At 65.4% G+C, this 57,671-nt stretch carries 50 protein-coding genes and 1 pseudogene (2 of these 51 only partly in view); 27 read left to right on the forward strand and 24 right to left on the reverse strand.

The window, feature by feature from the left end:
* The 3 genes from ACH49N_RS22315 to leuS form a co-directional block, all read right to left on the reverse strand.
* A protein-coding gene (locus ACH49N_RS22315; RefSeq protein WP_358274721.1) for a DUF6777 domain-containing protein crosses the window boundary here: on the reverse strand, positions 1–908 show its 5' portion. The gene continues 163 nt to the left of window position 1, outside the view; only the first 908 of its 1,071 coding nucleotides appear in the window; its start codon is at positions 906–908; its stop codon lies off the left edge, out of view.
* 63 nt (positions 909–971) lie between these two features.
* Positions 972–1,346: a nuclear transport factor 2 family protein gene (locus ACH49N_RS22320; protein WP_358274720.1), complete on the reverse strand. Its 375-nt coding sequence runs from the start codon at positions 1,344–1,346 to the stop codon at positions 972–974.
* 119 nt (positions 1,347–1,465) lie between these two features.
* Positions 1,466–4,303 carry a leucine--tRNA ligase gene (gene leuS, locus ACH49N_RS22325; RefSeq protein WP_250774008.1) on the reverse strand — a complete coding sequence of 946 codons (2,838 nt, stop codon included), beginning with the start codon at positions 4,301–4,303 and terminating at the stop codon, positions 1,466–1,468.
* Between the two features lie 117 nt (positions 4,304–4,420).
* Between leuS and ACH49N_RS22330 the strand changes: the two genes are divergently transcribed.
* The 3 genes from ACH49N_RS22330 to ACH49N_RS22340 all read left to right on the forward strand — a co-directional run bounded on the left by ACH49N_RS22330 (position 4,421) and on the right by ACH49N_RS22340 (position 6,687).
* A complete protein-coding gene (locus tag ACH49N_RS22330) occupies positions 4,421–4,822 on the forward strand; it encodes an SdpI family protein (RefSeq protein ID WP_159926703.1) in 402 nt (133 codons plus the stop codon).
* A 22-nt stretch (positions 4,823–4,844) separates the two neighbouring features.
* Entirely contained in the window at positions 4,845–5,810 is a 966-nt protein-coding gene (locus tag ACH49N_RS22335; protein ID WP_358274719.1) for a DUF1648 domain-containing protein, read from the forward strand.
* Positions 5,811–5,904: 94 nt separating this feature from the next.
* Complete coding sequence (locus tag ACH49N_RS22340; protein ID WP_159926707.1) at positions 5,905–6,687, forward strand: Mut7-C RNAse domain-containing protein; 783 nt, start codon at positions 5,905–5,907, stop codon at positions 6,685–6,687.
* Here ACH49N_RS22340 and ACH49N_RS22345 read toward each other — a convergent pair.
* The 3 genes from ACH49N_RS22345 to ACH49N_RS22355 all read right to left on the reverse strand — a co-directional run bounded on the left by ACH49N_RS22345 (position 6,675) and on the right by ACH49N_RS22355 (position 8,338).
* Positions 6,675–6,884, reverse strand: a complete 210-nt coding sequence (locus ACH49N_RS22345; protein ID WP_109334731.1) for a hypothetical protein — start codon at positions 6,882–6,884, stop codon at positions 6,675–6,677. The genes ACH49N_RS22340 and ACH49N_RS22345 overlap by 13 nt on opposite strands.
* A gap of 83 nt (positions 6,885–6,967) precedes the next feature.
* The gene (locus ACH49N_RS22350; protein WP_109334732.1) at positions 6,968–7,573 is read right to left on the reverse strand and encodes a YqgE/AlgH family protein; all 606 of its coding nucleotides are present in this window, start codon (positions 7,571–7,573) and stop codon (positions 6,968–6,970) included.
* Positions 7,574–7,642: 69 nt separating this feature from the next.
* Complete coding sequence (locus tag ACH49N_RS22355; RefSeq protein ID WP_159926709.1) at positions 7,643–8,338, reverse strand: TetR/AcrR family transcriptional regulator; 696 nt, start codon at positions 8,336–8,338, stop codon at positions 7,643–7,645.
* A 131-nt stretch (positions 8,339–8,469) separates the two neighbouring features.
* Between ACH49N_RS22355 and ACH49N_RS22360 the strand changes: the two genes are divergently transcribed.
* On the forward strand, positions 8,470–9,411 hold the full coding sequence (locus tag ACH49N_RS22360) for an NAD-dependent epimerase/dehydratase family protein (RefSeq protein ID WP_358274717.1): 942 nt from the start codon (positions 8,470–8,472) through the stop codon (positions 9,409–9,411).
* Between the two features lie 10 nt (positions 9,412–9,421).
* Positions 9,422–10,729 carry an MFS transporter gene (locus tag ACH49N_RS22365; protein WP_358274716.1) on the forward strand — a complete coding sequence of 436 codons (1,308 nt, stop codon included), beginning with the start codon at positions 9,422–9,424 and terminating at the stop codon, positions 10,727–10,729.
* Positions 10,730–10,748: 19 nt separating this feature from the next.
* Here the strand turns inward: ACH49N_RS22365 and ACH49N_RS22370 are convergent, their stop codons facing one another.
* Together ACH49N_RS22370 and ACH49N_RS22375 are read right to left on the reverse strand one after the other, a co-directional pair.
* Entirely contained in the window at positions 10,749–11,159 is a 411-nt protein-coding gene (locus tag ACH49N_RS22370; protein WP_109334736.1) for a PaaI family thioesterase, read from the reverse strand.
* 71 nt (positions 11,160–11,230) lie between these two features.
* Complete coding sequence (locus ACH49N_RS22375; protein ID WP_358274714.1) at positions 11,231–11,686, reverse strand: hypothetical protein; 456 nt, start codon at positions 11,684–11,686, stop codon at positions 11,231–11,233.
* A 243-nt stretch (positions 11,687–11,929) separates the two neighbouring features.
* On the opposite strand from ACH49N_RS22375, the gene ACH49N_RS22380 reads away from it, so the two are divergent.
* Complete coding sequence (locus tag ACH49N_RS22380) at positions 11,930–13,444, forward strand: DUF4185 domain-containing protein (protein ID WP_358274712.1); 1,515 nt, start codon at positions 11,930–11,932, stop codon at positions 13,442–13,444.
* 32 nt (positions 13,445–13,476) lie between these two features.
* Here ACH49N_RS22380 and ACH49N_RS22385 read toward each other — a convergent pair whose 3' ends face one another.
* The 6 genes from ACH49N_RS22385 to ACH49N_RS22410 all read right to left on the reverse strand — a co-directional run bounded on the left by ACH49N_RS22385 (position 13,477) and on the right by ACH49N_RS22410 (position 22,432).
* The gene (locus ACH49N_RS22385; RefSeq protein WP_358274710.1) at positions 13,477–14,556 is read right to left on the reverse strand and encodes an ATP-binding cassette domain-containing protein; all 1,080 of its coding nucleotides are present in this window, start codon (positions 14,554–14,556) and stop codon (positions 13,477–13,479) included.
* Positions 14,553–15,359, reverse strand: coding sequence for an ABC transporter permease (locus ACH49N_RS22390; protein ID WP_317768312.1), 807 nt, complete (start codon positions 15,357–15,359; stop codon positions 14,553–14,555). The genes ACH49N_RS22385 and ACH49N_RS22390 overlap by 4 nt, the downstream gene beginning before the upstream one ends.
* The gene (modA, locus tag ACH49N_RS22395) at positions 15,356–16,126 is read right to left on the reverse strand and encodes a molybdate ABC transporter substrate-binding protein (RefSeq protein WP_358274708.1); all 771 of its coding nucleotides are present in this window, start codon (positions 16,124–16,126) and stop codon (positions 15,356–15,358) included. The genes ACH49N_RS22390 and modA overlap by 4 nt, the downstream gene beginning before the upstream one ends.
* Positions 16,123–16,527 carry a TOBE domain-containing protein gene (locus tag ACH49N_RS22400; protein ID WP_358274707.1) on the reverse strand — a complete coding sequence of 135 codons (405 nt, stop codon included), beginning with the start codon at positions 16,525–16,527 and terminating at the stop codon, positions 16,123–16,125. The genes modA and ACH49N_RS22400 overlap by 4 nt, the downstream gene beginning before the upstream one ends.
* 87 nt (positions 16,528–16,614) lie before the next feature.
* Positions 16,615–20,748 (reverse strand): bifunctional nitrate reductase/sulfite reductase flavoprotein subunit alpha, encoded by a 4,134-nt coding sequence (locus ACH49N_RS22405; RefSeq protein ID WP_358274706.1) that lies wholly within the window; start codon positions 20,746–20,748, stop codon positions 16,615–16,617.
* Between the two features lie 232 nt (positions 20,749–20,980).
* Entirely contained in the window at positions 20,981–22,432 is a 1,452-nt protein-coding gene (locus tag ACH49N_RS22410; protein WP_358274705.1) for a CCA tRNA nucleotidyltransferase, read from the reverse strand.
* 149 nt (positions 22,433–22,581) lie between these two features.
* Here ACH49N_RS22410 and ACH49N_RS22415 point away from each other — a divergent pair, with 149 nt between their 5' ends.
* From ACH49N_RS22415 to ACH49N_RS22435, 5 genes are all read left to right on the forward strand, one after another.
* Entirely contained in the window at positions 22,582–23,157 is a 576-nt protein-coding gene (locus ACH49N_RS22415; protein WP_109334743.1) for an NUDIX hydrolase, read from the forward strand.
* 2 nt (positions 23,158–23,159) lie between these two features.
* A complete protein-coding gene (locus tag ACH49N_RS22420) occupies positions 23,160–25,550 on the forward strand; it encodes a DUF6049 family protein (RefSeq protein WP_358274808.1) in 2,391 nt (796 codons plus the stop codon).
* A 113-nt stretch (positions 25,551–25,663) separates the two neighbouring features.
* Positions 25,664–29,554: a murein biosynthesis integral membrane protein MurJ gene (gene murJ / locus ACH49N_RS22425; protein WP_358274807.1), complete on the forward strand. Its 3,891-nt coding sequence runs from the start codon at positions 25,664–25,666 to the stop codon at positions 29,552–29,554.
* A 47-nt stretch (positions 29,555–29,601) separates the two neighbouring features.
* Entirely contained in the window at positions 29,602–30,183 is a 582-nt protein-coding gene (sigM, locus tag ACH49N_RS22430; RefSeq protein ID WP_250774035.1) for an RNA polymerase sigma factor SigM, read from the forward strand.
* A 78-nt stretch (positions 30,184–30,261) separates the two neighbouring features.
* Positions 30,262–31,005: a hypothetical protein gene (locus ACH49N_RS22435; protein WP_358274703.1), complete on the forward strand. Its 744-nt coding sequence runs from the start codon at positions 30,262–30,264 to the stop codon at positions 31,003–31,005.
* Between the two features lie 11 nt (positions 31,006–31,016).
* On the opposite strand, the gene ACH49N_RS22440 is transcribed toward ACH49N_RS22435, so the two are convergent.
* On the reverse strand, positions 31,017–31,574 hold the full coding sequence (locus tag ACH49N_RS22440) for a helix-turn-helix domain-containing protein (RefSeq protein WP_358274701.1): 558 nt from the start codon (positions 31,572–31,574) through the stop codon (positions 31,017–31,019).
* Between the two features lie 88 nt (positions 31,575–31,662).
* On the opposite strand from ACH49N_RS22440, the pseudogene ACH49N_RS22445 reads away from it, so the two are divergent.
* The 5 genes and pseudogenes from ACH49N_RS22445 (at position 31,663) to ACH49N_RS22465 (ending at position 36,490) form a co-directional block, all read left to right on the forward strand.
* Positions 31,663–32,438, forward strand: a pseudogene (locus ACH49N_RS22445) (NAD-dependent epimerase/dehydratase family protein).
* 32 nt (positions 32,439–32,470) lie between these two features.
* Positions 32,471–33,658 carry a 4,4'-dithiodibutanoate disulfide reductase gene (nox, locus tag ACH49N_RS22450; RefSeq protein ID WP_358274699.1) on the forward strand — a complete coding sequence of 396 codons (1,188 nt, stop codon included), beginning with the start codon at positions 32,471–32,473 and terminating at the stop codon, positions 33,656–33,658.
* Positions 33,659–33,766: 108 nt separating this feature from the next.
* Positions 33,767–34,750 carry a thioredoxin-disulfide reductase gene (gene trxB / locus ACH49N_RS22455; protein WP_159926741.1) on the forward strand — a complete coding sequence of 328 codons (984 nt, stop codon included), beginning with the start codon at positions 33,767–33,769 and terminating at the stop codon, positions 34,748–34,750.
* A gap of 48 nt (positions 34,751–34,798) precedes the next feature.
* A complete protein-coding gene (gene trxA / locus ACH49N_RS22460) occupies positions 34,799–35,122 on the forward strand; it encodes a thioredoxin (protein WP_109334752.1) in 324 nt (107 codons plus the stop codon).
* 168 nt (positions 35,123–35,290) lie between these two features.
* Positions 35,291–36,490: an N-acetylmuramoyl-L-alanine amidase gene (locus ACH49N_RS22465; RefSeq protein ID WP_109334753.1), complete on the forward strand. Its 1,200-nt coding sequence runs from the start codon at positions 35,291–35,293 to the stop codon at positions 36,488–36,490.
* 3 nt (positions 36,491–36,493) lie between these two features.
* Here ACH49N_RS22465 and ACH49N_RS22470 read toward each other — a convergent pair whose 3' ends face one another.
* The 9 genes from ACH49N_RS22470 to rpmH all read right to left on the reverse strand — a co-directional run bounded on the left by ACH49N_RS22470 (position 36,494) and on the right by rpmH (position 44,510).
* Positions 36,494–37,189 (reverse strand): GNAT family N-acetyltransferase, encoded by a 696-nt coding sequence (locus ACH49N_RS22470; protein WP_250774045.1) that lies wholly within the window; start codon positions 37,187–37,189, stop codon positions 36,494–36,496.
* A gap of 156 nt (positions 37,190–37,345) precedes the next feature.
* Entirely contained in the window at positions 37,346–38,407 is a 1,062-nt protein-coding gene (locus tag ACH49N_RS22475) for a ParB/RepB/Spo0J family partition protein (RefSeq protein ID WP_159926745.1), read from the reverse strand.
* A complete protein-coding gene (locus ACH49N_RS22480; RefSeq protein WP_159926747.1) occupies positions 38,404–39,417 on the reverse strand; it encodes a ParA family protein in 1,014 nt (337 codons plus the stop codon). Before ACH49N_RS22480 ends, ACH49N_RS22475 begins: the two co-directional genes overlap by 4 nt.
* Positions 39,418–39,486: 69 nt before the next feature.
* Complete coding sequence (rsmG, locus tag ACH49N_RS22485) at positions 39,487–40,170, reverse strand: 16S rRNA (guanine(527)-N(7))-methyltransferase RsmG (RefSeq protein WP_109334757.1); 684 nt, start codon at positions 40,168–40,170, stop codon at positions 39,487–39,489.
* A 1,719-nt stretch (positions 40,171–41,889) separates the two neighbouring features.
* Positions 41,890–42,444: a protein jag gene (locus ACH49N_RS22490; RefSeq protein WP_109334759.1), complete on the reverse strand. Its 555-nt coding sequence runs from the start codon at positions 42,442–42,444 to the stop codon at positions 41,890–41,892.
* 19 nt (positions 42,445–42,463) lie between these two features.
* Positions 42,464–43,570, reverse strand: coding sequence for a membrane protein insertase YidC (yidC, locus tag ACH49N_RS22495; RefSeq protein WP_358274696.1), 1,107 nt, complete (start codon positions 43,568–43,570; stop codon positions 42,464–42,466).
* Positions 43,571–43,574: 4 nt separating this feature from the next.
* Positions 43,575–43,967: a membrane protein insertion efficiency factor YidD gene (gene yidD / locus ACH49N_RS22500; protein ID WP_358274694.1), complete on the reverse strand. Its 393-nt coding sequence runs from the start codon at positions 43,965–43,967 to the stop codon at positions 43,575–43,577.
* 6 nt (positions 43,968–43,973) lie between these two features.
* On the reverse strand, positions 43,974–44,339 hold the full coding sequence (gene rnpA, locus ACH49N_RS22505) for a ribonuclease P protein component (protein WP_109334762.1): 366 nt from the start codon (positions 44,337–44,339) through the stop codon (positions 43,974–43,976).
* A gap of 27 nt (positions 44,340–44,366) precedes the next feature.
* Positions 44,367–44,510: a 50S ribosomal protein L34 gene (gene rpmH / locus ACH49N_RS22510; RefSeq protein WP_005263481.1), complete on the reverse strand. Its 144-nt coding sequence runs from the start codon at positions 44,508–44,510 to the stop codon at positions 44,367–44,369.
* A 705-nt stretch (positions 44,511–45,215) separates the two neighbouring features.
* On the opposite strand from rpmH, the gene dnaA reads away from it, so the two are divergent.
* From dnaA to ACH49N_RS22565, 11 genes are all read left to right on the forward strand, one after another.
* A complete protein-coding gene (gene dnaA / locus ACH49N_RS22515) occupies positions 45,216–46,802 on the forward strand; it encodes a chromosomal replication initiator protein DnaA (RefSeq protein WP_250774053.1) in 1,587 nt (528 codons plus the stop codon).
* Positions 46,803–46,859: 57 nt separating this feature from the next.
* Positions 46,860–47,102 carry a hypothetical protein gene (locus ACH49N_RS22520; RefSeq protein ID WP_358274693.1) on the forward strand — a complete coding sequence of 81 codons (243 nt, stop codon included), beginning with the start codon at positions 46,860–46,862 and terminating at the stop codon, positions 47,100–47,102.
* A gap of 349 nt (positions 47,103–47,451) precedes the next feature.
* Complete coding sequence (gene dnaN, locus ACH49N_RS22525; RefSeq protein WP_109325305.1) at positions 47,452–48,636, forward strand: DNA polymerase III subunit beta; 1,185 nt, start codon at positions 47,452–47,454, stop codon at positions 48,634–48,636.
* A gap of 63 nt (positions 48,637–48,699) precedes the next feature.
* Complete coding sequence (gnd, locus tag ACH49N_RS22530; RefSeq protein ID WP_358274690.1) at positions 48,700–49,611, forward strand: phosphogluconate dehydrogenase (NAD(+)-dependent, decarboxylating); 912 nt, start codon at positions 48,700–48,702, stop codon at positions 49,609–49,611.
* Positions 49,612–50,853, forward strand: a complete 1,242-nt coding sequence (gene recF / locus ACH49N_RS22535; RefSeq protein WP_358274689.1) for a DNA replication/repair protein RecF — start codon at positions 49,612–49,614, stop codon at positions 50,851–50,853.
* Positions 50,837–51,397, forward strand: coding sequence for a DUF721 family protein (locus tag ACH49N_RS22540; protein WP_358274688.1), 561 nt, complete (start codon positions 50,837–50,839; stop codon positions 51,395–51,397). Before recF ends, ACH49N_RS22540 begins: the two co-directional genes overlap by 17 nt.
* A 123-nt stretch (positions 51,398–51,520) precedes the next feature.
* Positions 51,521–52,435 (forward strand): metal-dependent hydrolase, encoded by a 915-nt coding sequence (locus tag ACH49N_RS22545; protein WP_358274687.1) that lies wholly within the window; start codon positions 51,521–51,523, stop codon positions 52,433–52,435.
* Positions 52,432–53,550 carry a PDR/VanB family oxidoreductase gene (locus tag ACH49N_RS22550; protein WP_358274685.1) on the forward strand — a complete coding sequence of 373 codons (1,119 nt, stop codon included), beginning with the start codon at positions 52,432–52,434 and terminating at the stop codon, positions 53,548–53,550. Before ACH49N_RS22545 ends, ACH49N_RS22550 begins: the two co-directional genes overlap by 4 nt.
* Before the next feature lie 40 nt (positions 53,551–53,590).
* A complete protein-coding gene (locus tag ACH49N_RS22555) occupies positions 53,591–54,514 on the forward strand; it encodes an alpha/beta fold hydrolase (protein WP_358274683.1) in 924 nt (307 codons plus the stop codon).
* A gap of 222 nt (positions 54,515–54,736) precedes the next feature.
* Entirely contained in the window at positions 54,737–56,779 is a 2,043-nt protein-coding gene (gene gyrB / locus ACH49N_RS22560; protein ID WP_159918449.1) for a DNA topoisomerase (ATP-hydrolyzing) subunit B, read from the forward strand.
* 419 nt (positions 56,780–57,198) lie between these two features.
* Positions 57,199–57,671, forward strand: partial view of an ATP-binding protein gene (locus ACH49N_RS22565; protein WP_358274682.1) — the 5' portion only. Its footprint extends 2,395 nt past the window's final position; 473 of the gene's 2,868 nt are visible here — the first part of the coding sequence; its start codon is at positions 57,199–57,201; the stop codon falls past the right edge of the window.

The raw sequence follows: 57,671 nt of genomic DNA on the forward strand, positions 1-57,671 counted from the left end.
GCAACCGTAGCCGGGGCAGGACGTGGCGCGGCCTGCTGCACCGCGATCGGCGGCGAATCGACGACAGGGGCTTCGGAGATCACCGGCGCCGGCGGCCGCGGACGCTCCGCGGGCTGCCCCGGTCCCGCACCGACCGGAACGGGAGTGAGGCCTCCGGTCATCAAGTCCACGACGGCGATGTCGTTCATTGCGAGGTTCGACGGCTGCACTACCAAAAGCCGATCCTCCTGAAAATTCGGCCACGGGTCACCCTGCATTTCCGAATTCTCGCCGAGGATGGGGGCCAGGAGAGGGCTGCCTTGTACACACCGAACCCGCGGCACGCCGTGGTCGTCGACCAGAACGATCGTCCCGGCCTCGAGAACTGATTGGACCGGCTGCGCCCGGCCCCCCTCGAACCCGTAGTCGGTGACCCGGGTATCCGCGCGAAGCAAAACCGGCGTCAGCGTCCGTACGTAACTCCGCACGTCGGCGACGTCGAATACGCCGGACCATGCCGTCATTCGGGCGGGCTCCCTTTCGAGGTCGTCGACGAGCTTCTGCCGGTCGCACAGCAACCGGTCCGGGCTTCCCCCGTAGAGACCCGTGCGGTCACCCACCACTCGGATGCCGCCGGTGCCGCCCTCGGTGGGCAGCTCGGTGCCGGCAGGACCGTACGGAACGGTGGTGGGCGTCTGCGGCGGCAGCAGCACCTGGGTCCAGGGATACCCGTCGTCCATGGCGCCGTTGAGCTCGACGGAGACGGTCCTGACCTCCGACCCGGAGGAGCAGGCCACCATCACCGTGGCGGCGACGACACCCGCTACGACCAGCCAGTGACGCGGCGCGCGCCGGAAGCGCGTACCTGCACGTGCGACTGCTCTGCGTCGGGCACCCCTTGCGGCCGGCCCGGCGTCGTCGGTGGCCACACCGACATCGTAAGCACAGTTTCCGCTCGACCGGGCGGTAATCCCGCTGTGGTCGTGCGCGTGTCAGCGCGTGACCATGTCCTCCTGCGACCAGTACGCCTTCATCGTCGTGATCTTGCCGTCGTCGTCGAAGGTCATCACATCGATCGGCGCTATCTCGAGCTTCTGCTCGCCCAGTTCGGTGACCAGCGAAAAGTGGAAGGCCGCTGTGTTTCCGGCGATCCTCAGCGTGTGCAGTTCGCTGGTCTGCTGCAGCGGCTCGATCACCCCGTAGAACTCGCGAATCGACTCCACCGTGGTCCGCGGGTCGGTACCCACCGGATCTTCCACGATCGCACCGTCGGCATAGAGCGCCAGCACGTCATCGACGGTGCCCGTGGCCACCACCTCGACGTACCTCTCGACGGTCTTGCGGATGTCTTCTGCGGACGGTGCCATGGCAAATGCTCCTGAAGTCGACTAGAACGTGTTCTATTCGAGACAGTAGCGCAAACACGACACCCGTGAGCACTTCTCAACCACGGAGTGTTAAGAAGTGCTCACGGGTGCGGAGGACGTCAGAGGACGATATTGACCATCTTCCCCGGGACGACGATCACCTTGCGCGGGTCCTTGCCGTCCAGCAGTGCCACGATCTTCTCGTCGGCGAGCGCGATCTTCTCGATCTCCTCGCGTGACGCGTCGGCCGCCACCGTCACTCGGCTGCGGACCTTGCCGTTCACCTGGATCGGGTACTCGACGGTGTCCTCCACCAGCCACTTCTCCTCGGCCACCGGGAAGGGGCCGTGGGCCAGCGACTTCTCGTGGCCGAGCCGCGACCACAGCTCCTCCGCGAGGTGCGGGGCCAGCGGCGCGAGCATGAGCACCAAGGGCTCCACCGCGGAGCGAGGGGCACCGCCGGGGTAGGCCTTGGTGAGATGGTTGGTGTACTCGATCAGCTTGGCCGCCGCGGTGTTGTCCCGCAGCGCCGTGTAGTCGTCGCTCACCCCGGCGATCGCCTTGTTCAGCGCGCGCAGGGTGTCCTCGGAGGGGGCGTCGTCCGTGACCCGCACAGCGCCGGACTCCTCGTCGACCACCACACGCCAGGCGCGCTGCAGGAAACGCTGAGCACCGACGACGTCCTTGGTCGCCCACGGACGGGACGTATCCAGCGGGCCCATCGACATCTCGTACACCCGGAGGGTGTCGGCCCCGTACTCCTCGCAGATCTCGTCCGGCGACACGGAGTTCTTGAGGCTCTTGCCCATCTTGCCGTACTCGCGGTTGACCTCCGCGCCCTGATAGAAGAACTTGCCGTCCTTCTCCTCCACCTCGTCGGCCGGCACGTACACCCCGCGCGCATCGGTGTAGGCGTAGGCCTGGATGTAGCCCTGGTTGTACAGGCGGCGGTACGGCTCGCTCGAGCTGACGTAGCCGAGGTCGAACAGCACCTTGTGCCAGAACCGCGAGTACAGCAGGTGCAGCACAGCGTGCTCCACACCGCCGACGTACAGGTCGACGCCACCGGGATCGTTCGGTCCGTGGATCTCCGGCCGCGGACCCGTCCAGTACTGCTCGTTCTCCTTGTCGCAGAACGTGTCCTGGTTGGTCGGGTCGATGTAGCGCAGCTGGTACCACGAACTGCCCGCCCACTGCGGCATCACGTTGGTGTCGCGGCGGTACGTCTGCAGCCCGTCGCCGAGGTCGAGCTCCACATTGACCCAGTCGACAGCCTTCGCCAGCGGGGGAGAGGGCTCCGAGGAGGCGTCGTCGGGATCGAAGGACACGGGAGCGTAGTCCTCGACCTCCGGAAGTTCCACCGGCAGCATGGAATCCGGCAGTGCGTGCGCATTGCCGTCGGCGTCGTACACGATCGGGAAGGGCTCGCCCCAGTACCGCTGACGGGCGAACAGCCAGTCGCGCAGCTTGTACTGGATAGTGCCCTTGCCGGTGCCGTCCGCCTCGAGGCGCTCGGTGATGACCCTCTTGGCGTCGGCGACGGTCATTCCGTTCAGGAAGTCCGAATTCACGATGGTGCCGTCGCCGGTGTACGCGTCCTTCGTGAGGTCGCCACCGGAGATCACCTCGACGATGTCGAGACCGAACTCGGTCGCGAACTCGTAGTCACGATGATCATGGCCGGGGACCGCCATGATGGCGCCCGTGCCGTATCCGGTGAGGACGTAGTCGGCGATGAACACTGGCAGCTCGCGCCCGTTGACGGGGTTCACCGCGTAGGTGCCGAGGAAGACACCCGTCTTCTCCTTGTATTCCTGACGCTCCAGATCCGACTTGGCCGCAATTGACTTTCGGTACGCCGCAACGGCTTCGGCCGGGTTGGCCGCACCGCCGGTCCATCGCGGATCGACGCCCTCGGGCCACTCGGCGGCAACGAGCTCGTCGACGAGGTCGTGCTCCGGCGCCAGCGTCACGTAGGTGGCACCGAACAGCGTGTCCGGACGAGTCGTGAACACCTCGATCTCGTGACTGTCGGCCTGGAACTTCACCTGCGCACCGTGCGAGCGTCCGATCCAGTTGCGCTGCATGGCCTTGACCTTCTCGGGCCAATCCAGGTACTCGAGGTCGTCGACGAGGCGGTCGGCGTAGGCGGTGATCCGCATCATCCACTGCTGCAGGTGCTTCCGGAACACGGGGAAGTTGCCGCGGTCGCTGCGGCCGTCCGCTGTCACCTCCTCGTTGGCCAGGACAGTGCCCAGACCCGGGCACCAGTTGACCATCGAATCCGAGTGGTACACGAGCCGATAGGAGTCGAGGACGGCTTCCTTCTCGGAGACCGACAACGACTGCCAGTCCCGCCCGTCCTCCACGGTGCGCTCACCCGAGGCGAACTCCGCCTCGAGCTCGGAAATGCGCCGGGCCTTCCCCGCCTTCTTGTCGAACCAGGCGTCATGGATCTGCAGGAAGATCCACTGCGTCCAGTGGTAGAAGTCGACGTCGGTGGTCGCGAACGTGCGCCGCTCGTCGTGCCCGAGGCCGAGACGCCGGAGCTGACGCTTCATGTTGATGATGTTCGCCTCGGTGGTGGCCCGCGGATGCGTGCCCGTCTGCACCGCGTACTGCTCCGCCGGCAGACCGAAAGCGTCGTACCCGAGCGTGTGCAGCACGTTGTGGCCCTGCATCCGGTGGTAGCGGGCGAACACGTCGGTGGCGATGTAGCCGAGGGGGTGCCCCACGTGCAGACCCGTCCCCGACGGGTACGGGAACATGTCCTGCACGAACAGCTTGTCGGCGGGAACCGGGCCTGCCAGCGGGCCGACCGGGTTGGGCGCGTCGAAGGTGCCCTCCGCGCTCCATCGGTCCTGCCAGCGCTGCTCGATCTGGCCGGCGAGTTCCGCGGTGTAGCGGTGCTGCGGGGTCGCGTCGGACGGGTTGGCGGGCTGCGCGTGCTCGGTCACTGTGGTCGCTATCTACTTGGCTGACATTCGTGGATGGAGAGGAATACCGTCAACCAGGGTAGAGCCTCACCCCACCCGGACTCACCTGCGCATCCGGGTGCGCCGTATCCTGGTGTCGTGTTGATTGCCTCCGTCGTGCTGTTCGTCCTCGCCGTCGCCGTTGCCGGCGTCGCCCTGGCCGGCCTCACCGAACGTCTGCCGCGCAACCGGTGGGCGGGTGTCCGGACCGCCGAGACACTGCGCGACGACGACGCCTTCGCCCTGGCGAACAAGGTCGCCGGCCCCACGCTTCTCGCCGCGGCCGGGCTGCTGATCATCGGTGGTGTCGCCGGAATTCTGGTCGGTGGAGTCATCGGGATCGGCGCCCTCCTGGTCAGCGTCGTCGCTGCCGCGCTCACTGCGGGTACTGGCGGATCGCTCGGTGCCCGTGCCGCGGCAGCCGTCCCCGCCGCCGACACCGGTGCCTGCGGCAACTCCTGTGGAGCCTGCTCGCTGAAGGACGCCTGCCAGCCGTCCTGATCGGCTGCAGACGGCCCACCCGGTGCCCAGTTCGAAAATCGTCGACCCCGCCGGAGCCGTCTTCGGTGTGATCCTGCCCGTGGTCGCCGCGTTGTCCGGCGTGCTCCTGGCCAAGCTGTGGGAACCCCGGCTACCCGCGGAAATCGCCACGCATTGGACCACAACCTCGCCGGACGGTTTCGCCACCCCGATGTCCAGTGCCTGGACGTTCGCTCTCGTGACGGTCCTCTTCGGCGGTGGCTGCGCCGCCGTTGCCGCCCTCGCGCCGGCCTTGCTCATGATGCGCCGCACCATGCTCGTCGTCGGGTTGTCTGTGGTCGGGATGGTCAGCACCGTGCACGTGGTGATACTCGCCGTCCAACTCGACGTCACCGATCCGGCCGATACCGTGCTTCCGCTGTGGTCCCTCGGCGCCGGGACCGTACTCGGCGCCGGTGTGGGAATGATCGGCGCGGCGTGTCTGCGGGACTACCGTCGCCGGGTCTCGGCCACACATCGACCCGACGTCACCCTGCCCCGGGCCGCCGCACCCGCCGCAGTGGCCGCCTCCGTGGGTTTCGGGACAGCGGGGTCCGGAATCCTACTACTGCTGCTCGGCGTCGTCCCCGCACTCGTCGTCTGCCGCATTTCCGGCGGCTGGTGGCCGCTCGCCGTGTTCGTTCCCGTCGGGCTGCTGATCGTCAGCCTCCTGCGCTTCCGTGTCATCGTGGACGAGGACGGCATCCGAGTGATCAACATGGGCATGACCGCCCTCGACTACCGCATCGACGAGATCGAGGGTGCACGCGTCGACGTGGTCAAACCCTTCGACGACTTCGGTGGGTGGGGGTTGAAAGTGAAGGGGCCGCGGAACTACGGCGTCGTCACCCGTACCGGGCCCGCGGTGATCGTCACCACCGCGTGCGGTGACCGATTGACCATCACCACCGCGGAAGCCGAGGACATGGCCGGGGTCCTCAACGCATTCGCCGACCGACGGCGGGGGTGAGCGCCCGGGTCACCAGTCGTCATCCACCGCCAGCAGGGTGACTGCACACGCGCGATCGCGAGGAGTCGCCCAGTACTGTGGCCTCAGGAAGTGAATGCCGATGCCTGAACCGCTTCGCCAGTGCGAGTTCCGCTTCTACGAGGAGCTGAACGACTTCCTCGCGCCGGAGTCGCGGAAGCGCACATTCGCGCATTACTTCATCGGCACACCCTCGGTGAAGGACCGCATCGAAGCGCTGGGCGTGCCGCACACCGAAGTGGATCTCGTGCTCGTCGACCAGGTCTCGGTCGACTTCGCGCACCGCCTCGTCGGGGGCGAACGGGTCACGGTGTATCCCGTGTTCGAACGCGTCGATATCACGGGTCTCACTCGACTGCGACCGCGACCGTTACGCGAATCTTCGTTCGTCCTCGACGTGCATCTCGGCCGGCTCGCCGGCTATCTCCGGTTACTCGGCTTCGACACCCGGTACCGCAACGACTTCGACGACACCGAACTGGTCGAGATTTCGGTGTCCGAGCACCGGATCGTCCTCACCCGCGACACCGGCCTCCTCAAGCGTGCGGCAGTGACCCACGGCGCCTTCCTGCACGAGACCGATCCACGCCGCCAGCTACGGGAAGTACTGGACCGCTTCGACCTCCACGCACGGATCGCGCCGTTCACCCGATGCGCGGGGTGCAATGGGACCTTGACCACGGTGTCGTGGGAAGAGGCACGCCTCGAGGTGCCGCCCGGAGTGGCGGAACGGGAGCGCGACTTCAGTCGGTGCCGGAACTGCGGCCATCTGTACTGGCCGGGCAGCCACCTTTCCCGGTTACGCCGTCGCCTGCACGAGGTGGGCGTGGATCTGGGGCCGATTCCTCAGGAGGCGTGACGCAGTTCGGCAGTGAACTCCGCGGTGCAGAAGCATCCGTCGCCGAGTTCCTCGCAGTCGATGATCAGGGTATGGCGAACCTCGGACAGCTCGACGCACGACTCGTCGGTGCACTCGATGCCGCGCCGGCTGTGCACGATCAACGTTCCGTGGCAGTGGTCGAGTGCCGTCTCGCAACGTCCGCATGGTCTGTTCACGTCTGCTGCCTCCTTACTTCGTCCTGCTCTGTTGATACCACCCGTCTCCGACAGACCCCGGGACGTGCTCGAGGTGTGTCGGCTCAGTTGCGCTCGACGTCGATCGGGTGAGTGGCCAACAGGGCGAGAGGAAGAGGCTGACGTCGCAGGACCTGGGCCCAGACGTCGATGCGGGCCGGTGCCACGACGTCCGACGGCAGCGCGGACACCACCATCCAGTCGTCACGCTGCAGCTCCGAGTCGAGCTGCCCGAACGTCCAGCCCGAGTAACCGGCGAAGATGCGGACACCTTCCACCAGGGGTGCGATGACCTCGGGGTCGGAGTCGAGATCGACCATCACGACGCGGCCGTGCACCCGGCGCAGTCCCGCGACCCCGTCGATGAGCGCACCGGTCCGCAGGGTGGCCAGGCACAGCGCGGCGTCACGCTTGACGGGACCACCGACATAGAGCGCGGCGGGGCGGGCGGCGAGCGGTGCCCACTGTGGCAGCACCTCCTGCACCGCGGTCTCGCTGGGGCGGTTGATGACCACGCCGAGGCTCCCGGCCTCGTTGTGTTCGATCACATAAATCACGGTGCGACGGAATGCGGGCTCGACCAGATCGGTGGACGAGACCAACAAGCTCCCCGGGCGGACCACCGGTTCCGTCGACGCCATTCGATCCTCGGGTTCTTCTGCGTGCGCCACCCGAACATCATCCCACCGCGGCGAGAGTGATGTGTCCCAGGACGCGAGCTGCGTCCGGTTCGCACGAATTCAGGCGGGCGGGAGCCCGGCAGTGTCGGCGAGCACGGCGAGATGGTGTTCGAACAGGGCAGCCGGATCGGTGAACGTATCCGTCCCGTATTGACCGAAGACCTCGAAGTTCACCGCACCGAACAGGCTCGACCACACCAGCACCCCGCGGGCGAGCAAGTGGTCGGGAGTAGTGAGGCCGAGCTCCGCGCGAATCCGGTCGAGATCGGCGGCAAGACCGGCGTCGACGGGGGCGGACGCGTCGGCGTCGAGAAGGCCCGAGCGGTAAGCACCGTCGAAGATGCGGACCAGCGCGTAGATGACCCGGGTTCCGGGCCTCGTGGTCTGTTCGCCGGGGGCGTCGTAGCCGGGAACCGGGCTGCCGAACAGTAGTCCGTAGCGCGCCGGCTCACGCAGAGCCCACGCCCGCACCGCGCGGCCGAGGGCCAGGAACTGCTGTCGCGGGTGCTGCGCAGACGCGACTGCGGCGTCCACCTCGTCCCCGAGCTCGTTGTATCCGTCGACGACGAGCAGGGTCAGCAGTTCGTCGCGGCTCTTCACGTACCGATACACGGCGGACGAGACCACTCCGAGGTCCCGGGCCACGGCTCGCAACGACAGCGCCGCGGCGCCGACGACGGCCAGCTGTTCGCGGCCGATTCGGGTGATGTCCTGCAACGTCTGCTCTCGGGCACGTTCCCGTGGTGTTGCCGGCATGGGTTCAGGGTGCCGATCGCGGAGAGCGGTGTCAACAAACGAGAGCAGTGCTCTTGACTTTGCGCTCGCATGGGCGCACGCTTCAGATAGAGAGCAGTGCTCTCTTTGGACACCACACACCGGGAGCAGAAATGTCGAACATCGAAATCGTCACCGGCGCGGGACCCGTCGGCGCGACAGTGGCACAGCAGCTCGCAGAACAGGGGCGACGCGTCCGCGTGCTCACCCGTTCCGGAAGCGGTCCGGAACACCCGCTGATCGAGCGAAGGGCGGTCGACGTATCCGACCCCTCGGCCGTACGTGCAGCTTTCGAAGGTGCCACCGCCGTCTACCACTGCATTCATGCCGCCTATACCGCCGAGGCGTGGGAGCGCACCCTCCCCGCGGCGGAGCACACCGTTCTGGAGGCGGCGGGAGAGGTCGGCGCGGTGGTCGTGTTCCCGGAAAGCCTCTATTCCTACGACACCGAACAGCAGCCCATGACCGAAACCACGCCGCGCACCGCCACGACGGGAAAGCGCGGAATCCGTGCCCGGCTGCTCGACGCTCGCGCCGCCTCCTCGACCCCCACCGTCAGTGTCGTCGCCTCCGACTTCTTCGGTCCGCAGGTACTCAGCGCTCACGCCGGTGAACGCATGGTCCCGGTCGTGCTCGCCGGCAAGACGATGCGCGTCCTCGGCTCTGCCGACACGCCCCACTCCTTCACCTTCGTCCCCGACCTCGCGGCGGCGATGATCGTCGCCGCACACGACCGCGACCTGTGGAACTCCGTGTTGCACGCACCGACGGCCCCCGCGGTGACCCAGCGGCAGATGGTCCAGGCTTACGCCGATGCAGCGGGGGTGCCGGCGCCGAAGGTGAGCGCTCTCCCGGGATGGGTTCTCCGAGCGGCGGGCCGCCTCCACGAGGGTTCCCGCGAGCTGGCGGAGATGATGTACCAGTTCGAGAACCCGTTCGTCATGGATTCGAGTGCCAGCGAGGAGCGCCTCGGGTTGAAGCCGACGCCACTGCCCGAGGCCGCAGAGCAGACCGTCCAGTGGTGGCGGGAGAGGTCCCTCGCACAGGCCGGATAAGGTCCCGTGAATGGCGAAACAGCTCGGGAACCCCCGAGGACGACGGGAGGCGTGGCGTCGTACCGCACACACCCTGCGCAGGTCGCCCGGGCTGGCCCGGCTTGCGACGGTGCGATTCGCCAGCCAGTTCGGCGACGGAATGTTTCAGGCAGCGCTGGGTGGCGCCATCCTGTTCAATCCCGAGCGCGAGACCGACCCGCTGGCGATCGCCGCCGGCTTCGCGGTATTGCTGCTCCCTTATTCGGTGATCGGACCCTACGCGGGGGCACTCCTCGACCGCTGGGATCGCCGGACTGTGCTGCTGTGGGCCAATGTCCTACGCGGAGCGCTGATTCTGGTGACCGCCGCCCTTCTGGGGTCCGGGGCCGGAGAGTTCCCGATCCTTCTCCTCGCCCTCGCCGCCATCGGTGTCAGTAGGTTCGTACTCGCCGGCGTCTCCGCCGCGCTACCGCGCGTGGTCCACAAATCGTGGCTGGTCGCCACCAACTCCGTGCTCACCACCACCGGTTCGGTCGTGTCCGCTGTCGGAGCCACAACATCCGTCGCCATCATCGGTGTCGCGGGCGCAGGCGACCGCGGGTCCGGTATCGCCGTCGCCGCCGCGGCGGTCGGTTCCGCGGCCGCCGCGCTCGCGGCGTCCCGATTCCATCGTCGGCTTCTCGGCCCACACGCGGACGAACGAGCGGATTACGGGGTGATCCGCGCCGTCGCATCGGGACTGCGCAACGGAGCCGTGGCCGTGTGGCGGTCCCCGGGCGTCACCACCGCCATGATCGGCATCGGCACGCATCGGATCGTGTTCGGCGCCAACACGCTGATCATGGTCCTCGTGCTACGAGACACGTCCAGGGCCGGTTCCCTACCGGGAGGACTGGCCGGGTTCGGTGTCGCGGTCGGCGCGACCGCGGCGGGAATGCTGCTCGCCGCGATCTCCACACCGTTCACCATTCCGCGGATCGGTCGCTCCCGCACCATCACCACCGCGTTGATCCTCGCCCTTGCGGCGCAGACGACGCTCGTGGCGACCCTCACCCAGGCCTCCCTGCTGTGGGGTGCACTGGTCCTCGGATTCGCCGGGCAGTCGATCAAGCTGAGCGGCGACGCCGCCATGCAGATCGACATCGAAGACGACCGCCGAGGACAGGTGTTCGCGCTCCAGGACACGGTGTTCAACGTGGCGTTCATCGCGTCGATCGCCGCCGCAGCCCTCGTGATCGCCCCCGACGGCCGATCACTCGGACTGGTTCTGGCCGGTTCGGCCCTTTACGCCCTGGGACTCGTCGCTGCCCTACTCAACACACGTCGCGCCCGACCCTGAGCAGTCCTGGACGCTCCTCCTATCCGGAACCGGGCAGCGGCACATTCTGCAGACGGACCTGTCCACGGGCCACCTCTTTGCCGGTGTCGGAAGCGGTGATGACCACCGACCACAACTGCTGGATACGGCCCTGCTGAATCGGTAGGGCCACCACGTCGACGCGACCCTCGGTGCGGGACCGGATGAAGTCGGTGCCGTTGTGCACACCGACCGCGAACTGGCCGCGGTCTGCCACTGCCGTGCTCGCGCCGATACTCGCGGCGCTCTCGACTGCCGTCGTGTAAACGCCACCGTGTACGACACCCCACGGCGTGTGGTGCTCGGCGGACAGATCGATATGGCCGACGACTTTCGTGCCCGATACCTCGTCAAGTTCCAGGCCGGCAGCGGCGACGAAAGCGCTCGCCGCGGACGTGGTCAGGTCGGTCATGGTCCATTCTCCTTCTTGATCCGTACTGGGTTTGAAATCACAACTTACCCTCCCCGATCTCGGGGGCCACGTCAATGGCGGCCGTGGCCGAGCGCCACCTCCGACCGCCAGAGATGAACTGCGCCGGCCGTCACGGCACCGGGAATCGGATCGGAAGCCACCGTGCGCACGCTCGGGTCGGACGGTTCGTCATTCCGTCGATCGGGTACCGGATCCGGATGGCGACGCAGGTCGTACGCGGGTTCGATGTGGTCGCCGGCCACCCGCACCTCGCGGTCCCACGTCCCGTTGCCGCTGGGGTCGGTGAAGTAGCGGGCTTCGTCCCCGGCGTCGTAGTCGAGCACCGAGTGATCGGCCGCCCCGTCCCCGTTGTCGTCCCACATGGCGTCGTCGAGAAGCCCGTCGCCGTCGAAGTCGAGTCGCACCGCGTCCAGACCGCCGAGCGGACCCAGATCGAGGTCGGCTGGGGAGGTCCAGGTGGCGGGGGCTTCTGCGCCGGTTCCGAACGAATACTCGAGAGGGTCCATGTAAGGATTCGACGCAGCGCGACCGCATCCGGTTCCGCTGGAGCCGGAAAATCCGAGGCTTCGCCACATCCCGGGTGGCCTCGATCTGCGAAATGCTATGCGACCGTGACACCGTACTGTGACCGGACTGCGACCGGGCACGCCGGGCACTGAACCCGAGAACGCCGCCACCGGGTGTTACCTTTTGCCCTGAACGTGCAGGTCGGTCCATCCTGACTCCGACCACCGATCTGGAGGGGTCCCGTGGTCGAGAAGTCCTGGTTTGTTGCCGGAGCACCGTTGTGCGTCGCCGCCGTCGTCGCGGCGACGATCGGGTTCTCGGCAGGTCCCGCTGCGGCGGAGACGAATTCGTGGTTACCGGTCAACATCTGTGGCGAGACCGGGTTCAACCCGGCCAAGGAGCCCCCGACTCCCGGTGGTCCGCTGCTACCGTCGATACCGCCGACCATCGCCATCCCGATTCCGTACCCCGACTTCGTGCCGGTGCCGGTCCCCGGCCCTACCGTCGATCAGACTCGCGTGGCACAAGACCTACCCGCCGACCCGTGCGCGGACCCGTGCCCGGACCTCACCGACGAGATCGAGGAACCCCAGCCGGAGGTCGGCTCGTCGGGATCCTCCGGGTCGAGCGCCCTGCACATTCCGAAGATCGAAATCGACCCACGACCGGAGACCATTCCGATCCCCGTCCCCGGCGGCCCGGGTCCCGCGCCGCAGCCCGCACCCCCGGTGCAGATCAACCCGGCCGAACGCGGCTCCCTCACCGAAGCCCTCGGCACCCCGGCCGTCGGTGACGTACGCCTGGTGTCGCAACTGACGGGCCACGGTTCGGACAATCGGACCGACAAGCGCTGGCAGGTGGACGGCACGGACCTCGGCATCATCTGGGAGACGAAGCCCGGGGAGGTGGCCATCGCCTTCGGTGACACCTTCGGTAAGGACTGGAATCCGCCCGGCGCCTTCGGGGAAGACTGGCGCAGCAACGTTCTCGGACACAGCACCGACACCGACCTGTCCGACGGCATGACCATCGACAGCATGGTGCAGGACAGCCGCTGCCACGCCGCCGAGATCATCGACAGCCGGCACATCCCCAACTTCGAGACGACGACCATTCCCACGTCGGGGTTCACGATCGGCAACCGGCAGTTCCTGAGCTACATGTCGGTGAAACGGTGGAGTGTGGTGCCCGGCATGTGGTACACGAACTACGGCGGCATCGCGTACTCGGACGACAACGGTCAGACGTGGACCAAGGATCAGCACGCCAAGTGGCACAACATTTTCGGCGCCCGTTTCCAGGTCTCGGCCATGGTCCCCCACGGTCACTATGTGTACATGTTCGGCACTCCGAACGGGCGCATCGGCACCATCGGTCTGGCCCGGGTACCCGTCGATCAGGTACTCAACACCACGTCGTACCAGTACTGGTCGAACGGAACATGGACGCCTGTCTCCGAACATCTCGCGACCCCGATCGTCGGTGGGGTGGCCAGCGAGCTGTCGGTTCGCTACGACACCGGGACCGGCACGTGGCTGATGAGCTACCTCGAGCCCATCGGCGGGCGGATCATCCTCCGCCAATCCTCGTCCCCCCAGGGCGTTTGGTCCGGCGGAGCCACCCTCGTCGACACGGCCGACTACCCCAAGGCGTACGGCGGCTTCATCCATCCGTGGTCCACGGACAAGGACCTGTACTTCACGATGTCGGAGTGGGACAGCTACAACGTGTACCTGATGCACGCGTCCCTGCGCTGACGCACCCGTGAGTACTTGTTAACCACGGGATGTTAAGAAGTACTCACGGCGTGGATTGCCACCTCGGTGGCCTTGACCACGAAGAACACGTCGAGTCCGGGCACCAGATCGAGCTCGGCGACGGATTCTGCTGTCACATCGGCGCTCAGTTCCAGCCGGCCACGGGCAGTCACCGCCCGCACCCGCACGATGGGGCCGCGCACCTCGATTTCGGTCACAGTCACGCCGAAGACGTTGCGGGGACTGCCTTCCGGTGATCGCCGGTGGACGGCCACCGAATGCGGCGCGAATACTGCGACGGCCGGAGCGGTGCCTCCCACGTCGTCGTCGGGCAGGCCGTGCATCCGGACACCGTTCTCGGTCTCGAACCCGGACGGGGTAGCGAAGACGGCCACGAGGTTGAGTCCAGCGATCCGTGCCGCGAACGAGCTGCGGGGCCGGGAGAGCACATCGCGCACGGACCCCGACTCGACGATTCTTCCCCCGTCAACCACTATGACGCGGTCGGCCAGCGCAAGCGCGTCGAGCACGTCGTGAGTGACGACGACGGCGGTCCGATGCTCCTCGCGCAGTACTTTTCGGAGCAGCACCCGCAACGCGGGAGCCGCAGCCACATCCAGTGCGGCCATCGGTTCGTCGAGCAGGAGCGCCTGAGGGTCCGCCGCCAGGGCCCGTGCGACCGCGACACGTTGGGCCTGCCCACCCGACAACTGGTGGGGTCTGCGGTCGGCGAACTGCGTGGCGTCGACGGCGTCCATCCAATGCCGGGCGATGGCCCGCGCTTCCCGGCGACTCCGTCCGGCGCTGCGGGGGGCGAAGGCCACGTTGGCGGCGACAGTGAGATGCGGGAACAGCAACGCCTCCTGGGCAAGTAGCGCCATTCCCCGGCGATGTGGCGGAACTGCGATCCCGGCGTCGGTGTCGGTGAGTACCCGACCGTTCAATTCGACCCGGCCGGTGTCGGGCCGTATCAGTCCGGTGGCGACGGACAGAAGTGTCGACTTGCCGGCGCCGTTCGGGCCGAGGACGGCCAGAACCTCACCCTCCGCGACGTCGACGGCCATCTCGATGTCGCGGCCCTGTATCCGCGCATCGAGGCTCAGCCCGCTCACGGCACCGCTCTCGACGCCCAGCCGCGCGACCCCACCACGATGACCACCGCGACGATCACCAGAACCAGCGACAACGCCACTGCCGCATCGGCATCCGTTTCCCGCTGAAGATAGATCTCCAGCGGAAGGGTACGGGTGACGCCCTCGAGACTGCCCGCGAACGTCAGGGTGGCGCCGAATTCACCGAGTGCCCGCGCGAACGACAACACGGCGCCGGAGACCAGTCCCGGCAACACCAGTGGAAGGGTCACGCGGCGGAAGACCGTCGTGGGTCCGGCTCCGAGTGTGGCGGCGGCGGACTCGTATCGCCTGCCCGCCGTGCGGAGCGACCCTTCCAGACTGACCACCAGGAACGGCAATGCCACGAAGGTTTGTGCGAGCACGACCGCTGTGGTGGTGAACGCGACGGAAATTCCCGCCACCTCCAGGTGCTGTCCGATGAGACCCTTCCGGCCGAACGTGTAGAGCAGTGCGATTCCGCCCACGACGGGTGGGAGCACCAACGGCAGGAGCACCAGCGACCGCAGCACGGGAAGACCGCGAAAGCTACTGCGCGCCAGTACTGCGGCCATCGGCACGCCGAGGAGAATGCATAGCACCGTGCTGGCGGCAGCTGTCCGCAGACTCAGCTCCAGCGCGGCGAGCGAGGATTCGGAGGTGACCAACTCGACGAATCGGGGCCAGTCGACGCTTGCCAGCATCGCCGTCAACGGCAGTACGACGAACAACCCCCCGACAGCCGCCGGGACGAAGAGCCAGCGCGGCAGCCCGGAGGGAACCACCGTACGCGCCGAACGGGTCACGGCTCACCGAATCCTGCATCGGTAAGAACTGCCCGGCCGTCGGGTCCGGTGACGAACGCGACGAATTCTCGGGCCGTTTCCGGCGCGCCCGAATCGGCAAGAGCAACTATGGGATAGGTGTTCACCGCCTGTGCGGCCTCCGGTACGGCCACCACCGTCACAGCGTCACCCGCTCCGGTCGCGTCCGTGACGTACACCAGTCCGGCGTCCGCCTGCCCGGCGATCACCTTGTTCAGGACATCCGTCACCGACGACTCTTCACTGACCGGTGCGAGATCGACTCCCGTCGACGATTCGACCTTCTGCGTCGCGGAGCCGCACGGCACCTGCGGCGCGCAGGTGACCACCAATGTTCCCGGGCGGGCCAGGTCGGCGAATGTGGAAATCCCCTTTGGGTTTCCGGGCGCGGTGACGACGGTCAGGGTGTTCGTCGCGAAGTCGACAGGACTACCCGCGGTGAGTCCCGCATCGACCACCTTGGCCATGTTGCGCTGGTCTGCGGACGCGAATACGTCGGCGCGAGCACCTTGATCCAGCTGGGCTGCCAGATCGGAAGAACCGGCGAAGCTGAACTCCACCCGAGATCCCGGATGCTCTGCCTCGAATCTTTCCGCGAGTTCGGTGAAGGTGGACTTCAGGGAGGCCGCCGCGAACACCGTGATCCGTTCACCCGTGTCGGTGTCGTCGGAGCCGCACCCGGACAGAGTCCCGAGGATGAGCACGGCCAGGGCGATGACGGCGGCTGCTCGGCCCGAGTTCTGTTTCATGAGGTCTCGACGGGGGTCTCGACAATGACCGTGGTGGACTTCACGACGGCCACCGCGATCTTCCCGGGTTCGAGCCCGAGGTCGCGTACCGCTTCGCTGCTCATCAGGGACACCACCCGGAACGGCCCGCATTGCAGCTCCACCTGCGACATCACCGTGTCGGACACGATGGCCGTCACGATCCCGGTGAACCGATTTCGCGCCGAGGACCCCGATCCGAGGAGATCCGGCGACGCGGACGCGTGGGCGCGGGCGAACTCGGCGAGTGCCGCGCCGTCGACGGCCATGCGCCCGGAGTCGTCCTTCCGGGCGGGGAGGCTGCCGTTGTCGATCCACCGCCGGACGGTGTCGTCGCTGACGCCGAGTAGTTCGGCGGCCTGCCGGATCCGGATGTGCGTCATCTAGGCATTACTCCGCGGATGCGTCATAAAGACAATCGTATGCGCGCGTTTGCGGAATGATCAAGTGGAAAGACCCGCAGAAGCGGATCAGTACACGTCGCGCACGTACCGTTTGTCAGTGGACAACTGCTTCATGTACAGCTCGGTGTCCTCTTCGTCGAGCCTGCCGTGCGTGCGAACCACCTCACGGATCGTCTCGTCCACGTCCTTCGCCATCCGGCTGGCATCCCCGCACACGTAGAGGTACGCGCCCTCCTGCATCCAGTTCCACAACTTCGCTCCGTGTTCACGGATGCGGTCCTGCACGTAGATCTTCTGCCGCTGATCACGGGAGAATGCTGCATCGAGGTGGGTGAGAAATCCGTCGCGGTGCATAGCTTCCATCTCCTCGCGGTAGTAGAAGTCAGTCGCTTCGTGCTGCTCACCGAAGAACATCCAGTTCTTGCCGGTGTGCCCGAGTTCGCGCCGCTCGTGCAGGAATCCGCGGAACGGGGCGATTCCCGTGCCGGGTCCCACCATGATCATGGGCGCATCCGCCGACGCCGGCGGTCGGAAATGCGCCGACTTCTGCACGAAGATCGGCACCTCGGCCTCGTCGCAGTGATCCGCGAGGAACGTGGAGCAGACGCCGGACCGATCCTTGCCCTCGTGGTTGTACCGCACGGCGGACACGGTCAGCTGCACCTCGCCGGGATCGATCTTCGGGCTGGACGAGATGGAATACAGTCGCGGCTGGAGCCGCTTGAGAACGCCGAGCCACTCCTCGACCTCGGCGTGAACGCCGTACTGCCCGAGCACGTCCATCGACTGCCGGCCCCACAACCACTGCTGGAGCGCAATCTTGTTCTGCGGTCGCATCAAGCGGGCCAGCTCGGTGTCCTGCGTACGACTCTGGACGAACCGGAGCAGCTCGGGCGTCACCTTGGTGATCTCGAATTTGGTCCGCAACGCCTCGTGCAGCGGCATCTCCGGCAGGTCGGCCACGGTCACCGGGACATCAGGCTTCAGACCCGTCACTTTCAGCCACTCGTCGACGACGGCGTCGCTGTTGGTCGGCCAGACGCCGAGCGCGTCACCCGCCTCGTAGACGAACTCCGGATCACCTACCTCGAAACCGAACTGTCGCACGTCCTTCGACGATCCCGCCGCGCTGAGGCGCACGTTCTTCGTGAGGCGGGTGACGAACGGTGACTTACGCGTGAAGGCCGCTGCCTTCTTCGCGGCGGGTGCGGGCGCGACGGAAACCACTGCCGCGCCTTCGACGGCCTCCCTGTCGCGAACCAGCTTCTGCACCTGCGCCAGCCACTCGCGTGCCTGATCCTCGTAGTCGGGTTCACAGTCGACGCGGGCGGTGAGACGCTTGGCCTGTAACTGCTCGAGCCGAGCATCGAGCCGCTTACCGTGGCCGCAGAAGTCGTCGTAACTGGAGTCGCCGAGAGCCAATACCGCATACCGCGTTTCGGTCAGTGTGGGTGCCTCGTCACTGCTGAGGGCCGACCAGAAACTGCTGCCGTTGTCGGGCGCGTCTCCGTCACCGAACGTGCTGGTGATGATGAGGAGGTCACGGACACCGCGCAGGCTTCCGACGTCGTAGTCGTCCATGCTGATCAGATGTGTTCCGTGCCCGGCCGCCTGCAGTTGCGCGGCACATTCGGCGGCGAACTCCTCGGCGTTGCCGGTCTGCGAGGCCCACACCACCACGACAGGTTGCTGGACCGATTCAGTACCTGCGGCGCTGCCGTTCTGGGCGGCGACCCCGGATGTGTCACCCGAACGGGAGAACAGACCGGCGAGCATCCCGTCGAGCCACACCCGCTTGGAACCCGAGATCGGGGCGTCCCGAGGAAGGACCGGCACGCCGCGGACCTCGGTGGACCGCAGTCCCGACAGCAGCCCCGAAAGATAGGTGCGTTCGTGTTCGTCGAACGTCGGGGGAGCCGAATCATCCAGTCCGAGAAGCTGGGTCAGTTCATCGGCTGGGCTCGCGAGCTGCAGCTCGGAACCGCCGGTCTCCGGAACCGCCGGCTGCGACACCGGTGCCACGCGAGTCAGTGACACCGCGCAGGCCTTGAACTCCGGCTGGAACGACATCGGGTCGACGGCATCGTTGGTAACGGCGTTGATGCTGAGGTACTCGCCGAACGAATCGTTCCAGTGGAAAGGCGCGAAACAGCCACCGGGAAGCACCCGGTCACTGACGACCGCGGGAAGCACCGCGCGGCCACGCCTCGACGCCACCTCGACCTTGTCACCGTCGGAGATCGACAGCCGCTGCGCATCCGCCGGGTTGATCTCGACGAAGGGTCCCGAGTTCAGCTTGTTGAGCTTGGCCACCTTGCCCGTCTTCGTCATGGTGTGCCATTGGTGCTGCAGCCGACCCGTATTGAGGACGAACGAGTAGTCGTCGTCCGGCAGCTCGGCCGGCAGCATGTGCGGTCGCGGGAAGAATGCCGCCTTCCCGCTCGGGGTGGCGAAGGCGAGCCGGGGGAGCGAGCCGTCGGGAGCCGACAGCAGCCTCTGGCTCACCCCGTCATTGACGTAACGGATGGGATTGCGGTCGGTGCGGTCACCGGGCGGGCTCGGCCACTGCACCGGCGTCTGCCGGAGCCGCTCGTAGGTGATGCCGCGAAGGTCGTACCCCGTCTTCGGGTTCCACGTGCGCTTGATCTCTTCGAACACGTCCTCGGACGTCTCATAGGTGAAGGCGTCCGCATACCCCATCTCGCAGGCCACCCGCGCGATGATCTTCCAGTCGGGCAACGCCTGACCCACCGGGTCGACGGCCTGCTGCAGCAAAGTCAGGTTGCGCTCGGAATTGATCATCACCGAGTCCGACTCCGCCCACAGCGCGCCCGGCAGCAGGATGTCGGCGTAACCGTTGGTCTCGGTGTCGAGGAACACGTCCTGTGTGATCACGAGCTCGGCTGCCTCGAGTCCCTCGATGACCGTCCGCCGATTCGACACGGTGGCGACTGGGTTGGTGCAGATGATCCAGCAGGCTTTGATTCGGCCCGCGACCATCTGCTCGAACATGTCGACGGTGCCCGTGCCGACCTCGGTGCGGATGGTGCCCTCGGGCAGGTCCCACAGGTCCTCGACGAACGCGCGGTCGTCGGCCGCGAGGATCGACCGCTGACCGGGCAGGCCCGGGCCCATGTATCCCATTTCGCGGCCACCCATGGCATTGGGCTGGCCGGTGAGGGAGAACGGCCCGCTGCCGGGACGGCAGATCGCGCCGGTGGCGAGGTGGAGGTTGCAGATCGCGTTGGTGTTCCAGGTGCCGTGGGTGCTCTGGTTGAGGCCCATCGTCCAGCAGGTCATCCATTCGGCGGCCTCGCCGATCCACTGGGCGGCCTGTCGGATGTCGGCTTCGGGGATGCCGGTGATGTCCGCGACCTTGTCGGGGGTGTACTCCTCGAGGAATTCCGGCATCACCTCCCAGCCCTCGGTGAACTCGGCGATGAACGCGGGGTCGGTGTGCCCGTTCTTCACCAGCAGGTGCAGGAGGCCGTTGAGCAATGCGAGGTCGGTGCCGGGCGTGATCTGCAGAAAGAGATCGGCCTTGTCGGCCGTCGCGTTGCGCCGCGGGTCCACCACGATCAGCTTCGCTCCCGCCTTCACGCGCTCGAGGAGGCGCAGGAACAGGATGGGGTGACAGTCCGCCATGTTGGCGCCGATCACGAAGAACACGTCGGCCTTGTCGAAGTCCTGGTACGACCCCGGGGGGCCGTCGGCGCCCAGCGACTGCTTGTACCCGGTGGCGGCACTGGCCATACAGAGGCGTGAGTTGGACTCGATCTGGTTGGTGCCGACGAACCCCTTGGCCAGCTTGGTCACGAGGTACTGCGCTTCGATGGACATCTGGCCGGAGACGTAGAAGGCGACCGCGTCCGGTCCGTGCTTGTCGATCTGCTCCTTCAGGCGGCGTGCCGTCTCGCTGATCGCGGCGTCGACGTGCACAGCCGTCGGTGCCTCGCCGCGCTCGTCGCGAAGGTAGCCGGTCTCCATCCGGCCACCGGCCACCAGCATCTCGGCGCTCGTCGCGCCCTTGGTGCACAACCGGCCGAAATTGGTCGGATGCTCTTTGTCGCCGGACGCCTTCAGAACGCGGCGCGCACCCGTCTCCGGGTTCGTTTCGACGTCGAGGACCATGCCGCAGCCGACACCGCAGTACGAGCAGGCGGTCTTCACTGTGGAAGTACCGGCTTTCTGCTGCTGCATCGACTGCTCCTTCACCTGCACGGCCGCGACATGTCCACCTGGTTCTCGGCCCCTATCAAGAGTGCCGATTGGTGTGTTTCGTCGGGATTAACCCCCGTGAGCGTTCGATGACGTCTGTCGCACCCGAGAAGCAGCGGGGTGGTGAGTCGAGAGGGGTATAGCAGCTATCCGTGTGACGGGCGTCACCGCAGGTGAGCCGGTCGAGTGAGCAACTCTCACCCGTCGTCGCGGGTCAGCCCTGCCGCGACGCCCACCACGACAGCAGCTCGGCCTCCGCTTCGTCGCGGGTGAGGGGACCACGATCGAGTCGCAGCTCCTTCAGGTACTGCCACGCCTTCCCCACATCCGGACCCGCGGGAATGCCCAGCAGTTCCATGATCGCGTTGCCGTCGAGGTCGGGGCGCACCCGGGCGAGATCCTCCTGCTCCGCGAGCCTCGCGATCCGCTCCTCGATGTCGTCGTAGGTGGCCTGCAACGCCGCCGCCCGCCGCTTGTTACGCGTGGTGCAGTCGGCGCGGACCAGCTTGTGCAACCGCGGCAGCAGCGGACCGGCGTCGGTGACATAGCGACGTACCGCCGAATCCGTCCACTGACCCTTGCCGTAGCCGTGAAAACGCAGGTGAAGGAACACCAGCTGAGAGACGTCGTCCACCATCTGCTTGGAGTACTTGAGGGCACGCATCCGCTTACGCACCAACTTGGCCCCCACCACCTCGTGGTGGTGGAAGCTCACGCCGCCGCCCGGCTCGTTGCGCTTGGTGTCCGGCTTACCGATGTCGTGCAGCAGCGCAGCCCACCGCAACACGAGGTCGGGGTCGCCGTCCTCGAGGTCGATGGCCTGCGCGAGCACGGTCAGCGAATGCCAGTACACATCCTTGTGCTGATGATGCTCGTCGATCTCGAGCTTCATCTGCGGGACCTCGGGCAGCACGTGGTCGGCCAGCCCGGTCTCACACATCACGTTGATGCCGTCGTTGGGGAACTCGCCCAGAATCAGTTTGTCCAGTTCGGCGCGCACCCGTTCGGCCGTGATGCGTTCGATCTGCGGTGCCATGTCCGTGATCGCCCGATGGACGCGCTCATGGAGGGTGAAACCCAGCTGCGACACGAAACGGGCGGCCCGCAGCATGCGCAGCGGGTCGTCGTCGAAGGAATTCTCGGGAGCCGACGGGGTGTCCAGCACACCGGCCAGAAGCGCATCCATCCCGCCGAGCGGATCGACGAAGTCCTGGGAGCCGTCCGCACCGATCTTCACCGCCATCGCGTTGACCGTGAAGTCTCGCCGCACCAAGTCGTCCTCGAGCTTCGACCCGAACGAGACGACGGGGTTGCGCGACACCCGGTCGTACGCGTCGGCACGGTAGGTGGTGATCTCGATCTGCTGCCCCGCCTTCGCGGCGCTGATCGTCCCGAAGTCGATACCTGTGTCCCACTGATTGTCGGCCCAGCCCGACAACAATTTCTGCACCTGCTCGGGCCGGGCATCGGTGGTGAAGTCGAGGTCGGTACCGAGGCGTCCGAGAATCGCGTCCCGGACACTCCCGCCCACCAGGTACAGCTCGTGGCCCGCAGCAGCGAACCTCTCTCCGAGCGGCGTCAGGACTTCGGACAGCTCACGCAGCGTCACCGCGGCGCCGGCAAGCAGTCGCGTACGGCGCTCGTCGTCGAGAGAAGGGACAGTCACGTCCAGGAAGCTTACCGAGGTGCGCAAATAGCGGGATATGCATGCGAGGGCGTCACCTCGAAGTTTCGATCACGACAGGACCGTCACGAAGCATCTCGGTTGGGTGCGGCAATCAGGGAGAGGCCGGGAAGGCAACTACTATCGATGGGGTGTCTGCTGCCGAACGTGCGAACAGGAGTCGCCGCAACTCGCGGCGGCGCGGCGCCGTCGGCAAACCCGCGAAACCCCATATGAGGACGGTTCGGGAAACCTCGGCGGGTGGTCTGGTGGTCAACGGTCTCGGCGGACCCAGGGAGAACCTGTGCGCAGCGCTCATCGGGCGGACCGATCGGCGCGGCCGTCTGCTGTGGTCGTTGCCCAAGGGGCACATCGAGCAAGGGGAGACGGCCGAGCAGACGGCTATGCGTGAGGTCGAAGAGGAGACGGGCATCCAGGGCACGGTCCTGGCTTCGCTGGGCAGCATCGACTACTGGTTCGTCACCGAGGGCAGGCGTGTCCACAAGACGGTGCATCATTATCTGCTCCGGTTCCTCGGCGGGGAACTGTCCGACGAAGACGTGGAAGTCACCGAGGTAGCGTGGGTGCCGCTCGCCGAGCTGGGGTCACGCCTGGCCTACGCAGACGAACGGAAACTCGCAGAAATCGCCGGTGAATTGATCTCCAAGATGACAACCACTCTGCCCGACCCCGATCTGAAGCTTCAGAAGGGGCACGACGCCGGATGAGGATGGCTTTTCGCCGGATCGGGGCAGCGGCATCGACCGCACTCGTGGTTGCTCTCGCTCCCGTCGGCACCGGAGTGGCTGTTGCCCAGGATCCCGTTCCGCCGGTGAGCGCCGGGAGCCAGACCGTCGACGAGGATCCGGAGTTTCTCGAGCTGCACATCGACACGGTCACTCCCAACACGGTCACCACCACCAGCGATCCCTTCGTCACCGTGTCGGGATCGGTGAAGAACATCGGCGACCGCACGGTCAGCGACGTCAGCGTGCGTCTGCAACGGGCCCCCGCCGTCGCGAGCAGCGACGCCCTTCGCACCTCCCTCACACTCGACCAGTCGCGGTTCGACACGGTCGGCATGTTCGACACGGTCGCCGACAGCCTCGACGAAGGCCAGAGCGAGCAGTTCACGTTGTCCCTGCCACTGCGGTCGGACACCGATCCCGCACTCGACATCACCGAACCCGGCGTCTACCCCATGCTGGTCAACGTCAACGGCACCCCCGAGTACGGTGGCGCCGCGCGCCTGGACGATGCCCGCTTCCTGCTCCCCGTGTTCGGGGTGCCCGGTACGCCGGCAATTCCACCCGACATTTCCAGCCCCGTCGCGGTCACCATGTTGTGGCCGCTCGCCGACCGGCCGCGACTCGCCGCCGGAGTGCCGGGTTCGGTCACCGACCCGGTTCGTCTCGTCGACGACGAGCTCGCGACCTCCCTTGCCGACGGCGGACGCCTCCACGAGTTGCTGGCGTCCGCAGAGTTCGCCACCGGTGAAGCGGTGGATCGCGATCATGCACTTCGCGACAGCATGTGTCTGGCCGTCGACCCCGACCTGCTCATCACGGTCGAGAACATGACCCGCGATTATCTGGTGGTGGACGATCCGTCCGACCCCACCGGACCGGCGCACGCGGGTACCGGCCGGGAGGCCGCCGCGGACTGGCTCGAGCGAGCCCGGTCACTCGCCGCATCGATGTGCACCACGTCGGTGCCGTTCGCCCAGGCCGATCTGTCCGCGATCAGTGCCGTGGGGAACACCGAGCTCACCGCCGCCGCTCTCGAGGCTCCCGCCGACATCGTCGACAACATCCTCGGGGTCACCTCGCTGCGAAACTTCGTGTGGAGCGACGCCGGAGTCCTCGACGACGACACTGCACAGCTGTTACGCCGAGATCAGCCCACCACCACCCTGGTCGCCGCCAACGCCATAGACACCGACGCACCGAGGGACAGCGCCCACGTCATCGAGGCAAGTCCTGCGCAGGCGCCGGTGCCCGGGAACGGTGAGACCACCCCCGCGGCCACCGGGACGTCCGCGCCCACCGGCAGCCTCGATGCGCTGCTGTTCGATCCTGCGGTGGGCGCTGCCCTGGCCGCGACCGGCACCACGCCGCAGACTCCCTCGTACACCCCCGCGCGGGCCCGGTTCGACCTCACCGACGACTCGCAGGCAGCCCGTCTGCAGGACGCCCTCGGTGCCGTGTCCTGGTCTGCACTCGAACCGGCCGTCGCCCGCAGCGCCGGGACACCGCGCTCGCTCATGGTGGTTCCGCCCCAACTGTGGACCGCCGGTGAGGACGACGCCGAGACGATTCTGTCGACGGTGTCGTCGATGATCCGCACCGGTCTCGCCTCCCCCCGGCCACTTCCCGCACTGCTGGGTCGCCAACCCGGATCACCGGAGCTGTCGTCACTGGACTACCCGGACCAGGCCACCGAGGACGGGATTCCCGCCCACCACCGCGACGCCGTCGCCGAGCAGATACCCCGCATCGAGACACTGGACGCGGCGCTGATCGACGACCCGCAGGCCACGCTGACCCCGGAGCGGTTCACCGCACCGCTCCGCGAAGATCTGCTGCGTTCGATGAGCCTCGCCCATCGCCGTGACGAGGAGCACGACTCGGCGAGCGAGGCATCCGACCTGCGCACCGAGCAGGTGGCCGACACCATGAACGACCTCTTCGGAGCCGTCACCGTCGTGTCCCCCGGCGGGGTCTACACCCTGGCGTCGGAACAGAGCCCCCTTTTGCTCGTCGCCCGGAACGACCTGCCCGTGGGCATCACCGTCCAGCTGCAGGTCGCCGCGCCGTCGGGGATGACCATTACCGACATCGGGCCGACGCCACTGCCGCCGCGCGGCAGCCGGACGCTGACCGTGCCCACCGAGGCCAACGACTCCCGCAAGCTCGTCGTCACCTTCTCGCTGACCACGGCCGATGGGCAGCAACTCGGTGAGCCGACCAGCGTGACGGTACGGTCCAACGCGTACGGGCAGGCCTTGGCGATCCTGACAGCGTGTGCGGGCACCCTGCTGCTGTTCCTCGCCGGCCGCCGGCTGTGGCACCGATTCCGCGGCCAGCCGGATCCAGCTGACGAAGGGTACGAACGTTCATGACCGGGAACTTGCCCGACCGGGGCCAGAGGCTTCCCGATCGCTCGCATCCCCGGGTCGCACCGTGGGAACGGGACCACTGGGCACGGGAGATTCGACCGGACGAGGCACCGACGGTGCAGTTCGCGGCCATCCGGGTCGACCCCCCGCCGCCGCCGGTCCGGGACTCGGGACCGTCGACGGCACCGCAGAAACAGAGCAACTCCCGCCTCCTCGCGTCCACCGGGTCGATCGCGGTGGCGACACTCGTCAGCCGCATCACCGGATTCGCCAAGCAACTGCTGGTCCTGACATTGCTCGGCGGCTCGGTGGCCAGCTCGTTCACCGTCGCCAGCCAGATCCCGAACATGATTTCCGAGCTGGTGCTCGGCGCGGTGCTGACCGCCATCGTCGTGCCCGTGCTGGTCCGCGCGGAACGTGAGGACCCGGACAACGGTGCCGCCTTCGTGCGCCGCCTGTTCACGGCCACCTGTGTGCTCCTCGGAACGGCAGCGTTGCTCGCCACCGCGGCCGCCCCGGTGCTCACCACCCACGTGTTCCTGTCCGACGACGGCAAGGTCAACACGTCCCTCACCACAGCTCTGTCGTTTCTCCTCCTGCCGGCGATTCTGTTCTACGGGCTGTCCGCCCTGCTCACGGCAATTCTCAACACCAGGCAGGTGTTCAAACCCGGGGCCTGGGCCCCGGTGCTCAACAACGTCGTGATGCTCACCGTGCTGGTGATCTACTACGCGATGCCGGGCGAAATCACCCTCGACCCGGTGCGGATGAGCGACCCGAAACTGCTGGTCCTCGGCGTAGGCGTCACCCTCGGTGTCGTGGTGCAGGCCGCCAGCCTCGTGCCTGCAATCCGACGCGAAGGCATCTCGTTGAAGCCGCTGTGGGGCCTCGACGACCGGCTCAAGCAGTTCGGCGGGATGGCCGTCGCCATTATCCTGTACGTGCTGATCAGCCAGGCGGGCATGATCGTCGCCACCCGCATTTCGTCCCAAGCGGACGCGTCGGGTCCCGCGATCTACAACAACGCGTGGCTCCTGCTGCAGCTGCCGTACGGCGTGCTCGGTGTCACCGTGCTCACCGCGATCATGCCGAGGCTCAGCCGCAATGCCGCCGCAGACGACACCCCCGCCGTCGTCGACGACCTCTCGGTGGCGACGCGTCTGACGATGATCTCGCTGGTTCCGATCATCACCTTCCTCACCTTCGCGGGACCCGAGGTCGGGCAGGCCCTGTACGGGTACGGCAACTTCGGTACGGGTGACGCAGGGCGTCTCGGCCAGGCCGTCAGTTGGTCCGCCTTCACACTCATCCCGTATTCCCTCGTCCTCATCCAGCTCCGTGTCTTCTACGCCCGTGAACGCGCCTGGACTCCCACCTGGATCGTCCTCGGCATCACTGCGGTGAAGATCGCGCTCTCCGCACTCACCCCCCTCATCGCCTCGAGCGACGACCAGGTGGTGATCCTGCTGGGCGCCGCGAACGGCATCGGGTACATCACCGGTGCACTCATCGGTGGGTACCTCCTGCACCGCAGCCTCGGAAACCTTCAAATGGCCAACGTCGGGAAAACCGTGTGGGTGGTGGTGCTCGCCTCCCTCGCGGGTGCGCTCGCGATGCTCGGCGCCGAACGCCTCCTGCAATTGGACCGCCTCACCACATTGTTCGGCGGCCCGGGTTCCATGGCCCGAGTCGCGATCAGCGGGATCTTGATGCTCGGTGTCACCTTCGTCATTCTCTGGTTCGCGAAGGTCCCCGAAATCATGTCGATCACGGTCGCCGTCACGCGCAAGATCCGGGCACTGCGCGGTCGCGGCGGTGAACCGGAACCCGAGCCCGACCCGCTCGCCGACGCCCAAACGGAACTGATTCCCGTGGTCCGCGCCACACCGCGCGACTTCGGTGGTCGCCCGCGTGGTATCGAACGACCCGGTGGTCTCCCGTACCCTGGACACGAGCGGGTCGGATCGCCGCCCGGTACGGGTCGGAGTTGGGCATTCGAAAATGAAGGAGTGAGGGTGAGCGACGACGACGTGGCCGGCAGCAAGCGAGCCGGAGGTTCTACGGTGCAAGCGTCCGAACGGAATTCGGCTGCTTCGTCGAATGGCGTCGACGCCCCGACCACCCGAATCGAATCGGAGCCCGCAACTTCCGGCAATCCGAAGACCAAGTCGGACCAGGCGACGACCGCCGACTCCGGCTCCACGACGCCACCGGCGAACGGCACGGCTGGGCCGAACGTCACTGGCTCTGCTGTGTCGGCCGACACTGCTGTTCCAGATAAGACTGCTGTTCCGCATAAGACTGCTGTTCCGGCCGAGACTGCCGCCTTCGATGCAGGCGGCCCCACACGCAAGGACCCCCGGCCGACGGGTGCAGCTGCGGGCCACGACACCAGTTTCGACACCGGCGTGATTCCGATCACTCCCGGACCCGGTCGTGATCGAGGCGCCGGCCCGCGTCCTATTCCCCGCGGCCCCAAGCTGATTCCGGGCGCCTCCGTCGCGGGTGGTCGTTACCGTCTGCTCACACCGCACGGTGGGTCCCGGGGTCTGCAGTTCTGGCAGGCCCTCGACGTCAAGCTCGACCGTGAGGTCGCTCTCACCTTCGTCGACGCCGAACAGCGTTCCACCTCGGCCGGACCCGAAGGACCGCAAGCGATCCTGTCCCGCACGCTGCGCCTGGGTCGCATCAACTCGCCCGGTCTCGCCCGGGTTCTCGACGTGGTCCGTGGCAGCTCGGGCGGCATCGTCGTCGCCGAGTGGACGCCCGGACGTTCGTTGCGGGAGATGGCCGACACCAAGCCCTCTCCGATCGGTGCCGCCAAAGCCATCCGGGCACTCGCCGCAGCAGCGGAGACGGCGCACCGGGCCGGTGGGGCACTGTCCATCGATCACCCCGACCGCATCCGGATCAGCATCAACGGCGACGCCGTCCTGGCCTTCCCGGCCACCCTCGCCGATTCCGACTCCAGTTCCGACGTACGCGGTCTGGGCGCCATGCTCTACGCGCTCATCACCGCCCGCTGGCCGCTCGGCGATCCCTCCGCACCGGCAGGCGACACCACCCATCGGCCGGGAAGTGTCGGTGGCATGCGGCTGGCCGACCGCGACTCCAACGGCCAACCCATCGGCCCCCGGGTCATTCGCCCGGAAGTCCCCTTCGAGATCTCGGCGGTCGCGCTGCGCTCGTTGGAGCCGAACGGGGGCATCCGCACAGCCGCCACGGTCCAGCACATTCTCGACCAGGCGTCGGTCATCAACGAGAAAACCGAACTGATCCCCGCTCTGCGGCTCGGACAGCGCACGCCCGGCATATCCGGGCATGAGCTCGCCGACCCCGAAGCCATCGAGGCGGAGAAGAAGAAGTCCAACAGGATGCTCGCCGCCCTCGTCGGACTCGGGGTCGTGACCATCATCGTGTTGGCTCTGCTCGGTTTCTGGCTGGCCACGTTCTTGACCGGAAGCAGTTCGGACGCTCCGCTCACCGAGCAGGACTTCGGCCTCACCACCTCCGCCGAGCCGCCTCCGGGCGCCGCTGCTCCCGCCGCACCGGCACCGCCGGCCGACGTCGCACCGGTCACCCCCGCGTCGGCCACCGTGTTCTCGCCGCAGGGCACACCAGATTCCGCTGCCAATGCCCGGCTCGCCATCGACGGCAACACCGCCACCGTGTGGAGTACCGACTCCTACTTCCAGCCGTTCCCGGCACTGAAGAACGGTGTCGGCCTGATGATCACCTTGGACGAGCCGGCCAACCTGTCCAGCGTGTGGATCAACTCGCCGACACCCGGCACCAAGGTCGAGATTCGGAGCGCCCCCTCGGAGGAGCCCACCCTCGACCAGACCCAGGTCATCGGTTCGCAGGTCCTCGGTAGCGGTGTCACCGAAATCCCCGTGACGTCGGAGGCGCCCACCACCAACGTCCTGGTTTGGATCACCGGCCTCAGCACTTCCGGGGGCAAGAACCAATCCTCCATCGCAGACGTGGGATTCAACGCCACGACGTAATCGGCTCCCGCTGCTCGTGGCCCGGCGTTCTGAGCTAACATCCGCCGGTGCGCATCTTCCGGGGGGTCGCCGAGGGCGGACCCTCGGATGTCGAGTTGCTCGCTGCGCATGTCGCCGGTGATCCGCACGCCTTTGCGACGTTGCTCGGTCGCCATTACGACCATCTGTGGCACGTCGCGACGCGCACCAGCTACACGCGCGAGGATGCCGCGGACGCACTACAGGAGGCATTGCTGTCGGCACACCGCAATGCCGGCTCCTTCCGACGCGATGCCGCGGTCCGGAGCTGGCTGCACACGATCGTCGTCAATGCCTGCCTCGACCGCATCCGCCGGAACAAGGCCCGCCCGGCGGTGTCACTGTCGGCCGACGAGGACGACGAGCCCCGGGACGTCCGTGATCGGGTCGCCGAGCTCGAGATGAGCCTGGTGATCGATCGTGCATTGGCGCAGCTGCCGCCGGATCAGCGGACCGCGATCGTGGCGGTCGACCTCGAAGGTCACTCGACCAGTGAAGCCGCCAGGCTGCTCGGTGTTCCGGAGGGCACGGTGAAGAGTCGATGCGCGCGTGGCCGCAAGAAGCTGGCCGCTTCTCTCGAATATTTCCGGGACGAGGGGAACCGATCATGATCCTGTGGCGTCAAACTCTTATAGGAGCGCAGGACTGTCAGGCCGGTCGGGACCGAGCGGAATCGGTGAGGAGGTGTCATGGCCACTGATGATGTCGGCTCTTCGGATGAGTTGCCGGCTCCGCCGTACTCTGCCGATCTGCTGTCCGATCTTCATGCCGGAGTGCTGCCCGAGTCCGTGAGTGAGCGCCTCTGGCCCCTGGTGCGGAACGATCCAGACGCTATGGAGGTCATTTCCGCGCTCGACAGGGTCACCGAGCAGCTCGGGGCACTGGGCCGCGACCATTCCGTCGCGTCACCGATTCCCGACGACGTTGCCGACCGCATCGCTCGGGCACTCGCGGAGGAAAGGGAGTCCTCGGTCTCTCGGGTGGTGCCCCTCGCGCGGCGTAGAAAGTGGGCGGTTGTGGCAGGCGGCGCACTGGCCGCGGCCGCTGCGGTCGTGGTGGCGATCGCTGTCGTCACGCCGACCAGCAATCCCACCGATCCGCCGATTGCTTCTCCGAGCACCTCCGAGACTTCCTCTCGCCCAGCGGTTCTCGAGCTGGACACCGACCTCGACGCCGCGCGTCTCCTCACCGTGATCGGATCCCGCCAACTGGGCGCGCTCGAGAACCCGGAAGTCCTCGCAGAATGCCTGCGCGCGAATGGAATCGAGCCGTCTCGTACGCTCCTGGGATCGGGGGAAGTGCGGCTCGACGGCGCCCCCGGAGTACTCCTCCTTCTTGCCGGGCCTCAGCCACCGCAGATCACCGCGCTGGTCGTGGGAAACAGCTGCAGTGCCACGAACCCGGCCACCATGTCTGTCATCGATATCGGTTGAGCGACAACCCATCAGAGCGTGCTGTGCGCAGACGGAACGAGTAGCTCGAGGATTTTGGCACGCAACTCGGGAGTGTCGTCCTCCACGGCGATAAGGCTCGCGAACATCGCGGCACCAGCAGCGAGGACGAGAAGGGCCTTCGCGGTGCTCGCCTCACCCTGATCATCGGCGAACAGGCGGGTGCTGGGCCCGCTGAACCCCTGCCACAAGGCATTTCGCAGTTCGGCGTGATCCCGGATCGCGGCGAGGAGGCCGGGAGTTGCCGCGCGAACCTCAGGCCGTGCGAACAGCTCGGCACTGCCGGTCACGACCCACCGAATCCAGCCTTCCCGATCGGTGCCCTCGAACGGCGTCAGGTCTGGGGTGGCACCGAGAATTGCGTCGAGCACGAGATGCGCCTTGGACGGCCACCGCCTGGTAATCGACGCCCTGCTCACCCCGGAACGGGTGGCGATCGCCCGCATGCTCAGTTGCTCCCACCCGGACTCGACGAGCATCGCGCGGGTCACGGCCAGCACGTCGGTGTCGATGCGCGGGTCACGGGGTCGTCCTGTTCCGGTGGCATTCATCAGCTCGAATTGTGGGACAAAAGCGCCGTCCTCGCTATATCGTACCTAATACGAGACCACTGGCATCGTAATTCGACAGGACGGGCACATGAAGATTGCGGTCACGGGCGGCACCGGATACGTGGGCGCTCACACGACCCTGGCGCTGCTCGCCGACGGCCACACCGTCCGCCTGCTCGTCCTTCCACACGACTCGATCGACGCTGTGGTGGCGTCGGCGGGGGACGCCTCGGCTCGGATCGAAGTCGTGGTGGGGGACGTCCGCGACCGAACGTCCGTCGAGCAGCTGCTCGACGGGTGTGACGCACTTCTGCACGGTGCAGGGGTCGTGGGCACGGACGACCGGCGTGAGCAGCTGATGTGGGAGGTCAACGCTCAGGCCACCGCCGCCATTCTCGTCCGAGCCGCCTTCCTCGGTCTCGACCCGATCGTCCATGTCGCGAGTTTCAGCGCGCTGTTTCCATCCCCTGATCCCGTGATCGGGCCCGACAGTCCCACCGCGGCGGGATGCAGCGCGTACGGGCGGACGAAGGCGGCCGCCGATCGTGTCGCCCGTGCGCTGCAGGACGCCGGAGCACCGGTCGTCGTCACCTATCCCACCAGTGTGGTCGGTCCCGGCCTCGAAGGCACCAAAGGTGTCACCGAACAGGGTTGGGCCGTCCTACTGGGCAGCGGGGTAGCTCCGCGGTTCCTGGGACGGCTCGCCGATGCCGTCGGCAAAACACCGCGGTCGGCGCAGGCTTCAGTTACGAAGCCGCCTGGCTGCTCACCTCGGCCACTCCCACCGACGACAGCCGCACGCGCGACGAACTGGGTCTGAATTGGCGTCCGCCCCGAGACGCCCTCGCCTCGACGTTCGCCTGATCACACCCCCTCCTCGCCCGAAGGCAGACACCATGACCACTCCGACCGACCGGCGCACGATCTGGGAACCCGCCCGTCTCGGCCCTCTGACCCTGCGCAACCGCATCATGAAAGCCGCCACCTTCGAAGGAGTCATGCCTCGCGGGCAGGTCACCGACAAGCTCGTCGAATTCCACGCCGAAGTGGCCCGCGGCGGCGCTGCGCTCACCACCGTTGCCTACTGCGCCGTCTCACCCGGCGGACGGGTCCACGCCAACACCCTGGTCCTCGACAAGGCCAGTGTTCCCGGACTTCGGCGGCTCACCGACGCCGTCCATGCCGAAGGAGCGCTGGTGTCGGCGCAGATCGGGCACGCCGGACTGGTCGCGAACACGCTCTCGAACCGCACGAAGACGCTGGCCCCGTCGACGCGTCTGAGTCCACCCGCCATGGGACTGGTGCGTGGTGCCACCCATACCGAATTGGACCAGGTCGTCGCGGACTTCGAGAACGCCGCACGGGCGGCGGTCGACGCCGGCTTCGACGCCATCGAAGTTCATCTCGGCCACAACTACCTGCTCAGTTCCTTCATGAGCCCCAACCTCAACAAGCGAACCGACGAATACGGGGGCAGCCCCGAAAGGCGGGCAGCCTTCCCACGCCGTGTGGTCGAGCGGATACGCCGCGCCGTCGGCGACACGATCGCCGTCACCGCGAAGTTCAACATGACCGACGGTGTTCCCAAAGGATTGTGGCTCGACGAGAGCCTCCGCATCGCTCGACTCCTCGAACGGGACGGGCATCTCGACGCGCTGCAGCTCACCGGCGGCAGTTCCCTCCTCAACGGAATGTACTTCTTCCGCGGAGAGGTGCCGATGGCCGAATTCGTTGCATCACAACCGAAACTGGTCGGGTACGGCCTGAAGCTCTACGGACCCCGTATCTTCCCGACCTACCCGTTCGAAGAAGCGTTCTTCCTACCGATGGCTCGCCAGTTCCGCGAAGCGCTGTCCATGCCTTTGATTCTTCTCGGGGGCATCAACAGACTCGACACCATCGACACCGCACTGGGTGAAGGGTTCGAGTTCGTCGCGATGGCCCGCGCACTGCTCCGCGACCCGGACCTCGTCAACAAGTTCCGCGATCAACACGTAGCGGAAGGCCTGTGCATTCACTGCAACAAATGCATGCCCACCATCTACACCGGCACCCGCTGTGTCATCCGGGAGACTCTTCGCTGATCAGAGGCCCGTGGGGGAGCGATCGGTATCACCTACAGTCCGGGAACAACACCCTTTAGTCTGGTGTTGATCAATTCGACTGTGCACGCTCCCTATCGGAAGGCCCGCATGACCACTCCATCGACGGTTCATGAACTCATCATCGTTGGTTCGGGACCTGCCGGATATACCGCAGCCGTCTACGCGGCGCGGGCGGAACTCGAACCGCTGCTCTTCGAGGGCACCCAGTTCGGCGGTGCTCTGATGACGACGACCGAGGTCGAGAACTTCCCCGGATTCCGGCAAGGAATCATGGGCCCCGACCTGATGGACGAGATGCGCGAGCAGGCCAAGCGCTTCGGCGCCGACATCCGTACCGAGGACGTCGAGGAACTCGATCTGACCGGGCCGATCAAGAAGGTCGTCGTCGGTGGCGAGACCTATCAGGCACATGCGGTCGTACTCGCGATGGGCGCGGCTGCCCGATACCTCGGCATCCCCGGCGAGGAGAAGCTCCTGGGCCGCGGCGTCAGCGCCTGCGCCACCTGTGATGGCTTCTTCTTCAAGGACCAAGACATCGTGGTCGTCGGTGGTGGCGACTCCGCAATGGAAGAAGCGACCTTCCTCACCAGGTTCGCCCGCAGTGTCACGGTGGTCCACCGCCGTGAGGAGTTCCGGGCGTCCCGCATCATGCTCGAGCGCGCCAAGTCGAACGAGAAGATCCGGTTCGTCACCAACGCAGAACCGATCGAGGTGCTGGGGGAGAACAGCGTCACCGGTTTGGTCGTGCGCGACACCGTCACCGGTGAGCAGTCCACGCTTCCCGTCACCGGAATGTTCGTGGCCATCGGTCACGACCCGCGCAGCGAACTCGTGAAGGGTCAGGTCGACGTCGACGAGGCCGGTTACGTACGGGTGCAGACGCCGACCACCGCCACCTCGCTGGACGGTGTCTTCGCTGCCGGTGACCTGGTAGACCACACCTACCGACAGGCGATCACCGCAGCCGGCACGGGATGTTCCGCGGCCATCGACGCCGAGCGTTGGCTCGCCGAGCGCGGCGATATCACCGCGAACACCGTCGAGGCCGCCGGTGCACCGGTCGACGCCTGAGTTGTCCACGATCGTCCAAGTTTTATCCGTCGAGTAAGGGGATTTCCCGTGTCGAACACCGTCACCATCACCGATGATTCGTTCCAACAGGATGTGCTGGGCAGCGACAAGCCTGTGCTCGTCGATTTCTGGGCTACCTGGTGCGGCCCGTGCAAGATGATCGCTCCGGTGCTGGAGGAAATTGCCGGCGAGCACAGCGACAAGCTGACGATCGCGAAGCTCGACATCGACGCGAACCCGGGTGCCGCCCGCGACTTCCAGGTGATGTCGATCCCCACGCTGATCCTGTTCAAGGACGGCAAGCCGATCAACACCATCGTCGGCACGAAGGGCAAGGCTGCGCTGCTGAAAGAGCTGGCCGACGTTCTCTGATCGACACCTGAACAGCCTGCCCGATTCCCGATTTTGTGGGAATCTCTGAGACAATCGATCGATGTGCTCCTGTCGCATCCGCGGACGGGACACATCGATCGACTCGTTTGTAGAGAGCTGTGCTGTAGTGATACACACGGCCGTGGAATCAGACTGAGAGGCCCGAACATGCACCGACTCCGTCACGGCGACCATGGTCCGGCCGTCGCTGAGATTCGGGGCACTCTCGCCGGTCTCGGGTTCCTCCATGACGGTGTCGCCGACACTCGCCGCGACACCAACAATGGTTCGCACTGGATTGCGCCCGACGCCGTCTTCGACCACCACCTCGACAGCGCCGTACGAGCCTTCCAGCAGCAACGTGGGCTCCTCGTGGACGGAGTTGTGGGTCCGGCCACCTATCGGTCCATGAAAGAGGCGTCCTACCGCCTGGGCGCACGCACGCTGATCTACCAACTGTCTGCACCCCTGTACGGGGACGACGTCGCTACGTTGCAGACACGGCTGCAGGACCTCGGGTTCTACGTCGGCCGAGTCGACGGATTCTTCGGACCGCAGACCCACGAATCGCTGTCGTCGTTCCAGCGGGAGATCGGGATCGCCGCCGACGGAATCTGCGGCCCTGCCACCCTCCGTTCGCTCGAGTTGCTCGGTACCCGGGTCACCGGTGGTTCGCCCCACGCGATGAGCGAAGAAGAAATGGTTCGCAGCTCCGGTCCGCAGCTCAGCGGCAAGCGCATCGTCATCGACCCCGGTCTCGGTGGGGACACCTACGGCACGATCGTCCATTCCCCGTACGGCACCATCTCGGAGTCCGACATCCTCTGGGATCTCGCCAGTCGGCTCGAGGGCCGGATGGCGGCGACAGGGATGGAAACCTTCCTGTCCCGGCCGCACCACGCGAACCCTTCGGACATCCAACGCGCGTCCACGTCGAATGCCTTCGACGCCGACCTCATGATCTCCCTGCGATGTGACAGCAACTCCAGCCCCGCTGCCAACGGCGTTGCAAGCTTCCACTTCGGCAACTCGCACGGTTCGACGTCGATGATCGGCCAGGTTCTCACCGGCTTCATCCAGCGGGAGATCGTGGCGCGCACCCCATTGCAGGACTGCCGGACGCACGGACGCACCTGGGATCTGCTCCGCCTGACCAAGATGCCGACCGTGCAGATCGATCTCGGCTATCTCACCAACCGGTCCGACGCTGCCGTCCTGTCCAATCCGCGGGCACGTGACGCGATCGCGGAGGCCATCCTCATTTCGGTGAAGCGTCTGTACCTGCTCGGGCAGGACGATCAGCCCACCGGTACGTTCACCTTCGCTGAGTTGCTTGCCGAGGAACTGTCCTCTTCTGAACGGTCCTGACCGTCAGCGCACTCCGACCGGGGTGCGCTCCCCGATGTCGACCATGCTCACCGATGCCGTATGCAACAGGCGTTCCAGAGCAGCCTCCACGTCTTCCTTCCACCCGTGGTCACGATTCAACTCGAGCCTCAGCCGAGGGAACCGGTGGTGTGGAGCGACGATCTCGAAGCCATTGTCTTCGAGAAACTCCGCGGGGATCATGCATTCTTCGGGGGAGCATTCCATGGCAGCGGTCGCCGATGCGATGCCGGAGTGGTCGGTATCGCTCGACCCACCGTCTCGAATACCGAAGGCCTCCAGGGCGCGGACACCGCGCCTCACCAGATCAGCGACCACCGCCTGAATGAGGGTGGCACCCAGATTTTGTTCTTCGCCGGCGGGCTCGAGTCGCAAGCTGGTGAGAAGGACGGCATCGGCACCTACCGGAGCGGTCGGCAGAAGCTGCGCCCGAGGCACGGTGCGTGGGGGAGCGTATAGCGCGCTGCCGACCGGCTTTCCATCCATGACGGCGACCTGACCGCAGGAACCCCACTCGAGCATGACCATCGACAGCCATGCTTCCTTCTCGAATTCCTGGTCACAGAATCCGCGCGAACTATGGATGGCCGCGGGATCCATTTCCCAGAAGACGCAACGACGAGCGTGGGCGGAGAGCTTGTCCAGGCCGTCGAGGGTGAGCGACGTGACGTGAGTCGACATTGGCTAGATCAGCCTCCAAATGTCACTACTACAAGTCATGTGTTGTCCTCTGATCTTCACTGCTCGTTGTCCCCGCTGATCTGCCCTCGAGATGCTGTCACCGGTGCTGTCACAGTGACGGATTACCCGCGGGTGCTTTCTACCTCGCCCGGACGGTCATGAATCGGCTCGTTGCGCCTCCATCATTCCGACAATTCGCTGCAGATCGTCAACCGAACCGAACTCGACGACGATCTTGCCTTTGCGCTTGCCGAGGCTGACGGTCACCCTGGTGTCGAAGGAGTCCGACAGTCGCTCGGCCACGTCCTGTAGTCCGGGCATCTGGATCGGCTTCCGGCGTTGCGGAGGAGCGATCTGATCGTCGTTGCGGTTCGCCAGGGTGACCGCTTCTTCTGTGGCGCGGACGGACATGCCCTCCGCCACGATTCGAGCCGCCATCACTTCCTGCGCGTCGGCGCCGGCCTCGAGAGACAGCAGTGCACGGGCGTGTCCTGCGGACAGCACTCCCGCGGCAACGCGGCGCTGGACGGGAATCGGAAGCTTGAGGAGGCGGATCATGTTGGTCACCACGGGACGGGACCGACCGATCTTCGCGGCCAGTTCCTCGTGAGTCACCTCGAACTCTTCGAGCAGCTGCTGATAGGCGGCCGCCTCTTCGAGCGGGTTGAGCTGCACCCGATGAATGTTCTCGAGGAGGGCGTCGCGGAGCATCGCGTCGTCACCCGTCTCACGGACGATGGCCGGGATCGTGTCGAGTCCGGCTTCCTGGCCGGCCCGCCAGCGGCGCTCACCCATGACCAATTGAAACTTGCCGTCTTCTACCGGGCGCACCACGATCGGCTGCATCAAACCGAATTCGCGGATGGAGTGCACCAGTTCCGCCAGCGCCTCGTCATCGAAGACCTGTCGCGGCTGCTTCGGGTTGCGCACGATCAGGTTCGGGGCGATTTCCCGGTACACGGCCCCGGTGGGGGAGGGGAGGGGCTCAGCCCCATTCGTAACCTCTCCATCGCCGTTGTTTCCCGTGGATGCAGGAGCTCGGTCGCTGCCGGAAGGTGATGTCGACGAGTTCGGGGTGGGCGGGGTGGGGATGTGGCGCTTGTCTGTGCCGATCACTACATCGGCGGCAGCAGTGCCCAGTCCCGGTGCCGTCGTGGGACCGGTCGGAATCAGCGCCGCCAATCCACGGCCGAGCCCACCCTTACGCGTCTGACTCATCTCTGCTCCTGCTTCGTGATCTGTGCTGTGCGCGCTGCGAGTTCACGTCCCGCGTCGAGGTAGCTCATCGCGCCACGTGAACCGGGGTCGTAATCCAACACGGTCATCCCGTATCCGGGCGCTTCGGAGACCTTCACACTTCGGGGGATGACCGCGCGGAGGACGGCGTCTCCGAAGTGGGACCGGACTTCCGCTGCCACCTGGTCGGCGAGCTTCGTGCGCCCGTCATACATCGTCAGTAGCACGGTCGAGACATGCAGGTCCGGATTGAGGTGGGCTTGCACCAACTCGATATTTCGCAGCAGTTGACCGACGCCTTCGAGCGCGTAGTACTCGCACTGGATCGGAATCAGAACTTCCTTGGCCGCGACCATGGCGTTCACCGTCAGCAGGCCGAGCGATGGAGGGCAGTCGATGAGGATGAAGTCGGCGTCGATATCTCGGAGCGCCTTTTCTGACAGCGCCCCCTTCAGCCGGCCCTCGCGGGCCACCATCGACACCAGCTCGATCTCGGCGCCGGCGAGGTCGATGGTCGCCGGAATGCAGAAGAGCCGCTCGTTGTGTGGGCTCGTTTGGATCGCCTCGGCGGCGGTCACCTCACCCAGGAGCAGTTCGTAGCTCGACGGGATGCCTGAATGGTGGGCCACTCCGAGGGCGGTGCTGGCATTGCCCTGGGGGTCGAGGTCGATCACAAGGACCGTCAGGCCCTGCACTGCGAGAGCGGAGGCGAGGTTGACCGCACTGGTGGTCTTGCCGACCCCGCCCTTCTGATTGGCGATTGTGAGAATCCGGCGCTCCGGCGGTTTGGGTAGCGTCACGGAGTGGGGGTGGAGTACCTGACTGGCTCTATGCGCGGCCGCGCCAATCGGAGTCTCCTCGGCGGAGATGCCGTTATACGGAGCCGTGAATCCGTCGTCTCCGTTTCCCGAGCTCGTCGCGTGGTCGGATCGATGTTCGGTTTCACGTGAAACTGTTTCACGTGAAACGGCGGATTCAGGCCCACCCGACATTGATTACTCCTTCGATTGGGAATCGCTCGTTACTCGACATACTCACTCCGCATCCGTCGCCCGAGTGTCTCATCGGCGCTGACGGCGTTTCGGTACACGCTCTGCCCGAACCACCACGGTAGGAACCGGAAGAAGACCCACTCCACATTCCACGATGTCCAGCTTGCCAGCACCCAGCCGAGTCAAAGCGGCACGGTCGCGGGCGATCTCGTCGGCCGCGCTCGAACCCTTCAGTGCAAGCATTCTCCCATGCTCGTGGATCAACGGCAGCGACCACTTGGCCAACTTTTCCAACGGTGCCACTGCCCGTGATGTGACGACATCCGCGCCACCGGCTTCTTTCACCACGCCAGACTCTTCCGCGCGACCACGAACAACCAACACATCCAGACCGTTGGATTCGACGAACTCCGCAAGATATACAGATCGTCGCAGCAGCGGCTCGACCAACGTGATCCGCAAGTCGGGACGGGCAATCGCCAACGGAATACCGGGCAGTCCCGCTCCACTGCCGACATCCACCACGGACTCGCCCTCAGCGATCAACTCACCGATCACTGCACAGTTGAGAAGGTGCCGTTCCCACAGGCGAGGAACCTCTCGTGGCCCGATCAGACCACGCTCTACACCGTCACTTGCCAGAGACTTGTAGTACCGCTCCGCGATGTCGAATCGTTCACCGAACACCTGGCGAGCCGCCGCTTGTTCGTCCCAGTCGGCCGGCTTCTCACCATTCGGTTCCACGTGAAACATCCTCCCGCGAAGAGCTCATCTTCTACAAACTCAGCCTCTCCATTATCCGCCCTGATTCCCGACTGCGTCCCCTAACACCCACCCGCAACGCCGAACAGTGTTCAGACCGCCACACCCTCGGTGGGGGAGGGGAGTGGTCCCAGCGGAGAACGCCGTCGGTCCGGTAGACGCGCAACTAGGCGCCTTGCCCACGATCGCGAGTTCGAGATCGTCCGAGGCATCCGGCTTCTGTGCATGTTCGGGAAGCGGTGCCGTATGTGCGACGCCAGGACACACGCCGGGACGTTTGTTCCGTCTGCCAATGGGGTCGCATCCGGACTGTGTTTCACGTGGAACATGCGGACACAGTCTCGGGATCGTCTCCCGATGTCGCTGGTGATACGCGCGGCCCCGCCCGGGCTACCGAAGTCCATTAGGATTCGAGGCGCGTCTCTACGTCGGATTCGAACCCTTCCGAACTGCGAGGGTTTCACCCGAGATGGGCGCATCATCAAACGCCAGCTCGGCGTCGGTGACCCCCACGGCTGGCGTCGACAATAAGTGGATAGGACGACGGTATGCGGTACGGGCAACGTGGGCACGCTCCCAGGATCGGTGAGCGCGCTGCCGGAACCGATGTACCCGCTCGGCGGCTTGGAAGCTACCGAACACTGAATTGAACGCGAAGACTCTCGCCCGCCTTCTTGCCGGCGACAGGTGCCCCGAGTTCAGCCATCACCAGGCAGGATTGGATGGAGACGATGCGACTTCTGGTGTCCGCGGTCTCGTCAGCCGAGCGGCTCAAAATGTATATCGGCACCGAGAGCGATGTTTCACGTGGAACCACCGATGTGGCCGTTGATGTCGCTAGGACTGACGCCGCACCCGAGGAACTTGACCGACTGCCGCGTTCGGAGAAGAGACCTGGGCCCACCCCACATGTCGGCCGCCCTGTGCTGCTGCCGCCACGATCACTGCATCTCCGATTGCCTGACAAATCCCGAGATGCGCCCATTGCGGCGCGTCGACAAGCCCGAATCGGAATCATCACAGTGACGAAACTCCGATGGGTGGTTGGATGGCCGAAAACCGGCTCAAAATTTCGCCGATTTTTCGTAATGCACCGCCCGGCTCACCTGAACCGAAGGAATCCCGGACCGCCGACCGCTTGCCGCTGGGTCCACATGCCACACCGAAACCAACCACCTCCGACGCTCCGGGCACACACCTTCTATCGAAACGAGCATCACGATCCCGCGGTCGCGCGCAGTCGGCTTCCTCGGTGGAAGTGTGGCGCGGCGCAAGTAGCCGAGCTCGCTGCCGCGAAACTCAATCGACCGAAACGCCTGTCTCTCGCCGGTACCGCCAACCGACGTCGCTCCGGCCCCAGCCCCTCACGCGCGTGGCACCAATCCTTCGTCGAGCCACGACCACACACGCCGACTCGACGGATGGGCGAGTCACCGGTTCCGGTTCAGGACGAGTTCGCAAAATCGGCAGTTGTGGATGCCTCCTCCCACCCAGCCCGCCCGGACGGCCGTCCAGCGCTTCATGTCAGCACCTGCGCGCGAGGGGCCTGGGTCGTGGCGGCACATTGCCGTCCGGCCGATGACTCAGGCCGGGGGAGGGGAGGGGCTGGTGTGTTTCACGTGAAACGAGAGAAACCGACCACTGTTGCCGGAATGGAGAAGGCGGGCCCAAGGTATCCCTGGGCCCGCCTTCCAAATGTGGTGTGCTGAGTCAGTCCTTGATCACGACTACGCGACGCGACGGCTCAGCGCCCTCGCTCTCGCTGGAGACACCCGCGACCTTGGCAACAGCGTCGTGCACGATCTTCCGCTCGAACGGGGTCATCGGAGTGAGCTCCTCCCGTTCACCGGTCTCGAGCACGCGGCGTGCCGCGGAGGCACCCAACTCGGTGAGTTCGGCGCGACGCCCGGCACGCCAACCAGCGATGTCCAGCATCAGCCGGCTACGTTCACCCGTTGCCTGCTGCACAGCAAGGCGTGTGAGTTCCTGGAGTGCGTCGAGTACCTCACCTTTGCGGCCGACCAACTTGGTGAGATCGTCACCCCCGTCGATACTGACGACTGCTCGATCCCCTTCGACGTCCAGATCGATATCGCCATCGAAATCGAGCACGTCGAGGAGCTGCTCGAGGTAGTCGCCGGCGATCTCGCCTTCCTCGATGAGGTAGTCGTCAGAATCGGAGTCAACCTCGGTGTCCGGGTTCTGCGTCGGAGCAGTCACGTCTGTCTCATCTCCGTCCACTGCGATGTCAGGCTCAGTAGCCATACTCGTTCTCTTTTCTGAATCAGCGCCGCTTGCGCTTAGGGGACTTTCCGCGGTTCGTCTGAGGTCGGGCACCGGGTTTCGGCTTCGACGTACCCGTCGGAGAACCGTCACCGCTCACAGTTCCCGTCGACTGTTCGGAGTCGTCTTCCACCACTCCGTCAACGACCTCTGGTTCGCTCGGGGCTCCGTCTACCGCAGCCTTCTTCTTCTTCGAAAGATTGGGGCGTGCACCGGGCTTCGGGGCGTTCTCCGCTCGACGAGCCAGCGCTGCCTGCTTCTTCTCTTCCTCTTCCGCATCGATCTTCCGGAAGACGATGTGCTGCTGCGCGTAGGTCCAGATGTTGTTACTCACCCAGTAGAGAAGGATTGCGATGGGGAGGAAGGGGCCACCGACAAGGACGCCCAGCGGGAAGATCCACAGCGCAAGCTTGTTCATAATCGCGGACTGCGGGTTCGCGGCGGCCTCAGGGCTCTGTCGAGCGACGGAGGCGCGGGAGTTGAAGTGTGTCGCAACGCTCGCGATGACCATGAGCGGGATAGCGACCGCTGCAATATTCAGCATGGTTGGGACCGGACCGTAGATCGCGAAAGCCTCGAGCTGATCCGACGGGGTGGTGATCGCAGCCGAGATCGGTGCACCGAAAAGTCGGGCACTCAGGAAGGACTGGACGTCCTCGACGCTGAAGAAGTAGTTCGGCGTGTTCGCGTTGTCCTCGACCGACATGCCGAGCTGTCCGAAACCGGTGCCGGTGCGGTTGAACGACCGAAGAACGTGGAACAGACCGATGAACACAGGCGCCTGAGCAAGCACGGGTAGACAGCCCATGATCGGGTTGAATCCGTGCTCCTTCTGGAGCTTCTGCATCTCGACGGCCTGCCGCTGGCGGTCACCTGCGTACTTCTTCTGCAGTGCCTTGATCTGCGGTTGCAGTTCCTGCATCTGGCGCGTGGTACGCACCTGCTTGACGAAGGGCTTGTACAGGATGGCGCGCAAGGTGAAGACGAGGAACACCACGGAGAGGGCCCATGTGAAGCCACTGTCCGGTCCCAGGAAGGGAATCGCCCCGAAAACCTTGTGCCAGACCCACAGGATCCCGGACACCGGATAGTAAATGAAGTCGAGCACGGCTCTATGTACTCCTCTGTTCGTCCACGTTCACCGGACAGTGTTGACGGCTACCCGGATGACGGCTACCCGCATGTTGGTGAGGGACCGAATCCGGCCCACCGGGCACGGGATCCCACCCACCAGGGTGCCAGGGCGCACATTTCGCCAGCCGGACCACCGTCAAGACAAGACCTTTGAGAACCCCGTGGGTGCGCAGGGATTCGACTGCGTACTCGCTACAGGTGGGTGTGAACCGGCAGGTCGGCAACCTCAGGGGCGACACATATGTCCGGTACAACTCGATCAGAAAGATAAGGATTCGCGCCGGGAGGGCACGGATGGTTGCCCACGTGGACGTCGTCGGGGTATCGGCACCCGCCACGGCGGCGCGCGACTCGTCGAGTGCGCTTTTCATGCGAAGTTACTCATGCGCAAGAAGATCCAATCGGGAGAGACCTGCACGAAGTTGCTTGTCCAGATCCCGGCTACTTGCAGTCGCGGCTCCCGGAAGAGCCCGAATCACCACATCGGTGGTGGCTGGAACAGCACCCACCAGGTCGATGCAGATATGACGAAGCCGGCGTGCGACTCGATGTCGAATCACCGCCGGCCCGACAGCCTTACTCACAACCAGTCCAAATCGTGGACCGCCGCTACTCACCAGCTCATCTGTCTGTCCACGGTCGAATGCGTGGACAACCAGATCGCGTCTTCCCATCCGGCGACCGCGTCGGACAGTCAACGAAAAGTCTGAATGACGACGCAATCGGTACGGCTCAGGCAACACCCCGAGCTCCTGAACCCAGTATCGGGATCAGGCGGTGAGGGATTCGCGGCCCTTACGGCGACGCGCCGAAACGATTGCACGACCCGCACGGGTCCGCATACGAAGACGGAAGCCGTGAACGCGCGCGCGGCGTCGGTTGTTCGGCTGGAACGTCCGCTTGCCCTTGGCCACGGTCAACACTCCTCGAAATTCATCGACGCCTCCCGGCGTCCTGGATCTAACATGGTCGAAAACTCAGGTGGTCAACCAGCAGTGACACACGACATCGCTGCTGGACTGAATCCAGCACGATACCGCCACCTCACCACAGGGTGACTGTTCGAGAGTACTGATGACTCCCGGTCAGGTCAAACTCGCTCACCTGCACTTCCTCTGCGAACGGGATGACCGACACGCCGAGGTTCGATAAATGCTTGCACCCAACTTCCGATGTGCCAAACCGCTGTGAGGTTGCCGACACTGTTGCTAGCGTTGAAACATGGTCTCGCCGATGAACCCTGATCGAGTGCCCAGCTCTCGACTTCACCGTTCTCATCTGCACATTCACCACAATTCATCCACAGGGCACAGATGGTGTCCCGCCTTCGGTCACCCCGAGGGTTGCTGACGCACGTCACATCCCGGGTGGGTCCACCCCCCTCGTCCAGACGTCCTGCGCAAAACCGCAGCTCAGGGCGGTAAATCTGGAATCTTCACCTCGTAACGACGTCTTCACACCAGTCCTCCATGCTTTGTCCACATCTGTGGATAATTGTGTGGAAACACAGTTCAGATGGCATATTCGTAGGTCCGTACGGGGTCCATCCTCAGGTCGGGGAACGCCCAATTCCACCTCGGCGACGGCACCGACATCTCGACAAACTGGGGAGGAACCACGTGAACGAGGATCCGAATGCGCTCGCACGGATCTGGATCGACGTCGTCGCTGACCTCACGTCCGATTCACCCGGTGGCGATCTGCCACCGTTGACGCGTGGCCAGAAGGCATGGTTGGCACTCGTCAAACCTTTGACACTGGCCCAGGGTTTCGCTCTGCTCTCGGTTCCGTCGCCGTTCGCGCAGGAAGCGATCGAACGGGATCTTCGTGAACCGATCCTGCACGCGCTGGGCCGGCACCTCGGTGAACAAGTGGAGGGTCTCGGCGTTCGGATCGCAGCCCCGGTCGACAACGAACCCGACTCCGATCCTCCTCCCCGGGACCACCGACCCGAACCGGACCACCGGCACACTCCCCGGCATCTCGAGCCTTCGGCCACCAGTGCGGGCACCTATCGCCGTCGCCGATTCGGCTCCGGTGAAGACCAGCCCTACTCCGACACCACGGACTTCGAAGAGGTCGACGACGACAGTGAGGCGCTCGCGAGTGTCCACGAATCGTGGCCGTCGTACTTCACGAAACCACCGGCCGGCCCGGCGCCCACTTCGACGGGCGGCAACAGCCTGAACGCGAAGTACACCTTCGACACTTTCGTCATCGGCTCGTCCAACCGCTTCGCGCACGCGGCCGCCGTCGCCATCGCCGAGGCTCCTGCCCGCGCCTACAACCCGCTGTTCGTGTGGGGCGCGTCGGGCCTTGGCAAGACCCACCTGTTGCATGCGGCCGGTCACTATGCGCAACGTCTCTTCCCGGGGATGCGGGTGAAGTACGTTTCCACCGAGGAGTTCACCAACGACTTCATCAACAGCCTCCGCGACGACCGGAAAGTGGCGTTCAAGCGTCGCTACCGTGAGACCGACGTGCTGCTGGTCGACGACATCCAGTTCATTGAGGGTAAAGAGGGTATCCAGGAGGAGTTCTTCCACACCTTCAACACGCTTCACAATGCGAACAAGCAGATCGTCGTGTCTTCCGACCGACCGCCGAAGCAGCTCGCCACGCTGGAGGAACGCCTCCGCACCCGCTTCGAATGGGGCCTGATCACCGACGTCCAGCCGCCCGAACTCGAGACCCGCATCGCGATCCTCAGCAAGAAGGCCCGCATGGACCGGCTCGAGGTGCCGGACGACGTCCTCGAGTTGATCGCCAGCCGGATCGAGCGGAACATCCGGGAACTCGAGGGGGCGCTCATCCGGGTGACCGCTTTCGCCTCTTTGAACAGGCAGCCCCTGGACCTCACGCTGGCCGAGGTAGTCCTGCGTGATCTGATGCCGGATTCGTCGAGTCTCGAGATCAATGCGGCCACGATCATGGCCGTGACGGCTGAGTACTTCAACATGTCGATCGACGACCTGTGTGGCCCGGGTAAGGCCCGTCCGCTGGCGCAGGCGCGGCAGATCTCCATGTACCTGTGCCGTGAGCTGACGGACCTCTCGTTGCCGAAGATCGGTCAGACATTCGGCCGCGACCACACCACCGTCATGTACGCGGACAAGAAGATCCGCAAGGAGATGACGGAACGCCGGAAGGTCTACGACCAGGTCCAGGAGCTCACAGCCCGCATCAAGCAGCGCTCCAAGCGGTAGATCTTCGCCCTGCCCTCCTCGTGCCCCGGTAGTTCGATTGCCGGGGCACGAGTCGTCGTGAGGAGTGTGGCCGGCGACGGCGGGTGGCTCGAGCCGCCCCTCGAGGGCCTCCTCGAGCCCTTCCTCGAGGTCACCCTCGAGGTCACCCTCGAGGGAGTACTCGAGGGTGGGCGCACCGGGCGAGCGCGCGACACACCGGTGCAACACGCCGACGCCGAGACCTGGGGAAAAGCATTCACACCTGTGGATAAGTGTGGGGATGACGGGGAATCTCTGTGGACAGAACGTGCAGAACTTTGAACAACCTCGAGTAGTCCACACGGGTGCCTGATTGGTCCTCGAGTTTGTCCTCGAGAATTCCCCATGCGGGCGGGCGGACCGACCAGCGCCTAAGGCCGTTCGTCCACAGATTCCACAGGACCTAATAGTACTTCTGAATATTTCTTCTAAGAAACTCTTTCAAAACAGGCTTGGGGATCGAGTCGGTTCACAGGCCTCGGCCGAGGACTCGAGGACCGGGGTGTTCCGCTTTCAAGTTCGTCCTCGAGGGCTTACGGTTATGCATCGCCGCTCTGTGAAAGACTGCAGTGCCAGTGGTCACGGCTCGACCGTGCCGACCAACCGTGCTACCGAGAGGAACAACCCGGCGATGGAGCTTGGAAGCCTGAAGTTTCGCGTCTCCCGGGAAGAATTCGCTGATTCAGTGGCATGGGTCGCCCGCAGTCTGCCGTCGCGACCCCCTGTCCCGGTTCTCGGCGGGGTTCTCCTTGACGCAACCGAACAAGGGTTGACGGTTTCCGGATTCGACTACGAGGTGTCGGCCCAGGTGCGGGTAGCGGCAGAGGTCGGCAGTACGGGACAGGTCCTGGTGTCCGGCAAGTTGCTGGCTGACATCACGAAGGCGCTCCCGAACAAGCCGGTCGATGTGACCCTCGAAGGCACACGCGTTCTGATCGCCTGTGGAAGTGCCAAGTTCTCGCTGCCCACCATGCCGGTCGAGGACTACCCCCAGCTACCGCAGCTGCCCCAGCAGACTGGTTCGATCCCCGCGGACCTGTTCTCCGAAGCAATCAGCCAGGTGGCGGTCGCTGCAGGCCGAGACGACACTCTGCCGATGCTGACGGGCATTCGTGTCGAGATCGAGAAGAGCACGATCGTGCTCGCCGCTACCGACAGGTTCCGTCTCGCCGTGCGTCAACTCGAGTGGTCGCCCACCAACCCCGACACGTCGGCTGCCGTCCTCATCCCTGCCAAGACCTTGTCCGAGTCGGCCAAAACTCTTGCCGGAGATGCCACTTCGCCCGTCGAGCTCGCTCTGGGTTCCGGCTCCGCCGTCGGCAACGACGGACTTCTCGGCATCGTCAACGACGGCCGCCGCACCACCACCCGACTCCTCGACGCCGAGTTCCCGAAATTCCGCCAGCTCCTGCCGTCCGAGCACACCGCCATGGCCACCGCCCCGATTGCCCCGCTCATCGAGGCCATCAAGCGAGTGGCGCTGGTCGCGGAGCGTGGCGCACAGGTCCGCCTCCAGTTCTCTGCCGAGGGACTCCTCCTCTCGGCCGGCGGTGACGACGCGGGCCGGGCCGAGGAAGGCCTCAACGCGGTGTTCCGCGGAGAGCCCCTGACCATTGCCTTCAACCCGGGTTATCTGATAGACGGACTCTCCTCGCTCCACAGCGAGGAGGTGCTGTTCGGTTTCACCACCCCCAGCCGTCCCGCCGTGCTGCGCCCCGCCACCGAAGAAGAGATCGAGCCGGACGATTCCGGCAACTTCTCGGCACCCGAGAGTGCGTACACCTACCTGCTGATGCCGGTCCGCCTCCCCGGCTGACGCGTCGCCGGGAGCGAAAGGGCCACTGTCGGAAGAAATCTCACGAGCGGACGGGAGATCACGATGCAGGTCGGGTTGGTCGGACTCGGGAAAATGGGATTCAAGATGCGCGAGCGTCTGCGCGCGCACGGTCACGAGGTCGTCGGCTACGACCCTCGTCCCGAGGTCACCGACGTGGCATCCCTGACGGAACTCGCGCAGCGACTCGAGTCTCCGCGAGTCGTGTGGGTGATGGTTCCGGCGGGAAAGATCACCCAGGACACCGTGTCGGAGCTGTCGACCGTGCTCGAGTCCGGGGACCTGGTCATCGACGGTGGAAACTCGAGATATACCGACGACCGTGTGCACGGCGAGATGCTGGCGTCCCGGAATATCGGTTACCTGGACTGCGGTGTGTCCGGCGGAGTCTGGGGACTCGAGAACGGTTACGGGCTGATGGTCGGTGGCGCGGAAGCCGATGTCGCACGGGCACTTCCGATCTTCGATGCGCTTCGCCCCGAAGGAGAGCGGGCGGACGGCTTCGTCCACGCAGGTCCGATCGGAGCCGGCCACTACGCGAAGATGATTCACAACGGCATCGAATACGGCCTGATGCAGGCGTACGCCGAGGGATACGAATTACTCGAGGCCGAAGAGCTGATCACCGACGTTCACGGTGTTCTCCGCGCCTGGACCAAGGGCACCGTCGTGCGGTCGTGGCTGCTCGAACTTCTGGTCAAGGCGCTGGGCGACGACCCAGATTTCGCGGAAATCTCCGGGTACACAGAGGATTCCGGTGAGGGCCGCTGGACGGTGCAGGAAGCGATCAACCATGCTGTTCCTGCGCCCGTGATCTCGGCGGCACTGTTCGCGCGTTTCGCCTCGCGGCAGGAAGATTCCCCGGCCATGAAGGCGGTGTCCGCGCTACGTAACCAGTTCGGTGGACACGCTGTGAAGAAGGCCGCGGGCGAGCCGGAAACCGGCTCTGGAACATAGGTGTTCGTCCGCGCATTCTCGCTCAGAGACTTTCGGTCCTGGGACGCACTGAGCCTCGACCTGCGTCCGGGGTGCACCGTCTTCGTCGGTCCCAACGGGCACGGCAAGACGAACGTGCTCGAGGCGCTGGGCTATCTGTCCACCCTGTCGTCGCATCGAGTCGGTTCGGATACTCCGCTGATCAGGACGGGTACCGGACAGGCCTTCGCGGGCGCGACCGTCGTCAACGCCGGTCGGGAACTGACGGTGGACGTCGAACTGATCGAGGGTAAGTCCAACAAGGCCCGGATCAATCGATCGCCGACTCGTCGTCCGCGCGAGATTCTGGGGATCCTGCAGACGGTGTTGTTCGCCCCCGAGGATCTGTCCTTGGTTCGCGGCGACCCCGGAGATCGGCGTCGCTACCTCGACGAACTCCTCACTTCCCGGATCCCGCGGATGGCAGCGGTGCGTGCCGACTACGACCGTGTCCTACGACAGCGGTCGGCACTGCTGAAGACGGCCGGTGGTGCGTTGCGGCGGGTCTCGCGCAGCGGTTCTTCCGCGAGTGAGGACGGCGCCAGCGCTCTTGCGACCCTCGAGGTGTGGGATGGGCATCTGGCCGCCCACGGTGCCCAGCTGCTCGCCGGGCGGCTACAACTCGTCCACGACCTCGCCCCCCATCTGGCGGAGTCGTACCGATCACTCGCTCCCGAATCCAGACCGGCGAGTATCCGTTACCGCTCGAGCCTCGGCTCGTCCCTCCCGCCGGAATTCACCGACTCGTCGCGGAATCCCGCGCCTGATGACATCGCCTTTCTCGAGGAGCGATTCCTTCACGAGTTGTCGGTCATGCGGTCGAAGGAGATCGAGCGGGGGGTGTGCCTGGTCGGACCTCATCGCGACGATCTCGAATTGCAACTCGGCGACACACCCGCCAAGGGATTCGCGAGCCACGGGGAGTCCTGGTCGTTCGCCTTGTCTCTGCGACTTGGGGCGTTCGCGTTGCTGCGAGCAGACGGCAGTGATCCGGTTCTGATGCTGGACGACGTATTCGCCGAGCTGGACCGGCGTCGTCGCAGTGCGCTCGCCCGCGTCGCCGTGGACGCCGAACAGGTACTCATCACCGCTGCGGTGCCGGAGGACGTTCCCGCAGAACTCGAGGCCGTCCGGTTCGGTGTGGAGGCCCGCGACACGGATCGAGGACGCATCTCGCAGATTACGGACAAGAGTAAGGAGCTGCCTGATGACGGAGGGTCATGACCACACCCCCGCGGAGACTCCGGAACCGGAGTTGAAGGGAGTCGACCTCGCCCGGCGCGCCCTCGAGGAGGCACGGGCCGCCGCAAAGGCGAGCGGTAAATCCGTGGGCCAGGGTCGGCGTTCCGGAACGGGGGTTCGGAGCCTGCGTGCCCGTCGCCGGCGTGGGTGGTCGGGTCCGGGGCCCGACGATCGTGATCCGCAGCCGTTCGGTGCGCTGACGAGCGCAATTGCGAAGCAACGAGGCTGGGCACCCAAGGTGTCCGAGGGGACGGTTCTTGGCCGGTGGACGCAGGTTGTCGGTGAGGACATTGCCTCGCACGCCGAGCCGACCGGGCTTCGTGACGGAATCTTGAGTGTGTCCGCGGAGTCGACTGCGTGGGCTACCCAGCTGCGAATGATGCAATCACAGATACTCGCGAAAATTGCCGCGGCCGTCGGTGACGGCGTCGTGAAGTCACTGCGTATCACCGGCCCCTCTGCTCCGAGCTGGCGAAAGGGTGAGCGACACGTGCGCGGTCGCGGGCCCAGGGACACCTACGGCTGAGCTGATTCGGTGACAGGCCCTGGCCGTATCTGATACCCGATGTTACAGTTACCTCGAGTTGTTGAGTGAACTGTGCCACATCGAATCCGCGTGGCTCAGTGGTCGGCACGAAGGAGTAACCGAATGTCCGCCCCGACTGCACCGCGTAACCGAACGGCGATCCCGGAACCGGATCACATCCTGTTGCAGGCCAGAAACGTCGAGTTCGACTGGTCGAACCTCCCGATGCACTGGATCCCGGGCGATCCGTTCAGCACGCATGTACTGAACGTTCTGCACCTTCTCCTCCCCGCAGGAGAGGAGTGGTTCGTCGACACGTTCAAGGAGGCGCTGCCCCTGATCGAGGACGAGCAACTGCGTGACGACGTCGTGGGCTTCATCGGCCAGGAGGCAATGCACTCCAACGCCCATTCGAAGGTGTTGATCCATCTGAAGGAGAAGGGCCTCGATCCCACGCCCTTCACCGATCAGATGGAATGGACCTTCAAGAAGATTCTGGGACCGCGCCCACTGACCGGGTTGCGGGAAAAGAACCATTTGATCGAGCGCCTCGCCGTCATTGCCGCCATCGAGCACATCACCGCATTCCTCGGTGACTGGGTGCTCAATGCCGAGGGTCTCGATCGCGCGGGAGTGCACCCGACCATGCTCGACCTGCTGCGGTGGCACGGTGCCGAGGAGGTAGAACATCGCTCCGTCGCCTATGACGTCATGCGGTACTTCGACAAGCGTGAATCCCGGCGCATTCGTACCCAGCTGATCGTGACGCCGGTGATCGTATGGCTGTGGGTGCGGGGAACCCGTTTCCTCATGCGTAACGATCCTGAACTCGCCCCGTGGTCGGAACATCGGCGTAAGCCGCACCTGTCCGACTTCTTCGCGGCGGGTAAGCGGGGAACCTTGCCCACGGCATGGGAACTGACAAAAAGAATGTCGGCGTATTTCACTCGGTCGTACCACCCTTCGAACGAGGGGTCGACGGCGCAGGCGGTGAAGTACCTGGCGTCGTCGCCGGCGGCACAGGCGGCGCAACGATGAAACTCGCTTCCATGCGAAATGTCCTGAAAGCCAAGGGCCTGAATCGCTACGACGCACCGCCGGACATCAAGGGTCGAGAACGACCGGACCGCGCCATGCGTATCACCGAGGCCGTCGCCGAGAAGTATCTCCGGGTGCTCACGGCCTACGAGTACAACCAGGTGGTTGCCGGGCACAATCCTGACAGCGCGATGACGCTCGTCGTGTCGCATCGTCAGGTCGTGGCCCGCGACGCCAACGTGGTGCTGCTCCGATTCGAGTCGGAAGACGGTGCGGCACTTCCCGAGTGGCACCCCGGATCGCATCTCGACTTCCACCTGCCCTCCGGTCTTCGGCGCCAGTACTCGTTGTGCGGCGATCCGTCCGATCGACACGGCTACAGCATCGCTGTCCGGCGAATCCCGGACGGGGGCGGCGGGTCCGTCGAGATGCACGCGCTCGAGCCCGGGTCCTCGGTGACGGTCCGCGGTCCCCGCAACGGGTTTCCGTTCGTCGGTGAGGGCAGTGCGCTGTTCGTCGCAGGTGGTATCGGAATCACTCCCATCCTGGCGATGGTGAGGGCGGCTCGGGAACTCGGGATGGATTGGCAGTTGGTCTATTCCGGGCGTTCGCGCGAATCGATGCCGTTCCTCGACGAGATCGAAACCTTCGAACCCTCACGCGTGTTCATCCGTCCCGACGACGAGTGCGGACTGCCGAGCTCGACCGACCTGCTCGAGCGTGCCGTCCCCGGCGGTGCGGTCTACTGTTGCGGGCCCACCCCGATGCTCGAATCGGTTCGGCGTGGGTTTACGTCGAGTCCCGCCGCGGCGCTGCATTTCGAACGATTCGGTGCACCACCGGTACTCGACGGCCGCGAGTTCGAAGTACAGCTGGTGAGCACCGGCGAGGTGCTGACCGTTCCCGCCGACGAGTCGGCGCTGAGCGTGATCAAGGACAGGCTGCCCGGTGTCGGATATTCGTGCCAGCAGGGTTTCTGCGGTACCTGCCGGGTAAAGGTGCTGGCGGGCAAGGCGGAACACCGTGAAAACCGGCTTACCGACGCCGAACAACAGGACGAAATGCTCATCTGTGTCTCCCGTTCCGAGGGCGGTCGTCTCGTCCTCGACCTGTGAACCGACGACACCGAAGCTTCGAAAGAGTCGAGGACCCTTCATGAGTGCACACATCCCCGGTACTGCCGTGCGGATTTCCAACGGACCCGTGGAACTCGCGGTGTTCGAACAGGGCAATCCTGCCGGCGACACCATCGTCCTGGTACACGGCTGGCCGGACACCCACGAGTTGTGGCAACGCCTGGTGCCGTTCCTGGCGGAGCGTTTCCGGGTGATCAGCTACGACAGTCGAGGGGCAGGGGACAGCACCGTGCCCACCCGCGTGGCGGACTATCGACTGCCCGAGCTGGCGGGTGACCTGTTCGCGGTCATCGACGCGGTGAGCCCGGGGAAGCCGGTTCACGTCCTCGCCCACGACTGGGGGTCGGTGGAGGCGTGGGAAGCCGTCTGTGAGCAGGGGGCCGCCGAGCGGATCGCGTCCTTCACGTCGGTGTCCGGGCCCAACCTCGATCACCTGGGCAAGTGGATGCGCCGCCGGATATCGGACCGCAGCTTCGGTGGACCGCTCGCCCAGGCGGTGGCGTCGGCCTACACGGTTCTGTTCCAGATTCCCGGGCTGGCCACACTGCCGCTTCGGCTGTGGTTCTCGCGTCACTGGCCGGCATTCCTGAAATTCTTCGACGGACTCGACCCCGCGCTCGTGCAGCCCGGCCCGACGCTGGCGGACGACATGGTGAACGGTCTGAAGCTCTACCGCGCGAATATCAGGACGTGTCTCGGCAGGCCCCGCGACCGCTACACGGACGTGCCGGTTCAGCTGATTCTCAATGCCAGAGACAAAGCAGTGCGCCCGGTGGGCTACGAGGACACCGAGAAATGGGCACCCGACCTGCGACGTCGTCACATCGACGCCGGACACTGGTCACCGATCTCGCACGCGGAGGACATTGCCCAGCTCACGGCGGAGTTCGTCCTCGATCTCGACGAGCGGGCGTTCCGCGATGTCGAGGAGCGCGGCGCCTGACGAATCTCTGGGCCGTTCGGCCTACGTTTTCACCCCCGAACCATCCTGAAAATTCGCCTACGGGCCGCTCAGGGGTGTCATAGCCCTCTTGTGGGCGTGGCGTACCAGTATGATGGCCGAGGTAACTAGCGGCAAGATTCCCGACTCTCGTTTTCCGCAGGCCCGGACAGGGCGGCGGACGCGTGTGCCGGGTAGTGGACGGAGAAGGAGAGCTACCCACCCGTGGCTGCCCAGAAGTCAGACAAAAGCACCTCCAGCAAGGACTACGGCGCTTCTTCCATCACCGTCCTCGAAGGACTCGAAGCAGTTCGTAAGCGACCGGGTATGTACATCGGTTCCACCGGTGAACGCGGTCTGCACCACCTGATCTGGGAAGTCGTCGACAACTCGGTCGACGAGGCCATGGCCGGCTACGCCAGCAAGGTCGAGATCACTCTTCTCGAGGACGGCGGAGTCCAGGTCGTCGACGACGGTCGTGGCATTCCGGTCGGAATGCACGCGTCCGGAGTTCCCACCGTCGAGGTGGTCCTCACCCAGCTGCACGCCGGCGGAAAGTTCGACTCCGACTCGTACGCCGTCTCCGGTGGTCTGCACGGTGTCGGTATCTCCGTGGTGAACGCGCTGTCCACCACCCTCGAAGTCGACATCAAGCGCGACGGCTTCCGCTGGACCCAGACCTACACGGATTCCAAGCCCGGCGAGCTCGTCAAGGGCGAGCCCACCAAGGAAACTGGAACGACCGTCCGGTTCTGGGCCGACTCGAACATCTTCGAGACCACCACCTACAGCTTCGAGACGGTCGCGCGGCGCCTGCAGGAAATGGCATTCCTGAACAAGGGCCTGACGATCACGCTCACCGACGAGCGTGTCAGCGACGCCGAGGTCACCGAGGAGGTCGTCAGCCAGGTCGCGGAAGCGCCGAAGACCGCGGAGGACGAGTCGGCCGAGGCGCAGTCCCCCGCCGTCCACAAGGTCAAGACCCGCATCTACCACTACCCGGGCGGTCTCGAGGACTACGTGCGGCACATCAACCGCACGAAGCAGCCGATCCACAACTCCGTCGTCGGGTTCACCGCGAAGGGCACCGGCCACGAGCTCGAGGTGGCGATGCAGTGGAACTCCGGTTACTCGGAGTCGGTGCACACGTTCGCCAACACGATCAACACCCACGAGGGCGGCACCCATGAGGAGGGTTTCCGGTCGGCGCTGACCGCAACGGTCAACAAGTACGCGCTCGACAAGAAGCTCCTCAAGGAGAAAGACCCCAAGCTGACCGGTGACGACATCCGTGAGGGTCTCGCGGCCATCATCTCGGTGAAGGTGTCCGAGCCGCAGTTCGAGGGACAGACCAAGACGAAGCTCGGCAACACCGAGGTCAGGTCCTTCGTGCAGAAGGCGTGTAACGAGCACCTGTCGCACTGGTTCGAGGCCAACCCCGCAGACGCGAAGACCATCGTCAACAAGGCGGTGTCCTCGGCGCAGGCGCGCGTGGCGGCACGTAAGGCGCGCGAACTCGTGCGTCGCAAGAGCGCCACCGACCTCGGTGGTCTACCGGGCAAGCTCGCCGACTGCCGGTCCAACGACCCCAGCAAGTCCGAGATCTACATCGTGGAGGGCGACTCCGCAGGCGGCTCGGCCAAGTCGGGGCGTGACTCGATGTACCAGGCGATCCTGCCGCTGCGCGGAAAGATCATCAACGTCGAGAAGGCGCGCATCGACCGTGTCCTGAAGAACACCGAAGTCCAGTCGATCATCACCGCGTTCGGCACCGGAATTCACGACGAATTCGACATCGCCAAGCTCCGGTACCACAAGATCGTGCTGATGGCCGACGCCGACGTCGACGGCCAGCACATTGCAACGCTGCTGCTCACACTGCTGTTCCGCTTCATGCGGCCGCTGGTCGAGCACGGGCACGTCTACCTCGCGCAACCGCCGCTCTACAAGCTCAAGTGGCAGCGCAGCGACCCGGAGTTCGCATACTCGGATCGTGAACGTGACGTCCTCGTCAAGGCCGGTCTCGAAGCGGGCAAGAAGATCAACAAGGATGACGGCATCCAGCGGTACAAGGGTCTCGGCGAGATGAACGCCAAGGAACTGTGGGAGACCACCATGGATCCGTCGGTGCGTGTTCTGCGTCTCGTCACCCTCGACGACGCGGCCGCCGCCGACGAACTGTTCAGCGTCCTCATGGGCGAGGACGTGGAGGCCCGGCGAAGCTTCATCACCCGTAACGCCAAGGACGTCCGCTTCCTCGACGTGTAGGTATCGGGCGCAGATCCACACCGAAGTCGTGCAGCCACCGGCGGGCAGAGCCCCCGGTGGCTGCTCCGTATACGGCCGGTGACCGATGCCTCGACTCCACGACGATCTCGACTGCGCCGCGCGGTTCTGTGTAGCCTGGGCCGCTGATCAACCCGCGGAAACGGGAACGTACGAAATCAGTGGTGCGCATGTTACTCGAAAGTAAGAGTCGGTGAAGTTCTGTGGTAGAACGTTCCCCGTAGGGACGTGATGAACTCGTTACATTCGGAGATGGGTGCGCCGGGCAGCGCCGCACGGCGCGCAACTGATCGATCACTTCCCTCCGTCGTCACGTGTCGTCGCGGCCGACCGTCTGCTGCCGCGGGCGTGGTGTCGAACACCGACCCGCGATCGATGAATGGGTGGAAAGGAAGCGTGGGATGAGCGACGATTCGCCGCCCCGGGCAAAGTTCTGGGATATCGAGGGCTGGGGGCTGCGATGGAAGGTCACTGCAGTCCTCGCGGTCCCCGTTACGGTCGCCATGGTGCTCGGTGGGCTCCGAGTGCAGAGCGAACTGAGTAACGCCGTTCACTTCACCGAGGCCGCCGACCAGATCGTTGGCGTCCCCGACATCGTGGCCCTCGAGGCAGCGATGGGCACCGTGACCAGTGGTTATGCCTCCGGAACGCTCACCAAGGAAGACCGGGAGACCGCGGAGACCCTGATGGACGAGGTGTCCGAACACGCCCGGAACCCGGACCTCGACCCCGCGGTGGCCAGCTCCATCAACCAGACCGTGTCCGACGGTCGGGCCATGCTGAACTTGATGGACTCGCCCGGAGTCGCGGGCGATCTCCTCGCCGAACGGCAGCGGGCGTTCGCCACCGACTTCCTCCGCGAGGTCGACGACAT

This window comes from Rhodococcus sp. NPDC019647 (assembly GCF_044389235.1).
In the GTDB taxonomy this organism is placed as follows: domain Bacteria; phylum Actinomycetota; class Actinomycetes; order Mycobacteriales; family Mycobacteriaceae; genus Rhodococcus_F; species Rhodococcus_F oxybenzonivorans.

Excerpts from the sequence above, each read along its gene's own strand:
- ACH49N_RS22320 (WP_358274720.1), bottom strand. The coding sequence starts at position 1,346 with ATGGCACCGTCCGCAGAAGACATCCGCAAGACCGTCGAGAGGTACGTC.
- ACH49N_RS22340 (WP_159926707.1), top strand. The coding sequence starts at position 5,905 with ATGCCGATGCCTGAACCGCTTCGCCAGTGCGAGTTCCGCTTCTACGAG.
- ACH49N_RS22355 (WP_159926709.1), bottom strand. The coding sequence starts at position 8,338 with ATGCCGGCAACACCACGGGAACGTGCCCGAGAGCAGACGTTGCAGGAC.
- ACH49N_RS22360 (WP_358274717.1), top strand. The coding sequence starts at position 8,470 with ATGTCGAACATCGAAATCGTCACCGGCGCGGGACCCGTCGGCGCGACA.
- ACH49N_RS22365 (WP_358274716.1), top strand. The coding sequence starts at position 9,422 with ATGGCGAAACAGCTCGGGAACCCCCGAGGACGACGGGAGGCGTGGCGT.
- ACH49N_RS22370 (WP_109334736.1), bottom strand. The coding sequence starts at position 11,159 with ATGACCGACCTGACCACGTCCGCGGCGAGCGCTTTCGTCGCCGCTGCC.
- ACH49N_RS22375 (WP_358274714.1), bottom strand. The coding sequence starts at position 11,686 with ATGGACCCTCTCGAGTATTCGTTCGGAACCGGCGCAGAAGCCCCCGCC.
- modA (WP_358274708.1), bottom strand. The coding sequence starts at position 16,126 with ATGAAACAGAACTCGGGCCGAGCAGCCGCCGTCATCGCCCTGGCCGTG.
- ACH49N_RS22400 (WP_358274707.1), bottom strand. The coding sequence starts at position 16,527 with ATGACGCACATCCGGATCCGGCAGGCCGCCGAACTACTCGGCGTCAGC.
- ACH49N_RS22405 (WP_358274706.1), bottom strand. The coding sequence starts at position 20,748 with ATGCAGCAGCAGAAAGCCGGTACTTCCACAGTGAAGACCGCCTGCTCG.
- ACH49N_RS22420 (WP_358274808.1), top strand. The coding sequence starts at position 23,160 with ATGGCTTTTCGCCGGATCGGGGCAGCGGCATCGACCGCACTCGTGGTT.
- ACH49N_RS22435 (WP_358274703.1), top strand. The coding sequence starts at position 30,262 with ATGGCCACTGATGATGTCGGCTCTTCGGATGAGTTGCCGGCTCCGCCG.
- ACH49N_RS22440 (WP_358274701.1), bottom strand. The coding sequence starts at position 31,574 with ATGAATGCCACCGGAACAGGACGACCCCGTGACCCGCGCATCGACACC.
- nox (WP_358274699.1), top strand. The coding sequence starts at position 32,471 with ATGACCACTCCGACCGACCGGCGCACGATCTGGGAACCCGCCCGTCTC.
- trxB (WP_159926741.1), top strand. The coding sequence starts at position 33,767 with ATGACCACTCCATCGACGGTTCATGAACTCATCATCGTTGGTTCGGGA.
- ACH49N_RS22465 (WP_109334753.1), top strand. The coding sequence starts at position 35,291 with ATGCACCGACTCCGTCACGGCGACCATGGTCCGGCCGTCGCTGAGATT.
- ACH49N_RS22470 (WP_250774045.1), bottom strand. The coding sequence starts at position 37,189 with ATGTCGACTCACGTCACGTCGCTCACCCTCGACGGCCTGGACAAGCTC.
- ACH49N_RS22475 (WP_159926745.1), bottom strand. The coding sequence starts at position 38,407 with ATGAGTCAGACGCGTAAGGGTGGGCTCGGCCGTGGATTGGCGGCGCTG.
- ACH49N_RS22480 (WP_159926747.1), bottom strand. The coding sequence starts at position 39,417 with ATGTCGGGTGGGCCTGAATCCGCCGTTTCACGTGAAACAGTTTCACGT.
- rsmG (WP_109334757.1), bottom strand. The coding sequence starts at position 40,170 with ATGTTTCACGTGGAACCGAATGGTGAGAAGCCGGCCGACTGGGACGAA.
- ACH49N_RS22490 (WP_109334759.1), bottom strand. The coding sequence starts at position 42,444 with ATGGCTACTGAGCCTGACATCGCAGTGGACGGAGATGAGACAGACGTG.
- yidD (WP_358274694.1), bottom strand. The coding sequence starts at position 43,967 with ATGAAAAGCGCACTCGACGAGTCGCGCGCCGCCGTGGCGGGTGCCGAT.
- dnaN (WP_109325305.1), top strand. The coding sequence starts at position 47,452 with ATGGAGCTTGGAAGCCTGAAGTTTCGCGTCTCCCGGGAAGAATTCGCT.
- gnd (WP_358274690.1), top strand. The coding sequence starts at position 48,700 with ATGCAGGTCGGGTTGGTCGGACTCGGGAAAATGGGATTCAAGATGCGC.
- ACH49N_RS22540 (WP_358274688.1), top strand. The coding sequence starts at position 50,837 with ATGACGGAGGGTCATGACCACACCCCCGCGGAGACTCCGGAACCGGAG.
- ACH49N_RS22545 (WP_358274687.1), top strand. The coding sequence starts at position 51,521 with ATGTCCGCCCCGACTGCACCGCGTAACCGAACGGCGATCCCGGAACCG.
- ACH49N_RS22550 (WP_358274685.1), top strand. The coding sequence starts at position 52,432 with ATGAAACTCGCTTCCATGCGAAATGTCCTGAAAGCCAAGGGCCTGAAT.
- ACH49N_RS22555 (WP_358274683.1), top strand. The coding sequence starts at position 53,591 with ATGAGTGCACACATCCCCGGTACTGCCGTGCGGATTTCCAACGGACCC.